The organism is Bacillus sp. FJAT-29814, assembly GCF_001510715.1.
Classification (GTDB): Bacteria; Bacillota; Bacilli; order Bacillales; family Cytobacillaceae; genus Neobacillus.
Genome location: NZ_LMTJ01000012.1, coordinates 1 through 46,470, shown reverse-complemented (window position 1 = coordinate 46,470; position 46,470 = coordinate 1). Strand labels below are relative to the sequence as shown.

40 protein-coding genes are annotated in these 46,470 nt (G+C 43.0%); all 40 read right to left on the bottom strand.

The features are described from left to right. Window positions 1-605 precede the first annotated feature (605 nt). Entirely contained in the window at window positions 606-2,954 is a 2,349-nt protein-coding gene (locus AR334_RS25450) for a DNA translocase FtsK (protein WP_066320694.1), read from the bottom strand. 127 nt (window positions 2,955-3,081) lie between these two features. Next, window positions 3,082-3,318: a YlzJ-like family protein gene (locus tag AR334_RS25445; protein ID WP_066320693.1), complete on the bottom strand. Its 237-nt coding sequence runs from the start codon at window positions 3,316-3,318 to the stop codon at window positions 3,082-3,084. Continuing rightward, entirely contained in the window at window positions 3,315-4,070 is a 756-nt protein-coding gene (locus AR334_RS25440) for a ClpP family protease (RefSeq protein ID WP_066320691.1), read from the bottom strand. The genes AR334_RS25445 and AR334_RS25440 overlap by 4 nt, the downstream gene beginning before the upstream one ends. Window positions 4,071-4,163: 93 nt before the next feature. Continuing rightward, window positions 4,164-5,831, bottom strand: a complete 1,668-nt coding sequence (locus AR334_RS25435) for a ribonuclease J (RefSeq protein ID WP_066320690.1) — start codon at window positions 5,829-5,831, stop codon at window positions 4,164-4,166. 120 nt (window positions 5,832-5,951) lie between these two features. Then, the gene (dapA, locus tag AR334_RS25430) at window positions 5,952-6,824 is read right to left on the bottom strand and encodes a 4-hydroxy-tetrahydrodipicolinate synthase (RefSeq protein WP_066320688.1); all 873 of its coding nucleotides are present in this window, start codon (window positions 6,822-6,824) and stop codon (window positions 5,952-5,954) included. A 61-nt stretch (window positions 6,825-6,885) separates the two neighbouring features. Beyond that, window positions 6,886-8,130, bottom strand: a complete 1,245-nt coding sequence (gene dapG / locus AR334_RS25425) for an aspartate kinase (protein WP_066320687.1) — start codon at window positions 8,128-8,130, stop codon at window positions 6,886-6,888. A 29-nt stretch (window positions 8,131-8,159) separates the two neighbouring features. After that, a complete protein-coding gene (asd, locus tag AR334_RS25420) occupies window positions 8,160-9,209 on the bottom strand; it encodes an aspartate-semialdehyde dehydrogenase (protein WP_066320681.1) in 1,050 nt (349 codons plus the stop codon). 178 nt (window positions 9,210-9,387) lie between these two features. Then, a complete protein-coding gene (gene dpaB, locus AR334_RS25415) occupies window positions 9,388-9,990 on the bottom strand; it encodes a dipicolinate synthase subunit B (protein WP_172799305.1) in 603 nt (200 codons plus the stop codon). Then, on the bottom strand, window positions 9,987-10,886 hold the full coding sequence (gene dpaA, locus AR334_RS25410) for a dipicolinic acid synthetase subunit A (protein WP_066320678.1): 900 nt from the start codon (window positions 10,884-10,886) through the stop codon (window positions 9,987-9,989). The genes dpaB and dpaA overlap by 4 nt, the downstream gene beginning before the upstream one ends. A 160-nt stretch (window positions 10,887-11,046) precedes the next feature. Beyond that, window positions 11,047-11,289 carry a YlmC/YmxH family sporulation protein gene (locus AR334_RS25405; protein WP_066320676.1) on the bottom strand — a complete coding sequence of 81 codons (243 nt, stop codon included), beginning with the start codon at window positions 11,287-11,289 and terminating at the stop codon, window positions 11,047-11,049. Window positions 11,290-11,379: 90 nt separating this feature from the next. Further along, window positions 11,380-12,618: a pitrilysin family protein gene (locus AR334_RS25400; protein WP_066320675.1), complete on the bottom strand. Its 1,239-nt coding sequence runs from the start codon at window positions 12,616-12,618 to the stop codon at window positions 11,380-11,382. Between the two features lie 97 nt (window positions 12,619-12,715). Next, window positions 12,716-13,663: a polysaccharide deacetylase family protein gene (locus tag AR334_RS25395; protein WP_066320672.1), complete on the bottom strand. Its 948-nt coding sequence runs from the start codon at window positions 13,661-13,663 to the stop codon at window positions 12,716-12,718. Window positions 13,664-13,782: 119 nt separating this feature from the next. Next, a complete protein-coding gene (gene pnp / locus AR334_RS25390) occupies window positions 13,783-15,900 on the bottom strand; it encodes a polyribonucleotide nucleotidyltransferase (RefSeq protein WP_066320670.1) in 2,118 nt (705 codons plus the stop codon). A 230-nt stretch (window positions 15,901-16,130) separates the two neighbouring features. Next, window positions 16,131-16,400 carry a 30S ribosomal protein S15 gene (gene rpsO, locus AR334_RS25385; protein ID WP_066320668.1) on the bottom strand — a complete coding sequence of 90 codons (270 nt, stop codon included), beginning with the start codon at window positions 16,398-16,400 and terminating at the stop codon, window positions 16,131-16,133. 169 nt (window positions 16,401-16,569) lie between these two features. Further along, a complete protein-coding gene (gene ribF / locus AR334_RS25380) occupies window positions 16,570-17,523 on the bottom strand; it encodes a bifunctional riboflavin kinase/FAD synthetase (protein WP_066320667.1) in 954 nt (317 codons plus the stop codon). 30 nt (window positions 17,524-17,553) lie between these two features. Beyond that, a complete protein-coding gene (gene truB / locus AR334_RS25375) occupies window positions 17,554-18,474 on the bottom strand; it encodes a tRNA pseudouridine(55) synthase TruB (protein WP_066321022.1) in 921 nt (306 codons plus the stop codon). Between the two features lie 84 nt (window positions 18,475-18,558). Then, window positions 18,559-18,930: a 30S ribosome-binding factor RbfA gene (gene rbfA, locus AR334_RS25370; protein ID WP_066320665.1), complete on the bottom strand. Its 372-nt coding sequence runs from the start codon at window positions 18,928-18,930 to the stop codon at window positions 18,559-18,561. Window positions 18,931-18,945: 15 nt separating this feature from the next. Continuing rightward, on the bottom strand, window positions 18,946-19,227 hold the full coding sequence (locus tag AR334_RS25365; protein ID WP_066320664.1) for a DUF503 domain-containing protein: 282 nt from the start codon (window positions 19,225-19,227) through the stop codon (window positions 18,946-18,948). Continuing rightward, the gene (infB, locus tag AR334_RS25360; protein WP_066320661.1) at window positions 19,224-21,506 is read right to left on the bottom strand and encodes a translation initiation factor IF-2; all 2,283 of its coding nucleotides are present in this window, start codon (window positions 21,504-21,506) and stop codon (window positions 19,224-19,226) included. Before infB ends, AR334_RS25365 begins: the two co-directional genes overlap by 4 nt. 20 nt (window positions 21,507-21,526) lie before the next feature. Further along, on the bottom strand, window positions 21,527-21,829 hold the full coding sequence (locus AR334_RS25355; RefSeq protein WP_066320659.1) for a YlxQ family RNA-binding protein: 303 nt from the start codon (window positions 21,827-21,829) through the stop codon (window positions 21,527-21,529). Next, on the bottom strand, window positions 21,826-22,110 hold the full coding sequence (locus AR334_RS25350; protein WP_066321019.1) for a YlxR family protein: 285 nt from the start codon (window positions 22,108-22,110) through the stop codon (window positions 21,826-21,828). The genes AR334_RS25355 and AR334_RS25350 overlap by 4 nt, the downstream gene beginning before the upstream one ends. A gap of 17 nt (window positions 22,111-22,127) precedes the next feature. After that, on the bottom strand, window positions 22,128-23,249 hold the full coding sequence (gene nusA / locus AR334_RS25345) for a transcription termination factor NusA (RefSeq protein ID WP_066320657.1): 1,122 nt from the start codon (window positions 23,247-23,249) through the stop codon (window positions 22,128-22,130). A 31-nt stretch (window positions 23,250-23,280) separates the two neighbouring features. Continuing rightward, window positions 23,281-23,751 (bottom strand): ribosome maturation factor RimP, encoded by a 471-nt coding sequence (rimP, locus tag AR334_RS25340; RefSeq protein WP_066320652.1) that lies wholly within the window; start codon window positions 23,749-23,751, stop codon window positions 23,281-23,283. Window positions 23,752-23,980: 229 nt separating this feature from the next. Then, entirely contained in the window at window positions 23,981-28,306 is a 4,326-nt protein-coding gene (locus AR334_RS25335) for a PolC-type DNA polymerase III (RefSeq protein ID WP_066320650.1), read from the bottom strand. 148 nt (window positions 28,307-28,454) lie between these two features. After that, the gene (gene rseP, locus AR334_RS25330; protein ID WP_066320648.1) at window positions 28,455-29,717 is read right to left on the bottom strand and encodes an RIP metalloprotease RseP; all 1,263 of its coding nucleotides are present in this window, start codon (window positions 29,715-29,717) and stop codon (window positions 28,455-28,457) included. Between the two features lie 18 nt (window positions 29,718-29,735). Further along, window positions 29,736-30,878, bottom strand: a complete 1,143-nt coding sequence (dxr, locus tag AR334_RS25325) for a 1-deoxy-D-xylulose-5-phosphate reductoisomerase (protein ID WP_066320646.1) — start codon at window positions 30,876-30,878, stop codon at window positions 29,736-29,738. A 29-nt stretch (window positions 30,879-30,907) separates the two neighbouring features. Continuing rightward, window positions 30,908-31,696: a phosphatidate cytidylyltransferase gene (locus AR334_RS25320; protein WP_066320643.1), complete on the bottom strand. Its 789-nt coding sequence runs from the start codon at window positions 31,694-31,696 to the stop codon at window positions 30,908-30,910. 36 nt (window positions 31,697-31,732) lie between these two features. Next, entirely contained in the window at window positions 31,733-32,509 is a 777-nt protein-coding gene (locus tag AR334_RS25315; RefSeq protein ID WP_066320641.1) for an isoprenyl transferase, read from the bottom strand. 260 nt (window positions 32,510-32,769) lie between these two features. Continuing rightward, the gene (gene frr / locus AR334_RS25310; RefSeq protein ID WP_066320639.1) at window positions 32,770-33,327 is read right to left on the bottom strand and encodes a ribosome recycling factor; all 558 of its coding nucleotides are present in this window, start codon (window positions 33,325-33,327) and stop codon (window positions 32,770-32,772) included. Window positions 33,328-33,329: 2 nt separating this feature from the next. Further along, window positions 33,330-34,052 carry a UMP kinase gene (gene pyrH / locus AR334_RS25305; RefSeq protein WP_066320637.1) on the bottom strand — a complete coding sequence of 241 codons (723 nt, stop codon included), beginning with the start codon at window positions 34,050-34,052 and terminating at the stop codon, window positions 33,330-33,332. A 116-nt stretch (window positions 34,053-34,168) separates the two neighbouring features. After that, window positions 34,169-35,053, bottom strand: coding sequence for a translation elongation factor Ts (gene tsf / locus AR334_RS25300; protein WP_066320635.1), 885 nt, complete (start codon window positions 35,051-35,053; stop codon window positions 34,169-34,171). A gap of 130 nt (window positions 35,054-35,183) precedes the next feature. Further along, window positions 35,184-35,888, bottom strand: a complete 705-nt coding sequence (rpsB, locus tag AR334_RS25295; protein WP_066320633.1) for a 30S ribosomal protein S2 — start codon at window positions 35,886-35,888, stop codon at window positions 35,184-35,186. Between the two features lie 200 nt (window positions 35,889-36,088). Beyond that, the gene (codY, locus tag AR334_RS25290; protein ID WP_066320630.1) at window positions 36,089-36,868 is read right to left on the bottom strand and encodes a GTP-sensing pleiotropic transcriptional regulator CodY; all 780 of its coding nucleotides are present in this window, start codon (window positions 36,866-36,868) and stop codon (window positions 36,089-36,091) included. A 106-nt stretch (window positions 36,869-36,974) separates the two neighbouring features. Then, window positions 36,975-38,378 carry an HslU--HslV peptidase ATPase subunit gene (gene hslU / locus AR334_RS25285; protein ID WP_066320629.1) on the bottom strand — a complete coding sequence of 468 codons (1,404 nt, stop codon included), beginning with the start codon at window positions 38,376-38,378 and terminating at the stop codon, window positions 36,975-36,977. A gap of 19 nt (window positions 38,379-38,397) precedes the next feature. Beyond that, complete coding sequence (hslV, locus tag AR334_RS25280) at window positions 38,398-38,940, bottom strand: ATP-dependent protease subunit HslV (protein ID WP_066320628.1); 543 nt, start codon at window positions 38,938-38,940, stop codon at window positions 38,398-38,400. 319 nt (window positions 38,941-39,259) lie between these two features. Further along, complete coding sequence (gene trmFO / locus AR334_RS25275) at window positions 39,260-40,567, bottom strand: FADH(2)-oxidizing methylenetetrahydrofolate--tRNA-(uracil(54)-C(5))-methyltransferase TrmFO (RefSeq protein ID WP_066320627.1); 1,308 nt, start codon at window positions 40,565-40,567, stop codon at window positions 39,260-39,262. A 143-nt stretch (window positions 40,568-40,710) separates the two neighbouring features. Further along, window positions 40,711-42,789, bottom strand: coding sequence for a type I DNA topoisomerase (gene topA, locus AR334_RS25270; RefSeq protein WP_066320622.1), 2,079 nt, complete (start codon window positions 42,787-42,789; stop codon window positions 40,711-40,713). A 331-nt stretch (window positions 42,790-43,120) separates the two neighbouring features. Continuing rightward, a complete protein-coding gene (gene dprA, locus AR334_RS25265) occupies window positions 43,121-43,999 on the bottom strand; it encodes a DNA-processing protein DprA (RefSeq protein WP_066320618.1) in 879 nt (292 codons plus the stop codon). 95 nt (window positions 44,000-44,094) lie between these two features. After that, window positions 44,095-44,997: a succinate--CoA ligase subunit alpha gene (gene sucD / locus AR334_RS25260; protein WP_066320614.1), complete on the bottom strand. Its 903-nt coding sequence runs from the start codon at window positions 44,995-44,997 to the stop codon at window positions 44,095-44,097. A gap of 23 nt (window positions 44,998-45,020) precedes the next feature. Beyond that, window positions 45,021-46,181, bottom strand: a complete 1,161-nt coding sequence (gene sucC / locus AR334_RS25255) for an ADP-forming succinate--CoA ligase subunit beta (protein ID WP_066320610.1) — start codon at window positions 46,179-46,181, stop codon at window positions 45,021-45,023. Window positions 46,182-46,470 lie beyond the last annotated feature (289 nt).

The window sequence follows — 46,470 nt, the reverse complement described above, 5'->3', positions numbered from 1 at the left end:
TACTAACACCATTTATTAATAAATTTATTAATTGGTTGAAAAACATTATTGACACTTTTACACAAAAGAATGGACTTGACTCATAGAAAGGTTGTATGCGACCGAAACGTTGGTTGTTTCTAGCATTGGGTCGCATAGAAAGGCTGTATGCGACCGAAACGTTGGTTGTTTCTAGCATTGGGTCGCATAGAAATGTTATATGAGACCAAGGAAGATGTCTTTCAAAATGATTGGTTGAATAGGAGAATAAATATAAGGGGGTTTTTATTTAGAAAGCACAGTCCTATTAAAAAAAGAGCTTAATTATAATTGATTATGTGGAGAAATCCTTATCGATAAACACTTTGTTGATTTGCGCGGAAGGAGCGAAGACTCCTGCGGGAGTACGGGGCAGGGGAGACCCCGCAGGCGCTTCAGCGCTGAGGAGGCTCCCCGGCACGCCCGCGGAAAGCGAAGCTCCTGGAGCGCAAATCAACAAAACAAGTTGCATAGACTTTACAACAATAATACACAAATTAACGCGGTTAATAAAAAAGATGATGAATAAAAGCTGCCGATGGTTTTTCGACAGCTGGCAGGGTCAATCGGCCCTGTTTTTTTATCATTTATGAGCTTTTTTCTTCATCTTGTTTGGCCATCAATACAGCCCGTGGTTTACTGCCTTCATAGGGGCCTACAACACCGCGGACCTCCATTTCATCAATTAAGCGGGCGGCCCTGGTATAGCCGATTCGAAACCGGCGCTGCAGCATGGAAACGGATGCAGTTTGCATGTCAATCACAAGCTGGACTGCATCATCATACAAGTCATCATCCACCTCTCCAGCTGCTTCAGGAACATCATCTGGAATCATTTCCTCTTGATACTGCGCCTTTTGCTGGGAAATAACGAATTCGACGGTATTCTCGACTTCCTGGTCGGAAAGGAATGCACCTTGGACGCGGACGGGTTTCGTTGCTCCAACCGGCATGAACAGCATATCTCCTCGTCCCAGCAGCTTTTCGGCTCCTCCCATGTCCAGAATCGTCCTGGAATCGGTCGCACTCGAGACGGCGAAGGCGATACGTGAAGGAATATTCGCTTTAATAACCCCGGTAATGACATCAACGGAAGGACGCTGCGTGGCAATGATTAAGTGAATGCCAGCAGCACGGGCCATTTGCGCAAGCCGGGTAATCGAATCCTCCACGTCTGATGATGCAACCATCATTAAGTCCGCCAGCTCGTCGACAATCACAACGATATAGGGCAGGAGCGGCTGTTTATCATTCTCTTCAAGATTATGGGTCCTTACATGATCGTTATAGCCTTCAATGTTTCGCGTCCCGGTATGGGAAAATAATTCATATCGCCGCTCCATCTCACTGACAACCTTTTTTAATGCCTGCGACGCCTTTTTGGGATCGGTCACGACCGGAGCCAGCAAATGGGGGATTCCATTATAAACATTCAGTTCCACCATTTTAGGGTCAATCATCATCAGTTTAACCTCATGCGGTTTTGCCCTCATGAGCAAACTGGTAATAATTCCGTTGATGCAGACACTTTTTCCACTTCCAGTTGCCCCCGCAACAAGAAGATGGGGCATTTTGTTTAACTCGGCTACAACCGCTTCACCGGTTATGTCCCTGCCAAGGCCAATTAAAAGCTTGGCGTCGGGCTTATTGTTTTGTGTTGCTTCCAATACCTCACGTAAGGAGACCATTGAAACTTCTGAATTCGGGACTTCAATTCCGATGGCTGATTTTCCTGGAATCGGCGCTTCAATCCGTATGCCTTTTGCGGCAAGTGCCAAGGCAATATCATCACTCAAGCTGACAATCTTGCTTACTTTTACGCCAACATCTGGATGTACTTCATATTTCGTTACCGCCGGCCCAAGATGGACTTGAGTAACCCTTGCCTTAACGCCAAAGCTTTGAAACGTCCGTTCAAGCTTGGCTGCATTTTTATTAATAAGTTCAAATTCACCGCTTTGGTCGGTTTTCTTAGGCATCTTAAGGAGCCTGAGCGGCGGCAGCTGGTAGTCGACATTTTCAACCTCAGTAAAAGTGATTGGCGGAGTATGGTCTTCTTCCGCCTCCTCGTGTTTACTGCGTCTTGTTCTGGTTTGTTCCTTCTGCGGTTTTTCCTTTGGCGTTTCATCACTAAAAGCCCGGTCGGCAAAGTTGGAGATAATCGGTTCCGGAACGATTGGCTCGTCCAACGGAACAGCCTGTCCCGCATTAATGATTGGCTGATTACCTGCAGGTTGATTTTCTTGCTCCTCCAGCCTCCGGGTCCTGCGTTCATTTTTTCGATCCTGCTGCTTTTGTTTCCACTCGGTCACATCTGTTTTAAAGGCAGTCCATTGTGTTTGGGCAAAGCCGGAAATGGCCACCAAAATTTTAGCGAGGAAATCCCCAAAGGACTTTCCGGTCAGTAGGATAAATCCGACAAGAATAAAAATGAATGCAATAATTTTCGTCCCGGTTTCAGCAAACAAATAATGAAACAAGGCATACAATATCGCACCTAGTATTCCCCCGCCAAGGTCCGTCGTACTTGTTTCACCACGCAATTCCATCATAAACAGTTCCCACGTATTCCCGATCACGCTTGGGTTTTTAAATTTCCCTTCGTTTGTCAACAAGTGAAAAAGGGTTACGTGACTTAATAGCAGAATAGCTGAAACAATAAAATAGCTGCCCACTAATTTAATATGAAAGAAAAAAGGTATTTCTCTTTTCCACATTAAATAAATGCTTAGTAGAACAAGGCCGAGCAAACTGAGCATATACCATTCACCCATCCAAAAACGGAAGAATATAACAGTAGCCCGTCCGACAGCCCCCAGTTTTGCAATCGAGATAATCGTTATTGCGAGAATAAGCAAGGCGGATAACTCATATTTAACCGTCCGTTTAAGCTGGGTGTCCCTTCGTTTCGGTTGTCGTTTCTTTTTTTTAGCCATTTAATCACCTTGGTTATTAATCAATTTGGTCGCAATCCTACTGTAAAGCGCCCATCTAAAAAGGAAGAAGCAGCCCTGTTAATTGGCTGCTCTTGTCTCATTTCCCTCATTATACCATAGTTTTTTCTCAGATTTCCTGATATCCATTAAGATTTGCAAAAGAAATTTTCGTTCCAGGACAAATCTGCTCATTTAAAAAATGCTGCGGGTCACTACTTAAAACCCGAATTACTTGGGCATGCTGGCCATCGACCGCTTCCACCAATAGAGGTACGCCCTGATAGGAAACCGTCTGCTGGTTAGCTAAAGAATCAGTTTCATAGGGGAAGATTAATTCCTGTGGCATCATTGTGTAAAGAATCATTGAATCAACCCCTCTTTATTTTCCCTTTTCAACTCAATAAGTTCATTTAATTTTTTCATGGCCTGCCCAAGCCCGCCGATTTCATCAATTAATCCAACTTTTACCGCATCTGCCCCGATCACATTTGTACCAATATCTCTAGTTAAATTTCCTTTTGCAAACATTAAATCCTTAAAGGTCTCTTCTGGTATCTTTGAATGTTTTGTTACGAAATTGACGACCCGCTCTTGCATTTTATCCATGTATTCAAAGGTTTGTGGCACTCCAATTACCAAGCCTGTAAGCCTGATCGGGTGAATGGTCATGGTCGCTGTCTCGGCGATGAAAGAATAATCGCAAGAAACAGCGATTGGCACCCCAATAGAATGCCCGCCTCCTAGGACAATCGATACCGTCGGTTTTGACAGAGTGGCGAGCATCTCGGAGATGGCCAGGCCTGCCTCGACATCACCGCCAACTGTATTTAGGATGATCAGTAATCCTTCGATGTTCGGATTTTGCTCAATTGCCACCAGCTGGGGAATAAGATGTTCATATTTCGTTGTTTTGTTTTGCGGCGGCAAGGCCAGGTGTCCCTCGATTTGACCAATAATCGTTAAACAATGGATCTTCGAATCCGGCGAAAGCTGCGGTACATTTGTTTGTCCGAGCTGCTGGATTTTTTCAATTAAGCCGGAAGCAGGTTTTTCCTCTTTTTGAGGCTCGCCGCCTTCTTGATTATTGGATTGGAATCTATATAAATCGCGGTCCATTCAAATACTCCCTTTCAAACATGATATAGGTTAGTATTTACTGGCATGATAAATTCATGCAAAAAAGCACCGGGGAAATCCCCAGTGCCTTTGTTAAATTTCCATAATAATCGGCAGAATCATAGGTCTGCGTTTTGTTTTTTCATATAAATAGCGGTTTAAATCATCTCTGATTTCCTGTTTAAGGCTAGCCCAGTCGAATGTGGCTTTTGCAATATTACGGTCAATTATTTCCCGGACCAATTTTGTCGAATCGTCCATTAATTTTTCCGATTCACGCACATAGACAAAACCCCTGGAGATGATTTCCGGACCTGCAGCAATTTTCTTTTCCTGTCTAGTCAGCGTTACCACGACAATCAAAATGCCGTCCTGTGACAGGAGTTTCCGGTCGCGCAAGACAATATTGCCAACATCACCAACGCCAATGCCATCAATCAGAATATTGCCCGAAGGTACTTTTCCTGTGATGGCAATGCGTCCATCTTTCCACTCAACAACGTCCCCACGGTCCGGAATGCAGATATTTCCATCAGGGATGCCACATTCCAATGCGATTTTTCGATGTGCCTTTAGCATCCGGTACTCCCCGTGGACAGGAATAAAGAATTTGGGCTGCATTAGGTTAATCATAAACTTTAATTCTTCCTGACTGCCATGGCTTGTCACATGGATGGTCCGCTTGCCCGAAACGACATTGGCACCTGCACGGAACAGCATATCGATCGTTTTATACAAAAATACTTCGCTGCCTTTTAATGGTGATGCCGCAATAAGGACAGTATCGCCCTGTTGAATATTCACATATTTATGTGTCTGCTTCGCCATTTTTTGCAGCGCTTCAATCGGTTCCCCTTGCGAACCTGTCATTAAGACAACAATTTCACGATCCGAGAAATTCTTTAGCTCCTCTACCGAAATAATTAAATCGTCGGCCACTTCCAAATAGCCGAGGTCCAAAGCAATATGATAAATACGCTCCAGGCTTTTGCCAACGACGGCCACTTTTCGATTATGCTCAGCAGCGGCATCAAAGATATGCTGAATTCGGTTTATGTCTGAAGCAAAACAGGCAGCGATAATTCTCCCTTGTGCATTATAGAAAGCATTGGACAGTTCGCGTTCCACAATGGCTTCAGAAGTTGTATAACCTGGTTTTTCAGCCTCAGTACTGTCAGATAGCAGGCATAATACCCCCTGCTCGCCAATCGCAGCCATTTTTCCGATTTCAGGCTTGTAAAGTTTTGTGGCGGCCTGATCAAATTTAAAATCACCGGTATAAACGATAACCCCTTCGGATGTATGCACACAAACTCCCACAGAATCGGGGATGCTATGGTTGGTTCGGAAAAAGCTCACATTAACCGAATCCAATTCAACAACCGTATCTGAATCTACTTCAATAAAGTTTGCATTTTTGTTATAGTCTTGTTCTTTTAGCTTTGCCCCCGCCAGCGCCAGCGTCAATTTTGTGCCATAAACAGGGACGTCAGTCAGTCCCAATACATAGGAAAGAGCGCCAATATGATCTTCATGTCCATGTGTCAGAAAAATAGCCTTGACCCGATCCTTATTTTCTTTTAAATAGGTAATATCCGGAATGACCATATCAATGCCGAGCATCTCTTCCTCGGGGAACATTAAGCCGGCATCTATTATCAATATGTCCTTGTCCACTTCCACAAGATACATATTTTTTCCAGTTTCCCCTATCCCACCAAGCGATATAAACTTAATGGAATGATTTTTTTTCTTTATCACTACCCGTTTCCTCCTAAGTTGGTTTATGCCGATCGAAATCAGTTATGTTTATTATACTTGAAACAAGAAAATCTTTACAATCAAAAAAAAGAAAACCAACCGAAGTTGGTTTCCTTATGATCAAAGTGTATTTAAAATTGATGCTAAAGTTGCACGTTCCTGCTCTGTCAATCCTACAAGCGGCAGTCTGACAGAACCTACATCCAACCCTTTTAATTGCAGGGCTGTTTTAACCGGTGCCGGACTTGGTGCCTTAAATAGGCCTTCCATAATCGGCAGCAGCTTTTGGTGCAAGGCTGCCGCTTTTTTCGTTTCTCCATCAAAGAATGCCTTCACCATTTCCTGCATTTCATTTCCGATTACATGTGAAGCTACAGATACCACTCCCGTACCGCCAATTGAAAGGACTGGAAGCGTGGCCGCATCATCACCGCTGTAGAGGACAAAATCATCAGCCGTGTTGGCAATAATGTGGGTCATCCCATTTAGATCGCCACTCGCTTCTTTTACCGCCACAATATTTGGTATTTTCGAGAGCCGAATAATCGTTTCAGGCACAATATTAACTACCGATCTGCTTGGGATATTATAGACCATGATAGGAAGAGATGTGGACTCGGCAATGGCCTTAAAATGCTGGTAAAGACCTTCCTGATTAGGTTTATTGTAGTATGGCGCCACCACCATAATGCCGTCCACACCAACCTGCTCCGCTTTTTTTGTCAATTCGATTGAAGCGTAGGTGTTGTTGCTGCCCGTCCCGGCAATAACGGGGATTCTTTTGTTCACAACCTTCACAACATGATCAAATAATGCCAACTTCTCTTCCTTTGATAGAGTCGGTGATTCCCCAGTGGTTCCTGCTACGACAAGCGACTCAGTTCCATTTTCTATTAAATAATTGACCAACTTCGTGGTTTTGGCAAAGTCAATATGCCCTTTTTTATCGAAAGGGGTGACCATCGCCGTGGCTACTCTCCCGAAATGAACCATTTTGTTTACTCCTTTCAAAAACGGATGCATGTATTAATGGAACCCGTGTTCCTTAGCCTGTTTAAAAATCAGTTGCGTTTAGCTCAAGCGACTCTTCTTCTAAATGAAAAGCATCGTGCAATGCATTAACCGATTTTGCCAAATCATCCTGTTTCACGAGTACCCAGATTGTTGTATGGCTGTCTGCAGATTGCAAAATCCGGATTCCCTTATCGGAAAGAGCTGTTACAATTTTTGAAGTGACGCCCGGAACACCGGCTATTCCTGCACCAACAACCGAAACTTTTGCACAGTGACGCTCCACTACGGGGTCATGTCCCAATTCATTTAACACGGTGATCGCTTTGTCAGTCATGTCATCAGAAACTGTGTAAACGACCCCATTTGGTGAAATATTGATAAAATCAACGCTGATTTTTTCATTGGCCATCGCTTTAAACACTTCAGCTTGCAAGTAATACTGTTCTTTTTTCGCAAACACTTTAATTTGCGTGACATTGGAAACATGAGCAATCCCAGTTACTAGACGTTCCTTAATGTCGCTTCCCCGATTGTGTTTGCTGATGGAAGTGACCAGTGTTCCAAGAGAATCGGAATAGGTTGAGCGAATACGAATTGGAACCTTTGCCTGCATCGCAATTTCAACAGCCCTTGGATGAATAACCTTCGCTCCCTGATAGGCCATATTGCAAACTTCGGTATAAGTGACAACCGATAACGGACGGGCATTTTCAGCAATCCGTGGATCTGCTGTCATAATACCTTCCACATCTGTAAAAATATCAATCCACTCGGCATTAAGTGCTGCACCAAGGGCTGCCGCCGAAGTGTCACTGCCGCCGCGGCCAATGGTGGTCACATCGCCGTTTTTCGCTGAACCTTGAAAGCCCGCCACAACTACGACATCATTGCTTTCGAGCTCCCTTAACAGCCGGTCGCATTTCATTTCAATAATTTTTGCATTCGTATGGTCATTATTGGTCCGGAAACCTGCTTGCGAACCGGTTAACGCTGTTGCATTTATCCCGCTTTCCACAAGCATATTTGTAAACACTACACTAGAAATCACTTCGCCGCAGGACAATAATAAGTCATGTTCCCGTTTTGAGAGTCGGCTTGCATTCCCGCCAATCAAAGACAATAGTGTATCTGTTGCATACGGGTCGCCGCTTCTTCCCATAGCTGATACAACTACGACTACTTTATAACCGTCAGCTAATGCCTTTTCGATATGTCCTTGCGCTTGTATTCTGCCTTTTTCATCTTTAACAGATGTACCGCCAAATTTTTGTACGATGATTTTCATGGTGACACCAAAACCTGCCTTTTTGGCTTTTATTTTACTAACCCTAATTTCACTAATCTTTCCGCTATTTGTACTGAATTCCAGGCTGCTCCTTTGAGGAGGTTGTCGGAAACTACCCACATATGAAAACCTCGTGGTTCATCGATATCATTTCTAATTCTGCCTACGAAGACCTCATTTTTCCCAACACAATCTGCTGGCATTGGATATAGCTGATTCTCAGGGTCGTCCTGTAAAATCACACCTGGAGCATCCTTTAACAGCTCTTTGATTTCGGCTGCATCCACATTGTCTGATTCAATTTCAAAGTACACCGATTCAGAATGGCCAACTGCAACCGGGAGACGAACACAGGTTGCAGAAACATGCAAATCTGGCGAATGCATAATTTTCTTTGTTTCATTGATCATTTTCATTTCTTCAAATGTATAACCATTTTCTTCGAATTTATCAATTTGCGGAATCGCATTGAAAGCAATTTGATAATGTTTTTTATCTGATTTTACCGGAAGGATATTTGTTTCAAAGGACTCGTTATTTAAAATTGCTTTGGTTTGCTCCATCAATTCTTCGACCGCGGCGGCACCCGCACCTGAAACAGCCTGATAGGTAGAAACAATGATTTTTTTCAGGCCATACCTTTGACGAATCGGTTCTAACGCTACAACCATTTGGATTGTAGAGCAATTTGGATTGGCAATAATCCCATTATGCTGAAGCAAGTCGGCTTCATTTACCTCAGGGACTACTAAAGGAATATCGGTACCCATTCGGAACGCACTTGTGTTGTCCACAACGATGGCGCCTCGTTTTACGGCTTCTGGGGCAAGTTCTTTTGATACACTGCCTCCTGCTGAAAATAATGCGATTTGCACTCCTTCAAAACTCTCAGGCTTGGCTTCTTGAACGATATGGTCCTCACCGTTGATATTGATTGTTTTCCCTGCAGAACGGGCAGATGAAAGCAAAGTAAGCTTTCCGATTGGGAAATTCTCTTTGATTAATGTTTGGATCATCTGTTGTCCAACCGCTCCTGTTGCTCCAACAACGGCAACGTGAAAACCGTTTTGCTGACTCATTTTAGTTCCCCTTTCAAATCCACTGGCTGGGTTATTTCCTGCTTTTCTTCCAGTTTTAATATTAGTTTATTGGTCAACCTCATCAGTGGGTTAAGGAAATAACCCACTGATGAATGATTATTTTATTTTATCATATTCCTAGAAAGAAATAACCTTTTTTAAACATTGGGGAATGAATTTAATCTCCATCTTTAAATCTTTCGACTAGAACAGGCTGCAACTGCCTTCCTTCCAATGCCGCTTCCACGGTTTGAATCAACAATGTCATTCTTGCTACCATCGAGTTTGGTTTCTTGAGTGGGTCATCCTGGCCATATGGGATAAAGTAAATGTTTTTGGTGGCCATTAATCTCATCAAATTCACGCCATTTAACCCTAAAGCATCATTGGTGGATATGCCAAGTACAACCGGCTGTTGGTTTCTTAACGTCGCTTTGGCCGCCATTAACACAGGGCTGTCATTAATGGCATTGGCAAATTTGCTCATTGATACACCCGTCATCGGAGCAATGACCATGCAGTCCAATGGCGTTTTTGGCCCTAATGGTTCCGCCTTGACAATCGAATCGATTACCTTATTACCTGTTAGATCCTCAATCCGCTGAACCCAGTCCTCGCCTTTTCCAAATCGGGTTTCGGTATTTTTCACGGTAAATGTGACAATCGGAACGACCTCTGCACCGGCTTGCACCAGTTTCTCAATTTCCGGAAACACAGCGTCATACGTACAATGGGACCCGGTTAGGCCAAATCCAATTCTTTTTCCATTTAAGCTCATTATGCATTCCCCTTTCTATTTTGACCGGACTCCCTAAGCAATTGTGTAAGAACATCGGCTAAAATCTGCCCGGCCGTTTTAGGAGCGACAATCCCTGGCAAGCTTGGTGCAAGCAATGCTTTAATCCCCCGCTTCTCTGCATACCGAAAATCAGTACCGCCAGGTTTAGAGGCAATGTCAATCACAAGGGTATGGGGCGGCAGTTTTGCTATGACTGCCGGAGTGACAATTAAAAGGGGGATTGTATTTATTAAAATGTCAGTGTCTGTTACCTCTTTTTCCGTATTATCCAAATGAAATGGTTTTAAGCCCATTTCGGTAATTCTGGCAAGATGCTCGCTTTTTCTTGCCCCGACCTTTACTTTTGCCCCGAGCGCATGAAATGCCCTGGCTATGCTCATCCCGCACCGGCCTAATCCAAGCACAGTCACATTGGAGCCATGAATGGTAAAGTCGGTATGCTGAATGGCCATCATAATTGTTCCTTCCACGGTCGGGATGGAATTATAAATGGCCACATCGTCCCTCGCAAACAACTGGACAAGTTTTTTCTTGGACTGCTTTACGATTCCATCCAGATATGAATTGGTAATTCCGGAATAAATCGTACAATGTTCAGGCGTCTTTGAAAGAATATCTTCTGTTAGGACTACTTTCTCGTTAGAGAAAATGGTCTCAACCTGCCCTTCTAAATTAGTGCCTGCTACTGGCAAAATCATTGCATCTATATTCGAAAAGTCAACCTCATCCAGCTTTTCCTTGACTGCACCGGTGAAGGCGTGGTCTAGCTGCTCAAAACCGATTAATGACAATCTTGCATCCAATTCGGTTAACTTTCGGATAATTTCCAGCTGTCTGGCATCTCCACCAATAACGGCTATCTGCATCCCTGTCAGCATGAAAATATTCACCTTCTTTTTTAAAGAATCCTTTTGCAATCTCTCTTTGAGCTTTTCACTTCAACATCTTATGTAACAAAGATTCATTCGGTGAGTATTCCACACTTACGAAATAAAAAAAGCCCAAGCAAATGTTGATTTGCTTGGGCTTTTGACACTTTTATTCATCCTCCTGAACATCAATAATGATCATATCGGAACCGATTTTTTTGATGTGTTGCCAGGGAACCCGGATTTCTCCTCCTTGCTTGCGAAACCCGAACCATTTTACCGAAGGAATTAACAGCGCCTGAACTTGTCCGGTAGTTTCATTGATTTCCAGATCCGTCTGCCCCAATACCCCAAGGCGCTCTGCCTTCTTCACGTCCACTATTTCTTTACCACTTAACTCACTCAGCCTCATATAAAGAACTCCCCTCAACCCTTTTTATATTAGTTTATAGAAGGAAGTCCATATTTAGACTATAGAAAAAACAGTTCGGAAACCGAACTGTTAGATTAATTTATTTGGAAACTCTCCGTCAGGACTGATTAATGAAACAGAGAATGTATCTTTAAATACATTCCTTGCCATGTCATCCACGCTCGCTTTTGTAACTTGATCGATTTGATCAATAATTTCATCAAGGGAACGATGGCGTTTTAATAGGAGTTCATTCTTGCCATTACGGCTCATCCGGCTATTTGTGCTCTCCAAGCTTAACATTAAGCTGCCTTTTAGCTGCTCCTTGCTGTTGGTCAGCTCCTTGTCGGTGATTCCGGTTTGTTTTAATTTTTCAAGCGTTTCCTGAATGGTTTCGTATAAAACATTCAGTTGCTTTGCCCCGGTTCCGCCATAGATGGTTACGATCCCGCTATCTTGATAAGCTGAGTGATATGAGAAGACGGAATAAGCTAAGCCGCGCTGTTCGCGCACCTCTTGGAATAATCTAGAGCTCATGCTGCCGCCAAGAATATTATTTAAAGTAATCAGGCTGTAAATATCTTCATGGCCAACCTTCAAGCCTTCAAAACCAATGCATAGGTGTGCCTGCTCGGTTTCCTTTTTACGGGAAATCCGATTAGAATGGAATACCGGGATATTCTCCATATCCTCTTTGCTGCTGCCGCTATAGGAACCAAAATAGGCTTCAACCTCATGAATAAAGGTTTCTGGTATATTCCCTGCAATGGAAATGACAACATTCTCAGGTGTATAGCGCTCATGAATATAATCCTGAAGCGATTGCCCAGAGAAGGTATTTAATGTTTCCTCTGTTCCCAAAATTGGATAACCTAGCGGATGATCCTCGTAGACTGCTCTGCTGAGCAGGTCATGAACGATATCATCTGGTGTATCCTCATACATTTTAATTTCTTCAAAAACAACATTTTTTTCTTTCTTTAATTCCTCTTCGACGAAGGTGGAATTAAAGAACATATCTGCAAGTACGTCCAAGGCAAATTTTGAGTGGGTATCAAGAACCTTGGCATAATAGCATGTATATTCCTTGGAAGTAAACGCGTTTACCTGACCGCCAATGCTATCGAAAGATTCGGCTATTTCTTTGGCAGTTCTGGTCTTTGTTCCTTTGAAAAACATGTGTTCCAGGAAATGAGAAATTCCATTATTTTGCGGATTTTCGTTCCTTGAACCTGTACCGATCCAAATCCCTATTGCGACAGAGCGAACGGTAGGAATTTGCTCTAATACGATTCTTACTCCATTTTGGCATGTGTATTTGTTTATCAATCGACTTCCTCCTGTCTATAAACAGCAGATGCTTCTACCCATTAGATAATTATACCTATAATAACTATTTTATCCAACTTTTAGGTTCTTGCCCCTATTATTTAATGATTCTTTCCTCTGACATAAGTTCGGATACGGTGCCAATTTTTAAGTTTTTTTCCTTAATCAAGGTAATTAATCGGTCCAGCGATTTTGCTGTCGAGTCGGTCGGATGCATCAACACCATTGAACCGTTATCAATTTTTGAAATCACCCGATTAATTAGAACATCTGGGGCGGGTTTTTTCCAATCTACTGTATCCACTGTCCACAACACTGTCTTCATATTTAATTCCTGGGCGATTTTTACCGTTTCTTCACGGTAGCTTCCGCTTGGCGGCCCAAACCAGGTTACTTTTTTCTCTGTTACTGCTTCAATGATTTCATTGGTTTTTATTAGCTGCTCTCTGGCCTGCCCCGCAGTCAGCTTTGCCATGTCCGGATGTGAATAGGAATGGTTGCCGACTTCGTGGCCAGCACTTACAATCATCTTTGCCAGCTCCGGGTTTTTTTTAACCCAATTACCTTCAAGAAAAAAACTGGCCTGGACATTATGTTTTTTCAATGTTGCCAGCATGTCCGGCAGATATTCATTCCCCCAGGCCACATTAATGATAAAGCTTACCATCGGTTTTTCTGGATGACCTCTGTAAATCGGCGAAGCAGGTAGATCAGTAAGCCCTACCTTTGGTTTGATTTGGGTATAGACGAGTCTCTTTTCGTCAAAAACCCCTTTTGCTTTCATATTTTTATAAGAAGCCGCAATGTCGACTTTCAACCCATTGTAACCGGGCATCGCTTTCCAAACGCGATCTATTTTAGCATCGGAAGCCGGTTTTTCATATGTAGGAGCATTTTTTAAAATGGTTTGATAAAGCTCATCGGTTTGTTTAATTGCCGGTTGTTCGGCGGGTCTTAAAGAACCAAAATAGTTGTTCACAAATGGATTGTCAATCGCAACCCAGGCAACCAAGCAAAACAATATCATTAAACTTACCCTTTTCATTTACCTTTCCCCCTCTTCTATACAGATTATGTATAAAACGGACAAGGTAGAACGAACGAAAAGTCAGGGACAGCTAATGCCCCTGACTTTTGTAAACAAGTTAATATGCTAAGGGTTGGTTATTGATTTTGCTCTGCCTTTTCCCGCTGTTCTTTCAGAACTGCCTTGCGGGACAAGTTTACCCGGCCCTGCTTGTCAATTTCCGTGACTTTCACGAGAATTTCATCACCAATCTTGACGACATCCTCTACTTTACCGACACGTTCCTCGGCTAACTCGGAAATATGAACCAAACCATCCTTCCCAGCAAATATCTCAACAAATGCGCCAAATTTCTCAATTCGTTTTACTTTACCAAGATACATTTGACCGACAATGACTTCACGGACAATATCTTCGATAATCTTTTTCGCTTTTTCGTTCATTTCTGGGTCACTGGAAGCAATAAAAATCGTGCCATCTTGTTCGATATCAATTTTTACGCCAGTTTCTTCAATAATCTTATTGATTTGTTTTCCGCTTGGTCCAATGACATCACGGATTTTGTCCGGATTAATTGTCATTGTCATGATTTTTGGAGCAAACTTGGAAAGCTCTGCTCTTGGTTCGGCAAGGGTTGCCAGCATTGAATCCAAAATTTGCATTCTGCCGACTTTGGCCTGCTGCAATGCTTCTTCCAAGATTTCACGGGAAAGACCCTCAATTTTGATATCCATTTGGAGGGCAGTAACCCCTTTGGCGGTACCGGCAACCTTGAAATCCATATCGCCAAGATGGTCTTCCATGCCTTGGATATCCGTTAAAACAGTGTAATAATCTCCCGATTTCACAAGACCCATGGCAATACCGGCAACCGGTGCCTTAATCGGCACCCCTGCATCCATCATCGCCAACGTACTTGCACAAATGCTGGCCTGAGAGGTGGATCCGTTTGATTCAAGAACCTCGGATACAAGACGGATTGTATATGGGAAATCTTTTTCTGATGGCACAATAGGTTCTAAAGCCCGTTCGCCCAATGCACCATGTCCGATTTCACGGCGGCCTGGTCCACGTATTGGGCCGGTTTCACCGACACTGAAGGAAGGAAAGTTGTAATGATGCATAAAGCGTTTTTCTTCTTCAATGCCAAGGCCATCAAGGATTTGGACATCCCCCATCGCTCCCAATGTACAAATGCTCAACGCCTGGGTTTGCCCGCGGGTAAACAGTCCTGAACCGTGCGTACGCGGCAAAATGCCAACCTGTGACGACAACGGACGGATTTCATCAATTTTCCGGCCGTCCGGACGAATCTTTTCAACGGTAATCAGGCGGCGAACCTCCGCTTTAACCATCTTGTCCAAAATCTGTTTTACCTGCTTAAGGTCATCATCATTTGCTTCTTGCTCTTGATATTTTAATAACACGCGATCTTTCACTTCTTTAATTGCATCTTCACGGGCATGTTTTTCTTGAACCTGAATCGCAGCAATTAAATCGGCTTCACACATTTCTCTTACTTCAGCTTCGAGTTCTTTATCTAATTCAAATAGATTAATTTCTCTTTTTGGCTTGCCGATTTCAGTCACTATTTTTTCCTGAAATTGGATCAAGCGTTTAATTTCATCATGACCAAACATAATGGCCTCAAGCATGATTTCTTCCGGTACTTCCAGTGCTCCTGCTTCAACCATGTTGATTGCATCTTTTGTCCCGGCAACAGTCAGATGGATATCGCTCTGTTCCGCCTGCTCAACAGTTGGGTTGATGACAAATTCATTGCCAATCCGCCCTACAACAACACCAGCAATTGGACCTTCAAATGGAATATCTGAAGTGCTGAGAGCTAAAGAGGAACCAAACATTGCCGCCATCTCTGTCGAACAATCTTGGTCTACACTCATCACGATGCTGATCACTTGGACATCATTTCGGAAGCCATCAGCAAAAAGCGGCCGAATTGGCCGGTCAATTAGACGGCTGGCTAAAATCGCCTTTTCACTCGGGCGCCCTTCACGTTTAATAAAACCCCCAGGAATTTTACCGACAGCGTACAGCCGTTCTTCATAGTTAACCGTTAAAGGAAAAAAGTCTAAGTTTTTCGGTTCCTTTGATGCGGTTGCAGTACTTAATACTGCGGTATCGCCATAGCGGACCAGAACGGCACCGTTAGCCTGTTTCGCTAATTGTCCGATTTCAACCGTTAATTTGCGGCCGGCCCAATCCATGGAATATACATGTTTCTCTTGATCCATATTTATTGCCCCTCTCTATCTAAATCACTTAGGAGGATGATGCGAAAAAAATCGCGATAATCATCTTTCTAAAGATAAAATATATAAAAAATGACTTAAAAAGCCTATATTGTCATTCAAATTAGTATTAGTATGCACAAAAAAGCCTGAGCTTAAAATTATGTATGATGCAAAAACCCCAAATTGTTTTATAACTAACAAAAAAGCGGGAAAAATCCCGCTTCTGAAGACTAACGACGTAGACCAAGTCTATTGATTAACTCACGGTAACGTTGAACATCTTTGTTACGAAGGTAAGTCAAAAGATTACGACGTTTACCAACCATTTTTAAAAGACCGCGACGTGAGTGGTGATCTTTTTTGTGAGTGCGTAAATGGTCGTTGAGTTTGTTGATTTGCTCAGTAAGGACAGCGATTTGAACCTCTGCAGATCCAGTATCGTTCTCATGAGTTTTAAACTCGTTGATAATTTCATTTTTGCGTTCTTGAGTGATTGCCATCCATATTCACCTCCTAATATCCTAATCCCCTGTTACCGAGCAAGCGTCGGTGACTCGACTTGCCAAGCAAAGGTTATTTTTAATACGTATTTAAGAATACAATGTTTTATGGCAAAATGCAAGTTTTATCGTGAGATTTTGCAGGAAAAACCACTTATGACAGCGATGATTAGGACGTTTGTCGGTTTTCCTCAAAATAAGCGATTGAATTTTGCTTATCTTTGTTAATCTGCGCCACAAGTTCATCAATTCCCGCAAATTTTTGCTCCGAACGAAGATAGGTATGCCATTCGATGACAACCTCTTCCCCATAAATATCCTGATTAAAATCAAACAGATGAACCTCTACCGTTTGCTTTAACAATTCCTTATGGAACGTAGGCTTATAGCCAACGTTGCAAACCCCATTATACCAACGATTATTCACATTCATCCTGACAGCATAAACACCGACCGGCGGCAGGATATAGCCGCTATTTGTATCAACATTGGCGGTGGGAAACCCAATGGTTCTCCCGCGCTGATCGCCGCCGACGACATGCCCTGAGGTAGTGTAGTATCGTCCTAACAATGGTGGCAGCTCGTCCATCTTTCCCGCTTTAATTAAAGTGCGGATTCTTGTTGAACTGACTTTTTCATTTTCTTCTGTGAATTTCGGAACGACAGTAAAGGTAAATTGTTCACGGGAATGGAATGGCAAGGTTTCCATTGTTCCTTTTCCCATCCGGCCATAGGTAAAATCAAAGCCTGCGACTACATGTTTGACATTAAACCGGATGAGATACTGATCAACAAACTCCTGTGGAAGGAGCGAAGCAAATTCCGTTGTAAAATCGACAATAAAAAGGTAATCAATCCCGAGTTTTTCAATAATTCTTATTTTCTGAGCTAAAGGGGTGATAAATTGTACATTGGTATTGCTTTTCCCCAAAACGACAGATGGATGAGGGTCAAATGTCATAACGGCACTTTGTAAGCCGTAAGCAAGTGCTTGTCTTTTTGCCTCCAAAATAACTTGCTGGTGTCCTCGGTGAACCCCATCAAAATATCCAAGTGCCATTGCCAATGGGGGAAAATCAATTTGCTCTATATCTAGTGGAAACTTTACCTTTTGAACTTTCAAATGAAACTCACCTTTTTCTATACTGGAAGCTTACAACTGGTTATTTCTTAATACCTTATCAGGTTTTAGCAAACCCGGTTTTCCAGGATGCTGTGAATAAACCGCAAGTGCCATTCCGTCCTTTGTTTCAGCAACAATCGGCCCGTTATAGCTATTAAACTGTTCAGGTATGGGTAGAAGTGCTCCATTTTTCACTTTCTCTGCTACTTTATCATTAATATGCAATTTCGGCAAATGAGAAAGCGCGGATTCCAACGGCCTTAATTGGCTCGAAATGTCTCCTTCTGCCATCAGTCGTTCAATTTCAGCAAAAGTCAAGCAGTCATCCAATGTAAAGGCAGCAGATTGTATTCTTGTCAATCTTGACATATGGGCAGGGAACCCAAGTGCTTCGCCAATCATGACGGCCAATGTTCGAATATAGGTGCCTTTACTGCAGCTGACGCGGAACCTGAAGCGAATTTCATTTCCGGAAAACTCACTTCTGTCATCCAACAATTCAATCTTATATATCGTTACGATTCTTGTTGGACGTTCAACCTCGATGCCTTTTCTGGCATATTCGTACAGGCGCACACCACCGACCTTAACAGCTGAATACATCGGAGGTGTCTGCTTGATTTGCCCTGTTAAAGACGCTAAAACACGGAGTATTTCCTCACGTGAAATCGGCCGGTCTACACTTCTTTTCTCCACCACTTCCCCGGAAGCATCTTCGGTAGTCGTGGAAAAACCGATTGTGACCTCTGCTTCGTATGCCTTCCCGGCATCTGTGATATACTCTGCCACCTTAGTCGCTCTCCCAATACAAATCGGAAGAACCCCTGTGACATCGGGATCAAGTGTACCAGTATGGCCTACTTTTTTTGTTTTTAAAATCTTTCTTAATTTAAAAACACAGTCATGACTGGTTAATCCGGCAGGTTTATATAAGGGTAAAATTCCTTCCATTTTATCCAACTTCCCTTCATTACCGAAAAAAATGGATAGACGATTGTCTATCCATTCCCCCTCCATTTGGGGTATACCACAATATTACTCCTCTTCGTTCCGCTCCATCGGCTTATCGTCTGTATGGAGTTCGTGCAAAAGAGTTTCGATTCGATTTCCATAATCGATAGATTCATCAAATTCAAAGATAATTTCGGGTGTTTTACGGAGGCGAATCCGGTGGCCAATTTCCGAGCGGATAAACCCTTTTGCTTTGGCCAGGCCTTTTAACGTATTCTCCTTTTGCTCATCATCACCCAAAACGGAAATATACACTTTGGCTTGCTGCAGATCTCCCGTTACTTGAACATCAGTAACAGTTACAAAGCCGATCCGGGGATCTTTAATTTTACGGCCAATGATATCCGTTAGCTCTTTCTTCATTTGTTCACCAACACGATTTGGTCTGTGGCTCATCTCATATTCACCTCTTTATAGCCATTCAATCTCGGTGATGGTTCTTTCTATTTCTGGAAAGGAATCCAAAAATTTCAAGGCATTGTTTAGCTCCTGCTCGGTTGCCACTTTCGCACCAGTAACAGCCACAATGGCAATTTTGGTCCTTTGCCAGACATCCTGATAGTCAACCTCGGCAACTGACACATTAAATTTTTGCTTTAATCGTGTCATCACACGCTGAAGAACAGCTCGTTTCTCTTTCAAAGAATGGGCATCGTATATCAGGCATTCACACTCGGCAGCGCCGATGATCATTTACGTTCCACTTCTTCCATTACAAATGCTTCAATGACATCGCCTTCTTTGATATCATTAAAGTTTTTAACGGTAATACCACATTCATAGCCTTGGGCTACTTCTTTGGCATCATCTTTAAAACGTTTTAGGGCATCGATCGTCCCTTCAAAGATTACCACTCCATCACGGATTACACGGACACCGCTATCGCGGGTAATCTTTCCGTCGGTGACATAGGAACCGGCAATTGTGCCAACCTTTGACACTTTGAATGTCTGACGAACTTCCGCTTGACCAATAATTTTTTCTTCAAATTCCGGATCAAGCATCCCTTTCATAGCAGCTTCGATTTCTTCAATCACCTTGTAAATAATCCGGTGTAAGCGGACATCTACATCCTCCGCTTCAGCCGCGCGTTTGGCATTAACATCAGGACGGACATTAAAGCCGATGACAATGGCGTTGGACGCCGATGCTAGGCTGATATCGGATTCATTAATCGCTCCTGCTCCGCTATGAATGATTTTAATATTGACACCTTCAACATCTATTTTAAGCAGGGAAGCCGCAAGCGCCTCGGCTGAACCTTGAACATCCGCTTTAATGATGATATTTAGATCCTTCATTTCACCCTGTTTTAATTGTTCAAACAGATTATCAAGGCTGACGCGGGATTTTTCACCGCGCTGGGCAGCTAATGCCTGCTGAGCACGAACTTCCCCAATATGGCGAGCCGTCTTTTCATCATCAAAAACGACGAAACGGTCACCGGCTTGTGGTACATCGTTTAAACCGGTAATTTCGACTGGGGTAGATGGTGCAGCTTCTTTTACGCGGCGTCCGATATCATTGACCATGGCACGGACACGGCCAAATGTATTTCCGACAACAATCGGGTCACCGATCTTTAATGTCCCGTTTTGCACAAGAAGCGTTGCCACTGAACCGCGGCCTTTATCCAGCCTTGCCTCAATGACGGTGCCGACTGCATTTCGCTTTGGATTTGCTTTATATTCTTCCACTTCGCTTACAAGCAAAATCATTTCGAGTAAGCTGTCAATTCCTTCGCCATTTTTTGCAGAAATCGGTACAAAGATAGTATCTCCGCCCCAAGCCTCTGCTACTAATCCGTGTTCTGTCAATTCCTGCATGACACGGTCAGGATTAGCTGCTTCTTTATCCATTTTATTTACCGCTACGATAATTGGAACTTCAGCAGCTTTGGCATGGTTAATCGCCTCGACTGTTTGCGGCATGACACCATCATCGGCGGCAACGACGAGAATCGTAATGTCTGTAATCTGTGCGCCACGAGCACGCATGGTCGTAAACGCGGCGTGTCCTGGGGTATCGAGGAACGTGATCCTCTTGCCATTTTCCACTACTTGGTAGGCCCCGATATGCTGGGTAATCCCTCCAGCCTCTCCTTCGGTCACCTTTGTGTTACGAATGGAGTCAAGCAAGGTCGTTTTACCGTGGTCAACGTGCCCCATAATCGTGACGACAGCAGGACGCTCTACTAAAACTTCAGGAGCATCTTCTGTGAAATAGATTTCCAGGTCAGTGGAATCCACTTTAATTTCTTCTTCTACTTCAACACCGTATTCACCGGCAATTAATTCAATTGCGTCTTTATCAAGTTCCTGGTTAATCGTAGCCATTACACCTAATAAAAATAGCTTTTTGATAATTTCAGAAGGTTCCCGGTGCAGCTTCTTCGCAAGTTCTGAAACAGTTAAGGATTCACTGAATGTAATTTTTGCAGGAAGTTCCTTTTCTTTTCTCTTTTGCGGAGCCTGTTGTTGCTGCGCATGCTGATGATTTCTCTTTTTATTTTGATTATGATTACGATTTTGTTGATGGCTGTGGTTTTTTTGTTTACCTTTGCCTGGTTGGAAAGCCTTATTTTCCTTTGATTGATACTCTTGTTCTTGCTTTTTGCCTTCTTTGGCTTTCGGTGCAACTGCCACTTTCACCTTGTTCGGGACAGCGACTTCGTCTTCTTCCCCCACCGCTTTTGGAGCAACCTTAGGCTGTGACTGAGGCTTCTTTGCCGCATTTTGCTGGGCTGGCCTATTATTGGATCGTTTTTGCCCTGGTGCAGCATTATTTGACTTGTGCTGTGCCCCATTATTTTCCTTCTTATTATATAGAGCGTCCAGCTTTTTTAAATCTGACGCTTCTAATGTTGCCATATGGTTTGAAACTTCTATGTTCATTTCTTTTAATTTCGTAATAATTTCCTTACTCGAAATGTTATGTTTTTTTGCATATTCATAAACGCGCATTTTACTCATTCTTTTCACCCCCGCAAGATTTAATCGAGCATTAGTTTCAATTTCTTGGCGAATCCATTATCCAAAACAGCTACAACAACGCGGGCTTCCTTGCCAATTGCCTGGCCAAGAAGATAACGATTTTCCACCATTTTAATCGGAACCTCATACGTATTACACTTATCGGTAATTTTTTTGGTCGTATTTTGAGATGCATCTGCGGATAATAAAACAAGCTTTGCATTTCCCTTTTGGATTTGCTTTACGGTTAGCTCCTCACCTGAAATAGTTCTACCTGCTCGATTGGCCAATCCAAGAAATGACATCCATTGATTTTCCTTCATTTGGCCGACCCGTTCTCCTTCTCTACCAACCCTAGCAGCTCATCATATAATGTTTCATCGATTGAAACTTCTAAATGGTTGGCTAAGATATTCTTTTTCTTTGCCAAGAGGATGGCTTCTTTATCCTTTGAAAGGTAGGCACCCCTGCCGGATTTTTTTCCGGTCAAGTCAACGGATACTTCACCCTCTTTAGAGCGAACGATGCGAACGAGTTCTTTTTTCGGTTTCATTTCACCGGTAGCCACACATTTGCGCATAGGAACTTTTCTCTTCGTGTTCACCATCATTCACCCCTTATTTATTCAAAATCTTCCTCATAATCGAAATCAGTATCATCTTGATCATCAAAAAGTCTGATTGTTTCTTCACGCGGATAGATACCCTTTTCACGGGCTTCCGATTCTGATTTGATATCAATCTTCCAGCCGGTTAATTTTGCAGCCAAGCGGGCATTTTGTCCCCGCTTTCCAATCGCCAATGACAACTGGTAATCAGGAACGACTACCGTTGTCGCTTTATCATCCTCACTGACCATAACATCGAGAACTTTGGACGGGCTTAAGGCATTGGCCACAAATACGACCGGGTCATCCGACCACTTGACAATATCTATTTTTTCGCCCTTCAACTCATTAACAACCGCTTGGACCCGTGCCCCTTTTGGACCCACACATGACCCAACAGGATCTACTTCCGGATTATCAGAATGGACGGATATTTTGGAACGGTCGCCTGCTTCACGGGCAACGGACTTGATTTCCACGGTTCCATCATAAATCTCAGGAACTTCGATTTCAAACAACCGCTTTAACAAACCGGGATGTGTTCTAGAAACAAAAATCTGCGGACCTTTTGTGGTTTTTTCCACCTTGGTAATAAACACCTTAATGCGGTCATGCGGCTTGTATCTTTCATTTGGCATTTGCTCATTAATCGGGAGCAATGCTTCAATTTTTCCAAGGCTGACGTAGATGAATTTAGCATCAAGCCGCTGGACAATACCGGTCATAATGTCTTCTTCCCTGTCGATAAACTCGGAATAGATAATGCCTCGTTCCGCTTCTCTGACGCGCTGGGTCACAACCTGTTTCGCTGTTTGTGCAGCAATCCGGCCAAAATCCTTTGGCGTGACCTCCATCTCAACGATATCTTCCACTTGATAGTTCGGGTTAATTCTTCTGGCGTCCTCCAAAGAAATTTCAAGGCGCGGATCGAAAACCTCATCAACTACTTCTTTACGTGCAAACACCCGCATGGAACCTGTCTCGAGATTCAGGTCAATTCTTACGTTCTGGGCTTGGTTGAAATTACGCCGATAAGCCGAGATTAGCGCTGCTTCCATCGCCTCAATTAAAACATCTCTGGAAATGCCTTTTTCTCTTTCCAGTACAATAAGAGCATCTAATAATTCGCTGCTCATTTCTTTTTATCCCCCTTTTCTCCTAAATTTTTTACGAAAAAGCAACCGCCAAACGGGCATTAGCCACTTTCTCATAAGGAATTTCAACGGTTTTCTTTCTTGTTTTAATCTTTACTTCCACTTTTACTGTCTGGCCGTCAAAAGCCGTCAGTGTACCCTCGAAGCTCTTTTCGCCATCGATTGGCTCATAGGTTTTGATATAAACATTCTTGCCGATTGCCTTTTCGAAATCTTTGTCTTTTTTTAACGGGCGTTCTGCCCCTGGCGAAGATACTTCAAGAAAATAGTTGTGCGGAATTGGATCGACTTCATCCAGTTTTTCACTAAGACGTTCGCTTACCAGACCGCAGTCCTCGATGTCAACTCCGGTGTCCTTATCGATATATACGCGAAGAAACCAGCTTTTTCCTTCTTTCACATACTCGATTTCTACGAGTTCCAAACCAAGTTCCTGAAAAATGGGTGCAGCCAGCTCTTCAACAACTTCCGTTATTTTGCTCATGCTATACCTCCTTTTTCCACTTCATTCTATGTAGCAGACATTTGTTGAAAAATACGCAAAAACCTGTAACAACACGAAAGAGTGGGAGAATCCCCACTCTTTTACACGAGAGTATGTCTTAGTATTTCCAATAAAACTATAACATAATCAAAGGCCTTATGCAAATTAAACCAAAAGCGCCAAGGGCTGGAGCTAGATGACACCATAAGCCGAACGCCCTGGCATCGCCTTAAAACAGGGAAAGCTGGTTTTGCTCTGGAAGGGCTGACAGGCAGCCTTGCTTATCCAGGTATTCCAGAATGGTCTTTGATACTTTTCCTCGTTGCTGCAGGTCTTCTTTTGACAAGAATTCTCCCTCTCCCCTGGCCTTGATAATATTGACTGCGGCATTTGTTCCGAGACCAGGTATCGAATTGAACGGAGGGATTAACGAGTTCCCTTCAATAATGAATTCGGATGCAGCCGATTTGTATAAATCATAGTTTTGGAAGGAGTAGCCTCTCTCGGACATCTCAAGAGCCAATTCCATTACAGTCAGGAGGTTTTTCTCTTTGTTCGACGCCTCAAGGCCTTTTGCGTTAATTTCTTCAATCTTGGCCCGAATCGCCTCGGAACCTCGTGACATTGTTTCGATGTCAAAATCCTCTGCCCTGACTGTAAAGTAAGCGGCGTAATAAAGCAATGGCAAATGTACTTTAAAATAGGCAATCCTTACTGCCATTAATACATAGGCAGCGGCGTGTGCCTTCGGGAACATGTATTTAATTTTCTTACATGAATCAATATACCATTCCGGTACTTCATTTCTGCGCATTTCTGCTTCCATTTCCTCAGTGAGACCTTTCCCCTTACGAACCGACTCCATGATTTTAAAAGCGAATGAAGGCTCCAGCCCCTGATAAATCAAATAGACCATGATATCGTCACGGCAGCCGATTACTTCGCTTAAGGTACAAATCTTTTGGTGAATCAGTTCTTGGGCATTTCCGAGCCAAACGTCGGTCCCGTGCGACAGTCCGGAAATTTGCACAAGCTCAGAGAAAGTGGTTGGCTTCGTATCCTCGAGCATCTGTCTGACGAAACGGGTTCCGAATTCCGGAATCCCGAGCGTACCAGTCTTACACATAATTTGCTCTTCCGTTACCCCGAGCGATTCGGTCCCGCTAAAAATCTTCATAACCTCCGGGTCGTCCGTCGGAATTGTTTTCGGATCAATTCCGCTCAAGTCCTGAAGCATCCTGATCACCGTCGGATCATCGTGACCAAGGATATCGAGCTTTAAGACGTTATCATGAATCGAGTGGAAATCAAAATGGGTCGTTTTCCATTCTGAATTTCTATCGTCAGCCGGGAATTGAATCGGCGTAAAATCATAAACATCCATATAATCAGGAATAACGATAATCCCGCCTGGGTGCTGGCCGGTCGTCCGTTTTACACCGGTACAGCCGGCGACAAGCCGATCTACTTCTGCATTGCGCAAATGAAGATTTTTTTCCTGCTGATAAGCTCTCACATACCCATATGCCGTCTTATCGGCAACCGTTCCAATCGTTCCTGCCCGGTAAACATAGTCCTCACCAAACAGAACCTTCGTATAATTATGTGCACGAGGCTGATACTCTCCGGAAAAATTCAAATCGATATCTGGTACCTTGTCGCCTTTGAAGCCAAGGAAGGTTTCGAACGGGATGTCGTGGCCGTCCTTGCGGTATTTGCCTCCGCAGTTTGGGCAGTCTTTATCAGGCAGGTCATACCCTGAACCGACGGAACCATCATTAAAAAACTCTGAATGTTTGCAAGTAGGGCAGATGTAATGCGGCGGCAACGGATTTACCTCGGTAATTTCGGTCATTGTCGCAACAAACGAGGAACCGACCGATCCCCGCGAGCCGACGAGATACCCATCATCCAATGACTTTTTAACGAGCTTATGGGAAATCAGGTAAATAACGGCAAACCCGTGGCCGATGATACTTTTCAATTCCTTTTCCAAACGGGCTTCGACAATTTCCGGAAGCGGGTCGCCGTAAATCCTACGGGCCATCGCATAGCTCATTTCCCGCATCTCATCCTCGGCACCTTCAATTCTCGGTGTATATAAATCGTCTTTAATCGGTTTGATGACATCAATCATATCCGCAATTTTATTCGTATTAGTCACAACAATTTCCTTGGCCTTTTCTTTCCCTAGAAAGGCAAAGGCATCAAGCATCTCATTTGTACTCCGAAAATGGACATCCGGCAGTTCATGGCGGTTTAACGGATTGGCACCGCCCTGAGAACTGATAAGGATTTTTCGATAAATCTTGTCGTTCTCATTGAGATAGTGCACGTTTCCGGTTGCCACCACCGGTATTCCCAGTTTGTCGCCGAGGGCAACAATGTTGCCGATAATTTGTTCAAGCGCTTTTTCATTACGGACCAATTCCATTTCAATCAATGGCGCATAGACCGCTTTCGGCATGACTTCGATATAATCATAAAACGTCGCAACTGCTTCTACCTCGTCAGGTGACTTTTGCATCATCCCTTCAAATACTTCGCCTTTGTCGCAGCCGGAACCGACAAGAATGCCTTCGCGATATTTTTGCAAGACAGAGCGCGGAATTCGCGGCACACGGTAAAAATATTCAAGATGGGCAATAGAAACTAGCTTAAATAGATTTTTTAAGCCCTGCTCTGTTTGGGCTAACAGTGTACAGTGATACGGGCGCGCCCGTTGATAGGCATTTCCTTTTCCCATATTATCGTTAAATTCATCGTGATAGGCGATGCCTTTTTCTGCGGAATCCTTCAACATCTTCATTAACAAGTATCCTGTCGCTTCCGCATCATAAATGGCCCGGTGGTGCTGGGTCAGTTCGATATCGAACTTTTTCGCCAACGTATTCAACCTGTGGTTCTTCAACTCTGGATACAGGAAACGGCCCAATTCGAGCGTATCAATAACCGGATTCTTGGCTTTTTCCAGTCCGATCTTTTTATAGCCGACATTTAGGAAACCCATATCGAACGAAGCGTTGTGGGCAACCAGGACCGAGTCGCCTGCCCAGTCATAAAATTTCTGCAGGACCTCGGATACTTCCGGCGCAGTTTGCACCATATCATCGGTGATTCCGGTCAGGTTAATGGTTGTTGCTGACAAGCGGTGATGCGGATTGGCAAAGGATTCAAACCGGTCCACAATTTCTCCGTCCCTTACCTTAACAGCAGCCAATTCAATAATGGTGTCGTATACGGCTGACAGACCAGTTGTTTCGACGTCAAAAACAACATAGGTATCCTCTGCCAGCAAACGGTGGGCATCATTATACGTGATCGGAACACCGTCATCGACCAAATTGGCTTCTACCCCGTAAAGAATTTTAATGTCATTTTTCTTTCCGGCGCTGAATGCTTCCGGGAACGACTGCGCCACAGCATGGTCCGTGATGGCGATTGCCTTGTGGCCCCATTTTTTTGCTTGGGCGACCAGGGCGCTTACTGGGGTAACGGCATCCATTTGACTCATCGGAGAGTGCAAATGCAATTCAACCCTCTTTTCATCATCCGGTGCTGTATCCTTGCGCTGGGCCGGCTTTATTTCGTTAACATCATTACAAATCATCACCAGATCGCGGACGAAGGTATCATTTTGGATGCTGCCGCGAACCCTAACCCACATGCCTTTTTTCACTTGTTGGAAAAGTGCGGCATCTTCTTTGTCGCGTGAAAACATTTTTACCATGATCGAGCTTGTGTAGTCGGTCATTTTAAAGGTCAATAATGAGCGTCCGCTCCTTAACTCACGGATCTCTGCGTCAAAAATATAACCTTGGACGACAATCCGTCTTTCCTCATCGACGATCTCAACAATACTGCGAAGCTCGCTGTCGTCCTTAATCGTGAGGCCGATTGTAAGAGGTCCTTCCGATGCTGCACCGTTGGCCTGGTCCTTCTCGGCTTCCTTCTTCTGCATTTCGACCATAGCGAGCAGTGCCCGTTCCTGGTCTTCCTTCTGTTTGGCCTCTAAAAATTGTTGGTATTCTTCACTTTTTTCTTCGGAATTAACCTTTGTTTCGAATGATAGCGGAGGAAAGCCGACTGACTGATAGATTTCCGAGATAATCGGGCTGTATTTTTGTTTAATTGTCAGTCCCTCAGCCTCGTTTCTGACAGAAAGGGTTATTTTATTCCCGCTCACTTCGGGTACCTGTTCATTTAACAGCTTTACCAATGGTGGTGAGATCCCGTCAATTTGCCGGATACAGTAACTCCAATAATCGCAGAAAACCTCCGGCTCATAGGTATGGTTGGCTGTCTTTAAGCTGAATGAAACAGTCGCGATATTTGAAAAGGTTCGTTCAAGCTGGGTGGTAAACATGGTGAAAACTTTAAAGGGAAGGATGTTTTCAAGTAAAAATTGAAAATGCCATTTCCTAGCTTTTTTTTCAACCAGTAGCTTGTCAATTTGTGCATTGGTGAAATACACTACAACAGCATCTTCTGTTAATTGGAGCTGCTGGAGTAAGAGTTGGAATCGCTCTTTTTTGCCAAGGGCATGTTCGCTCAACCGACATCTCTCCTATCTATAAAATCTCTTTCTCAATTTATTTCAAAACATAATTATACCATATGATACGATAAGATTCGGGAATGTTCGACAGAAAACTTTATCCAAAAAAAATAAGGGACCGCAAATACGGCCCCTGGAATAAACTTTATTTTAAGAAAAACCTTTGAATGTCGTTCCACGTAACGACTAGCATCAGCAGCATCAACAGGGCAAACCCGATGAAATGAACCATGCCTTCCTTTTGACGGTCGATTGGCTTTCCCCTGACAGCTTCAACAGCAAAGAACATCAGCCTGCCGCCATCAAGTGCAGGAATTGGCAGCAGGTTCATGATTCCCAGGTTGATACTGAGGATTCCTGCCCATTTCATTAGGTAATAAATGCCCGACTTGGCGACCTCGTCAGTTGAAACATAAATGCCGACAGGACCCGATAAGGCGTCAATTGAAAATTGACCTGTCACCAATTTCCCCAGCATGACAAAGATCTGCGTAGTCCAAAAATAGGTTTCCTTCGCCCCGGCTGTTACAGCCTGTACAGGCGATTTTTCGACAGGGCTGTACACCCCGATGATCCCTATTGTTTTGCCTTCTACTGTCTTTTCATTCGGTGTGACTTGGATTTCTTGTTCGGACCCATTTCGGACAATCATAAAATCCAATTTTTCATTCGGATTTTCGCGAATAATTTCAACGACATCCGTCCAGCTAGAAATTTCTGAACCATTGATACTTTGAACAATATCGTCCTGTTTCAGCCCTGCGGCCTTTGCCGCACCATCAGGGGTAATTTCGCCCAATTTTGGCTCGTTTGTCGGGACACCCTGAAGCAGGGCAATTATTATAAACACAACAAATGCAAGCACAAAGTTCATCATCGGCCCAGCAAAAATGGCCATAAATCTTTGCCCTAAAGTTTTAGAACCAAATTGACGGTCAAACGGAGCGATTTGGGATTCGACCCCATTTTCAATAATGACTGCCTGTGGATGAATTAAAAAGGTTTGCATATTTTCTGAATCATCTTCAGGATAGCCCTTTATGATAAGGTCCTTTTCTATATCCGCATGCTCCACTTCCACAATACGGCAATCAGGAAACTTTTCTTTATTATTGATGATGATTTTTGTAACTTTTTCCTGCTTGTCGAATAATAGTCCAATTCGATATCCCGGCTTAATTTCAACCATTTCCGCATCTTCGCCGGCCATCCTGACATATCCGCCGATAGGCAGCAGCCGAATGGTGTAAGTTGTTTCATTTTTATGATAAGAGAATACCTTTGGCCCCATGCCTATCGCAAACTCGCGGCAAAGAATGCCCGCTCTTTTTGCAAAAATAAGGTGACCTAATTCATGAAAGAAGACGAGTGCGCCAAAAATCACAATAAAGGCAATAACTGTACTCAAAACGCAAAACCACCTTTTTTATAAGAGTGAACGTACATACTGTCTCGTTTCTTTGTCGACCTCCTGGATCACAGCAAGACTAGGATGTTCCATCGTTTGATGCGTGCTCAATGCCTTCTCAATCAGATCTTCAATCTGCAAGAAACGAATTTTGCCTTCCAAAAATGCCGCGACTGCCGCTTCGTTCGCCGCATTTAATACTGTTGGCATTGTTCCGCCTTGTTTCCCGGCACTATAAGCAAACTGGAGACAGCGGAATCTTTCCAAATCCATTTCCTGAAAATGCAATTTGCCAACCTGAGCCAGATTCAACCGATTGCCAGATGGAAGCGGCAAACGGTCAGGGTAGGTTAAGGCAAATTGGATTGGCACCCTCATATCAGGTGTTCCCAATTGGGCTATGATACTTGAATCGTGAAATTCAACCATCGAATGGATAATACTTTCCTTATGAAGCAGCACATCGATTTTTTCGTAAGGCATTTGGAATAACCAATGGGCCTCAATCACTTCTAGGCCTTTATTCATCATAGTTGCCGAGTCAATCGTGATTTTTGCCCCCATTGACCAGTTCGGATGATTTAGCGCTTCCTCGACAGTTACGTCTTCCAGCTCTTCCCTGGACCGATCACGGAAACTGCCGCCCGAAGCTGTAAGGATCAAGCGCTCGATATTTTTCTCCCGTTCCCCTTGCAATGCTTGAAAAATCGCGGAATGCTCACTATCAACAGGGAGAAGCGATACATGGTTCCTCGCTGCAGCCTCCATCACCAAATGTCCGGCCGTTACGAGGGTTTCTTTATTAGCAATGGCAATCGTTTTCCCAGATTCAATAGCCTGTAGCGTAGGATTTAAGCCGACACTGCCAAGAACGGCATTGACAAGGATGTCAGCTTTTTTATAAACTGCTGCTTCAATGAGCCCATCATCCCCATATGTAAATTTTACAGAAGGGAATTCTGCTTTTAATGTATTATAATCATTGCTAGTTTGTACAGAAACAAGCTCCGGTTGAAATTCATGAATAATTTTTCTGGTTAACTCGATATTTTTACCTGACGACAAAGCCACGAGGCCAAATTCGCCGGGGTGTTCACGAATGATATCTAAAGTTTGGGTGCCAATCGAACCAGTTGCTCCCAATAAACTAATTTTTTTCAAGTACGTCAACTCCTAATAAGAAAAGCGGTTTACCAAAGGTGGAATAAGTGCAGCAATGGCAGGACAAATAACAAGCTGTCAAATCGGTCGAGTATTCCTCCATGTCCTGGCAGAATATTCCCTGAATCCTTAACCCCAAAATGCCGTTTATAGGCAGACTGCACTAGGTCGCCAATTTGTCCAAAAATAGACAGGACCACCGTAATCCCCATTATTGTGATGAGGGATGCATTAAATTCGGAAAACAATCCGAAGAAAACGGCAACAATGACGGCGCAGACAACCCCTCCTAGCGACCCTTCAACCGTTTTATTTGGGCTAATTTCCGGCCACAATTTTTTCTTACCCATCGCCTTTCCAATAAAATAGGCACCAGAGTCCGTTGCCCAAATAATAAACAAGGAATAAAAAATATAAACAATCCCTGCTGTACGTGCTTCCATCAGGAAATAGAAGCCAATCCCAACATAAATGGCCGACAAGGTAGAAAATGCCGCATCCTCAAACGTAAAGCGATTTTTTGTAATAACACTGTAGGTTAATAACAATAGAATAAAAGCGATACCCAGTTCTGTTTTGGAATAATAGAAATCGGCAATTATTTCATCATATTGTTTTGGAAATAGGATCACCCATAGCAATACAAGGGAGAGAAATCCGTTTGGCGAAAAAATGTTAAGCCCCTTCATTCTTAATAATTCATAAAGCCCGACAGTGGCCATCACATACGTTAACAATACAAACGGAAGGCCCCCATAAAAAACGATTGGCAAGAAGAGTGCCGCAGCTATGACTCCTGTAATGATTCTTTGCTTCATAAAATTGAATTCAACACCTTTTTTTAAAAAAGCTACTTAAATTCCCCCAAATCGACGCTGGCGCTTTTGATAATCCTCAATCGCAGTAATCAGGTGATTCTCACTAAAATCTGGCCATAGAACATCTGTAAACCAGAATTCTGAATAAGCCAGCTGCCAAAGCATAAAATTGCTCAGGCGAATTTCGCCACTTGTCCGAATCAACAGGTCAGGATCGGCAAAATTATCTGTCATTAGATAGGAGGAAAATCGCTGTTCGTCAATTTCCGTTTCTTTAAGTATTCCACTTTTGTATTCATTTAAGACTTGCTTAACCGCATCAAGAATTTCGGCCCGGCTTCCATAATTTAAGGCAAAGTTTAACACGAGACCGGTATTATGTTTCGTTTGCTCCATCGCATTATTGATTGCCCTTAACGTATGATCCGGAAGCTGATCCTTATATCCCATCATTTTCACTTGAACATTGTTTGCCACCAATTCCGGGAGGTAAGAACCTAAAAATTCCTCCGGAAGCTTCATCAAATAATCCACTTCATTTTTTGGCCGTTTCCAATTCTCGGTTGAAAACGCATATAAGGTTAACACCTTTATTCCCAAATCATTGGCAAGCATGGTTGTTTTTCGGACAACCTTCATCCCTTCATAATGACCGGCAACACGGGGAAGGGCCCGTTTCTTTGCCCACCTGCCATTACCGTCCATAATGATTGCAACATGCTCGGGAACAGGCAGTTTTTTTATTTCCTCTATTTTATCTCGGAGAGTGGAAGAGTTGTTTTGGTTCTTCCAGAGTTTTATTTTATTTAACATACTATTGCTCCTCCAATTAATTGATCATTTCCTCCGATAATAGATGATTCCGTTGACGAGTTAGTCATCGTATGTATTATAAAAAAATGTAGCATGCCTATATCATACCAAAAATGAAAAAAGATATCTCTTTAAAATACTTATGTAAATAATGAGGAAATAAGAATAATGTTCAGACAACTTTTAATAGACGCGGTCGAAATTAAACAACGCTTTTAGATAGTGAAAAAACCCCCTAAAAAGAGGGTCTTTTCGCCTGTTTATACTTCCATAATTTCTTTTTCTTTGTCTTTGGTGATTTGGTCAATTTTTGAGATATGTTCATCAGTAAGCTTTTGGATATCGTCGGAATAACCGCGAAGGGCGTCCTCAGTAATCTCACCATTTTTTTCAAGCTTTTTCAATTCGTCATTGGCATCCCGACGAATATTGCGGATCGCTACCTTTGCTTCTTCTGATTCTTTTTTCACAACCTTAACCAGTTCTTTGCGGCGTTCCTCGGTTAACTGAGGAATGGCAATTCGGATGACTGAGCCATCGTTGGTAGGGTTTATTCCCAAATCAGACTTTAAAATTGCCTTTTCGATATCGCCCAAAATCGTCTTGTCATATGGCTGAATGACAAGCAGTCGCGCCTCCGGCGTAGAAATCGATGCCATTTGGTTGACTGGAGTAGGCGCGCCGTAATAATCAACTGTAATTCGGTCCAAAAGCGATGCACTTGCCCTGCCCGCACGAATGCTGGCAAGCTCACGAGTATAGGCTTGAATTCCTTTTGTCATTCTTTCTTTTGCAGAATTGATGACTTGCTTTGCCATTATTATTTCCCCCTAACGATTGTTCCAATTTTTTCGCCCATGACTGCCCGCTTAATATTCCCCTGTTCCATAATCGAGAAGACAATCAGTGGGATATCATTATCCATACATAAGGAAGATGCGGTCGAATCCATAACGGCCAAACCTTCCTTGATTACATCCAAGAATGATAAATCATCATATTTGGTGGCATTCGCGTCAACCTTAGGATCCGCGGAATATACGCCATCAACATTATTTTTCGCCATTAGTATCACTTCGGCATCAATTTCCGCTGCCCTTAATGCCGCTGTGGTATCAGTTGAAAAGTACGGGTTTCCAGTACCGGCAGCAAAAATGACAACACGTTTCTTTTCCAAGTGTCTAATTGCCCGGCGTCTTATGTATGGTTCTGCAACCTGGCGCATTTCAATAGAAGTTTGAACGCGAGATTCGATGCCTAATTGCTCCAAACTATCCTGCAATGCCAAAGAATTCATCACCGTTGCCAACATTCCCATATAATCGGCAGTGGCCCTGTCCATTCCCATTTCGCTTCCGATTTTGCCTCGCCATATGTTTCCGCCGCCAACAACTACGGCAACCTCTACTCCTAGCTCGGCAATTTCTTTTACTTGAATGGCAATCGATTTGATTACAGAAGGTTTAATTCCAAAGCCCGAATCACCTGCCAGGGCTTCTCCGCTTAATTTTAAAACAACACGCTTATACATAGGATTGCTCATATAAACCTCCGTAAAAAAGAATGATCATTTTTCATAACCTTTAAAAATAGGGAACACTGCGTGTTCCCTATTCAAAATCAATTAATTAACAAGTTTTGCAGGCCAAGAATAATTGACTATTTCTTATTTACTTGGTTCATAACTTCTTCAGCAAAGTTATCTTCGCGCTTTTCAATACCTTCGCCTACTTCGTAGCGAATAAATTCGCGAACAGTGCCGCCTTTGGATTCAACAAACTGACGCACTTTTTGATCAGGGTTTTTAACAAATGACTGGTCAAGCAAACATACATCCTCAAAGTATTTGCCAAGACGGCCTTCAACCATTTTTGCGACAATATTTTCAGGCTTGCCTTCGTTAAGGGCTTGCTGAGTCAATACTTGACGCTCGTGTTCTACTTCTTCCTGGGACACTTGGTCACGGGAAACATATTTAGGGTTCAAGGCAGCAATGTGCATGGAAACGTCTTTAGCCGCATCAGAATCGGTTGTTCCTTCTAGAACTGTTAGTACAGAGATGCGTCCGCCCATGTGAAGGTATGCACCGAAGGCATCATTATCGGTTTTTGATACAACCGCAAAGCGGCGTAGCGATAACTTTTCACCAATTTTTGCAATTGCTGCATTAATATGCGTATCAACTGTAGCACCATTTTCCATTGTTTGTGCCAATGCTTCTTCAACTGTTGCTGGCTTGTTGTTTAATAGATGCGCTGCAATTTCTTTAACAAGAGTTTGGAAGCCTTCGTTTTTCGCAACGAAGTCAGTTTCAGAGTTAACCTCCAAAATAACTGCATTATTGCCTTCTGTAAGAATAGAAGTTAAACCTTCAGCAGCAATTCGGTCACCTTTTTTAGCTGCTTTTGCGATACCCTTTTCACGTAGGTAATCAATTGCTTTATCCATATCACCGTCAGTTTCTGTCAACGCCTTTTTACAATCCATCATACCTGCGCCAGTTTTTTCACGTAGTTCTTTAACCATTTGAGCAGTAATTGCCATATCTACTTTTCCTCCTTAATTTTACTATGTATTCCTATTTTTACCAATGAGTGTGAAGAAAAAACTTTCATTCTTTAAAAAAAGGTGATAAAGGGTCTCCCTCTTATCACCTTTTTATCAGTACACGCTATTAGGCTTCTACAGCTACCTCTTCGCCTTGCTTTGCTTCAAGGATCGCATCTGCCATTTTGCCAGTTAATAGTTTAACCGCACGGATTGCATCATCGTTAGCAGGAATTACTACATCGATTTCATCCGGATCGCAGTTTGTATCAACAATGCCAACGATTGGAATGTTTAATTTCTTCGCTTCAGCAACTGCAATGCGCTCTTTACGAGGGTCGATGATGAATAATGCATCTGGAAGTTGCTTCATATCTTTAATTCCGCCAAGGAATTTTTCAAGACGTTCTTGTTCTTTCTTTAATTGAACAACTTCTTTCTTCGGCAATACATCAAAAGTGCCGTCTTCAGCCATTCTCTCAATATCTTTTAAGCGGCCGATACGCTTTTGGATGGTTTCGAAGTTTGTTAAAGTTCCGCCTAACCAGCGTTGGTTTACATAGTACATGCCGGAACGTACTGCTTCTTCTTTAACAGAGTCCTGAGCTTGTTTCTTTGTACCAACGAAAAGCATTGTACCGCCGTTAGCAGCAAGATCCTTTACCCAGTTGTAAGCTTCTTCAACCTTCTTAACTGTCTTTTGAAGGTCGATAATGTAGATGCCGTTACGCTCAGTGAAGATGTATTTCTTCATCTTAGGATTCCAACGGCGAGTTTGGTGTCCGAAGTGTACACCAGCTTCAAGCAATTGCTTCATTGAAATGACTGACATGATTTTTCCTCCTAGTGGTTTTATTTTCCTCCGCTCGTCTCATTTTTAAACAGAAACTAAAAATTTAGCACCATCTGCCTAAATCAACAAGCGTGTGTATTAACACCATCAAATAATATAGCACATGGTTTTTAAACAATCAAGGTTTAGGTGCGAAAAAAATTCCCAACCGCTGCTGGGAATTTTTTTCACAGAATAAATTAATGAGATTTCAGTTTATCCAGTTCAACAAGAAACTTGTCGTTTAGAACTTTGATATAGGTCCCTTTCATGCCAAGGGAACGTGATTCAATAACTCCGGCGCTTTCAAGCTTTCTTAACGCGTTAACAATAACGGAACGGGTAATTCCAACGCGATCAGCAATCTTTGAAGCAACCAAAAGTCCTTCATGACCGTTAAGCTCTTCAAAAATATGTTCAATGGCTTCCAATTCGCTATATGATAATGAACTAATCGCCATTTGAACAACCGCTTTGCTTCTTGCTTCCTCTTCAATTTCTTCCGATTTTTCACGTAAAATCTCCATGCCGACTACGGTTGCTCCATATTCGCCAAGAATAAGGTCATCGTCATTGAACTTGTCATGCAGACGGGCTAGAATTAGCGTGCCGAGGCGTTCCCCGCCGCCAATAATCGGAACAATCGTTGTCAGTCCTTCACGGAATAAATCTCTGTTTTCCACTGGGAAAGCAGTATATTGGCTTTCGATATCGAGGTTTGAAGACGTCTCGGTAATATTAAATAAACTGTTGGTATATTCTTCAGGGAATTGGCGGTCTTCAAACATCTTCTTCATGCGTTCATTTTCAATTTGCTGGTAAATTGAAAATCCCAAAAGTTTCCCACGGCGGCTTACGATATAAATGTTTGCTTCGATTGTCTCGCTTAAGGTATCAGCCATTTCTTTAAAGTTTACCGGCTTACCTGCAGCTTTTTGCAATAACACATTAATTCTTCTTGTTTTTGATAGTAAATCCATCTGTTTCTTCCTCCTAAATAACTACAGCCATTATTAATTTTTTTATTTGATAATACGATATTTACAACGTATTAGGGCAACAAGAATGAAAGGGCGTCGATTATGACTATAAAATGAATTGACTTAAGTCTTTGTTTTTAGAAATCGCCCCTAGCTTTTCATCAACATATTGCGGCGTGATTGTGATTTTCTCCATCGTGATATCCGGTGCTTCAAAGGATAGGTCTTCTAGCAATTTTTCCAATATCGTATGAAGGCGTCTTGCCCCAATATTATCGGTATTTTGATTGACTTCAAACGCTACTTCCGCAATCCTACGAATAGCATCGTCAGAAAATTCAATTTGTATACCTTCTGTTTCCAATAATGCTTGATATTGTTTTATTAAAGCGTTATCTGGCTCGATTAAAATCCTGAAGAAATCCTCGACTGTCAGCTTTGTAAGCTCAACTCTGATTGGGAATCGTCCCTGCAGCTCCGGGATTAAATCCGACGGTTTAGCCATATGAAATGCGCCGGCAGCAATAAACAAGACGTGGTCGGTTTTGACAGGGCCGTATTTTGTCACGACAGTAGAGCCTTCGACAACCGGTAAAATGTCGCGTTGGACACCTTCCCTGGAAACGTCTGCAGATGACCCGCCTGTATTGCGGCTGGCAATTTTATCGATTTCATCGATAAAAATGATTCCATTTTGCTCAGCACGGTAAACAGCTTCGGCAGTTACCTCATCCATATCAATCAGCTTGGCAGCCTCTTCATTCGTCAATACTTTCCTTGCCTCACGAACCGTCAGCTTTCGCTTTTTGCGTTTCTTCGGCATAAAGCTGCCGAGGGCGTCCTGCATGTTCATGCCCATCTGCTCCATACCGGAACCTTGCAGCATGTCGAACATGGATGGCGCTTGCTCTTCCACTTCAACCGTAACCATTTGCTCTTCCAATTGGCCAAGTGCAAGCTGTTCCCGGACGATTTTGCGTTTTTCATGAACGGAGTAATCCTCTTGCTGTGTGTCCTGGTCCTGAGTTTGGTTTCCGCCGCCGAATAACATCTCAAGCGGATTTTTATAGGCCGTTGATTTTTTTGCAGACGGCACTAACAAGTCAACGAGTCTGCTGTTGGCATTCTCCTCAGCCCGTTCCTTTACGCTTTGCATCCTCTCTTCCTTTACGAGACGAACTGATGTTTCAGCGAGGTCACGTACCATGGATTCAACATCACGGCCGACATAGCCGACCTCAGTAAATTTGGTTGCTTCCACTTTTATAAACGGCGCGCCAACAATCTTGGCAATTCTTCTTGCGATTTCGGTTTTCCCGACACCAGTAGGACCAATCATTAAAATATTTTTCGGGATAATTTCATCACGGAGCTTTTCGTTTAGCAATCCCCGTCTGTACCGATTTCGAAGTGCGACAGCAACCGCTTTCTTTGCATCCTTTTGGCCGATAATATATTGATCAAGTTTCTCAACAATTTGCCGGGGGGTTAAATTGGTGGTTCTTGTCATTAACTTTCAGCCTCCTCCCTCATATTTCTTCAACGATAATATTATGGTTTGTATAGACACAAATCTCGGCAGCAATTTCCAAGGCTGCCTTGGCAATTTCCTTGGCATTTAAATGGTCGCCCGCATATTTCTTAAGCGAACGGCCTGCAGCCAATGCATAATTGCCACCCGAGCCAATTGCCAGTATTCCATCGTCCGGTTCGATTACCTCGCCGGTGCCTGACACCAATAATAAACTGTCACGATTCATCACAATCAGCATAGCTTCAAGCTTTCTAAGGACTTTATCGCTTCTCCACTCTTTGGCCAGCTCAACTGCCGCCCTTTGAAGGTTGCCGTTAAATTCCTCCAGTTTTCCTTCAAACAGTTCAAACAAGGTGAAAGCATCGGCAACCGAACCCGCGAAACCGGCTAATACCTTTCCATTAAATATCTTCCTGACCTTTCTTGCTGTGTGTTTCATCACAACTGCATTGCCCATTGTAACCTGACCATCACCCGACATCGCGCATTGCCCATTATGATGGATCGCAAATATCGTGGTGGCATGGAATTGTTCCATAAGAAATTCCTCCTTTTGGAGTTTCGGTTTCGAGTACACAAACTATGTAAAAAATCTGTCTACAGAGAAAGTTATGAAAACTTCAACCAATTATTCCCTTTGTCAATAAGGATTAAACGTTTTTTCATCTTGTTCAATTATGAACAAAATGAAAGCACTGATTCCATTATGATAATATTCATTTGTATTTTGAGGGAATACGTTCCACTTTGTAAATAGCTGCCAACCAAGTTTAATAAAACATTCACAATTATAAAATCTAGTCAATTCACAAGGGCTACTAAATAGTATCATACTTCCATAGCCCTTGCAATAAATTTTACAAAACCTTCACAAAGTTCTGAATTGTTTCCAGGGCTCGATTTGCATGCTGCAAATTACGTTCCTGTTTCCCTTTGACCTTTGCCGGCAATTCTGGAAATAACCCGAAATTGGCGTTCATTGGCTGAAAATTATTTGGGTTAGCACTTGTAATATAGCGAGCCATGCTGCCAATCGCAGTTTCTGCCGGGAATTCCACGGTCTCGAGCCCCTTTACTAACCGTGCCGCATTCAAGCCGGCAATCAACCCGCTTGCGGCAGATTCCACATAACCTTCCACACCGGTCATTTGCCCAGCAAAAAATAAATCTTCACGATTTCTAAATTGATAAGTAGCCTTTAACACTTTGGGAGAATTGATAAATGTATTGCGGTGCATGACACCATAACGAACAATTTCGGCATTTTCAAGACCCGGGATCAATTGAATGACCTCTTTTTGCGGCCCCCACTTTAGATGTGTCTGAAAACCGACAATATTATACAACGTTCCTGCCGCATCATCCTGACGAAGCTGGACAACGGCAAACGGACGTTTTCCTGTCTTTGGGTCCTCCAGGCCGACCGGCTTTAACGGGCCAAACAGCATTGTTTTTGCACCCCTTGCCGCCATCACTTCAATCGGCATACAGCCTTCAAAGAAGACTTCTTTCTCAAATTCCTTTAACGGGACTGTTTCCGCTGCTACAAGCGCCTCATAAAACCGGTTAAACTCTTCCTCCGTCATCGGACAATTCAAGTAAGCCGCTTCGCCCTTATCATAACGGGATTTTAAATACACCTTGTCCATGTCAATGCTTTCTTTTTCAATAATTGGAGCTGCCGCATCATAGAAATAAAGATAGTCCTCGCCGGTCAAGCTCTTAAGCTTAGCCGACAAATCCGGGCTTGTTAACGGACCGGTGGCAATAACCGTCGGTCCTTCAGGAATATCGGTTACCTCTTCATTAATTATTGTAACATTTTCATGATTCTTGACCATCTCCGTTACTTTCGCGGCGAATTCATGGCGGTCTACCGCGAGTGCGCCGCCTGCGGGAACCGCACAGGCATCGGCAGCGGCAATAATGACCGAATCAAGTCGTCTCATTTCTTCTTTTAAAACACCAACCGCGTTTGTCAATGTGTTGGCTCTCAGTGAGTTGCTGCATACCAGTTCGGCAAATTTATCAGTATGATGGGCCGGCGTTTGTTTTACCGGACGCATTTCATATAGACGGACCTTGACACCCCGTTTGGCAATCTGCCAAGCCGCTTCACTTCCGGCAAGCCCGGCGCCAATTACGTTTACAGTTATATCTTTCATGTTGACCTCCTGAAAAACTTCAAAAAAAGTATCTATAAATTTACCTTTCCCTCTTTTAAGTCCATCTTGCATTTTACTATACGATTCAAATAGAAAAAAGTTTTATGTTTTAAAAATTAAAAAGAGTGAGCAGCGCCCACTCATTAGCTTTGCGGTTCCTCTTTATAATCACACGAAACGCATTGCACCTGGACTCCCTTTTTCAATTTCTTTTCAACAAGGAGACCTTCGCATTTCGGACAGCTTCTAGGTAGCGGCTTATCCCATGAAAGGAAATCGCATTCCGGGAACCGGCTGCAGCCATAAAACAGCCGTTTTTTCTTGCTCTTTCTTTCAACGATTGTGCCTTCTTTACAATTAGGGCAGGTGACGCCGATTTCTTTTACGATTGGTTTTGTATTTCGACAATCAGGAAAATTACTGCAGGCCATAAATTTGCCATAACGGCCCATTTTGAACACCATTGGATGGCCGCAATTCTCGCAATCCTCCCCTGCAGGCTCATCCTTGATTTCCACTTCCTGCATTTCTTTCTCCGCTTTTTCCAAATGGATTTTGAAATCCTTGTAAAATTCATCAAGAACCCGGACCCAAGGAATTTTTCCTTCCTCGATATAATCCAAACCCTGTTCCATTTTCGCAGTAAATTCCACATCAAGGATCTCTGGGAAGAACTCCATTAATATCTCATTAATTATGATCCCAAGTTCCGTCGGTACAAAGCGCTTATTATCCAAGGACACATAGCTGCGCTTTTGAATTGTATCTAAGGTCGGTGCGTAGGTAGACGGCCTTCCAATTCCAAGTTCCTCAAGCGTCTTGACCAATCTTGCCTCTGTATACCGTGGCGGTGGCTGGGTAAAATGCTGCTTTGGCTCGATGTCCTTTTGGAATACTTCGTCACCTTCATTCAGGTCTGGAAGCATTTTATTGATTTCTTCGACTTGGTCATCGGACCCCTCGACGTACAGCTTCATAAAACCTGGAAACTTAATTTTCGAACCGTTTGCTCGAAAAATGGCGTTTCCGTTTTGTAAATCCACGCTCATAGTATCCATTACAGCTTGGGCCATTTGGCTGGCTAGAAATCGTTCCCATATTAATTTATACAGCCTGAGCTGATCCCTTGATAAGAAATCCTTTAAACTATTAGGGTCTCTATAGGTGCTCGTCGGCCGTACCGCCTCGTGGGCATCCTGGGCATTTGTCTGCTTTTTTTCTTTTCTCTGTTCAACCTTTAGGTAGTTTTCGCCATAGGTGGTTTTAATATAATCGGCGGCTTCGGTTTGTGCCACTTCAGATATTCTCGTTGAATCGGTTCTCATATAAGTTATGAGACCCACCGTTCCTTCTTTTCCTAGCTCAATCCCTTCATATAGCTGTTGGGCAAGCATCATTGTTTTCTTGGCACGGAAGTTTAGTTTCCTGGCAGCTTCCTGCTGTAAGGAGGAAGTCGTAAACGGTGGTGCCGGATTCCTTTTCCTTTCCTTTTTCGTTACCGAGATGACCTTGTATTTATTGCCGTCCATTTGCCGCAAAATATTTTGCATCTCTTGCTCTGAACGCAGTTCTGTCTTTTCCTGACCGGCCAATGTATTAAAACTCGCACGAAATTGTTCATTTCCTTTTAAAAGATCTGCTTCAATCGTCCAATATTCCTCTGGAACAAAGGCCTGTATTTCCTTTTCCCGATCAATAATTAATCTCACTGCAACAGATTGTACCCTTCCCGCACTAAGGCCCTTTTTCACCTTTTTCCATAACAATGGGCTGATATTATAACCGACAAGGCGGTCAAGGATTCTGCGGGCTTGTTGCGCATCAACCAAGTCCTTATTGATTGGACGCGGGTGCTTAAATGATTCTTTAATGGCATCTTTCGTGATTTCATTAAAGACCACGCGGCATTCCGATTCCGTATCAACACCGAGGCTATGGGCCAAATGCCAGGCAATAGCTTCCCCTTCGCGGTCAGGGTCAGCTGCCAGATAGACTTTTTTCGCCTTTTTGGCCGCTGTTTTTAATTCTTTAAGCACAGGGCCTTTTCCGCGAATCGTTATATATTTTGGCTGAAACCCATTTTCTACATCAATCCCTGTTTGACTGCGGGGCAGGTCGATCACATGCCCCATCGATGCTTTTACTTTATATTTTTTTCCTAAGTATCGTTCAATCGTTTTCGCTTTTGCTGGCGATTCTACGATTACCAGAAAATCTGACATATCAAAATCCTCCTTCAAAGAGGGAAGTGTGAAAGCGCCTTGAATTCGGCAAAAGCCTTTTCTTAAGATGCTTACCATTTAGAAGTTTTTTATATTTATTTACAACATTACTTGCAGAAATACTTGACAAAACTCCCATATCCCAAATTTATTTTCAGTAATAGTTTATTTACATTCATATTTTACCAATTTTCATATATTCTTTTTTTCGAACATCTGTTGGAAAATGTAATACAAATTAGAAATAATTTCAACCATTTTAAGCTACTTTTTCTTCATTTATTCAAAAAACCCTGCAAAAACGTTTAAATTTTTTTCTTTAAAGGCAGTTTCATCTTAATTCAATCAAAATATCCCCGGCATTCGTTACAAGTTTTGCCCCCTGCTGAATTAAATCATTCGCTCCGTCTGAACAAGGATTAAAGATGCTTCCTGGCAGCGAAAATACTTCCCGCCCTTCATTTACAGCGAAATTGGCAGTAATCAGCGAACCGCTTTTTCTTTTTGCTTCTATAATAAACGTTCCTTGGGACATTCCGCTAATAATTCGATTCCTAGATGGAAAATGCCAACGCTGCGGCATCGTGTCAGGTGGGTATTCTGAGACGATCAGCTGGGTGTTCATCATTTCTTTAGCAAGTTTCACATTTTCCTTTGGGTAGATATGATATAAACCACCCGCAATAACAGCAATGGTCCGGCCATTGTTTTTAATGGCATGCTCATGGGCAAGAGTATCAATTCCCTTCGCCAACCCGCTGACAATGACGATACCATTTTCAATTAGTTCTGGAAATAAGCTGCGAATGGCATTTTTGCCATACTGGGTCGCCTCCCTTGAACCCACAACAGCCAGTTTTGGCTCTTTTTCCAGAAGTGATAAATCCCCCTTGGCAAACAGGGCCCATGGCGGCTGATAAATTTCTTTCAAATATTTTGGGTATTGTTTATCAAAAATCGTAATGACCGTAATGTCATTTGTTTTATATTGACGAATTTGTTCATGAATGATTTCGGGATAAAAGGATTCATTTGAAGGCTCAGTGGCAAGATTACTGGTGGAGGGGATGGCCATTTTCAGCTGTTCAGATGATTGATAGGGGTGAAGGGTGTCGAGTGTGGGGTCTCTTTTCAAGATCTGGAAAACGGTGCTCCACGAGATCGTCGGATAATGCAGCAATGCAATCAGCTTTTCATTAAATTCATTCACAAAAGTTTTCCTCCTTTTTGTTTTTAATCTATAGAAATAGCCCCTCAGAATATGAGGGGACTATCTGCTAGTTTCGTTAGTTGAAAAATACTATTTTAGTGGGTTTTGCACTTTTCATATAACCCTTTTTCTTTTAACACTTCAATTAAAGTTTCACCCATAACGGAAGGAGTTTCAGCCACTTTGATTCCACACTCATTCATGACACGGATTTTTTCGTCAGCTGTCCCTTTACCGCCAGAAATAATCGCGCCGGCATGGCCCATGCGCTTGCCTGGAGGTGCAGTGCGGCCGCCGATAAAGCCGACAACAGGTTTAGTCATGTTTGCTTTTACCCATTGTGCCGCTTCTTCTTCCGCCGTTCCGCCGATTTCCCCAATCATGATCACAGCGTAGGTTTCAGGGTCTTCATTAAACGCCTTTAACACATCGATGAAGTTTGTGCCATTGACTGGGTCGCCGCCGATGCCGACTGCGGTAGTCTGGCCGACGCCAGCCTGAGTCAATTGATGAACCGCTTCATAGGTCAATGTACCAGAGCGTGAAACAACGCCTACATGGCCTTTTGTATGAATGTAGCCAGGCATGATGCCGATTTTACATTCATCAGCCGTAATCACACCAGGGCAGTTAGGGCCGACCAATCGGGTCTTTTTGCCTTCCATGTAACGCTTCACTTTAACCATATCAAGAACCGGAATATGCTCAGTGATACAGATAACCAAATCCAATTCAGCATCGACCGCTTCGATAATCGAGTCTGCTGCGAATGGAGCCGGAACATAGATAACAGAAGCATTTGCGCCAGTTGCATCTACAGCCTCTTTAACTGTATTGAAGACAGGAACGCCTTCTACTTCCTGGCCGCCCTTGCCCGGTGAAGTGCCACCGACAATTTTGGTGCCATATTCAAGCATTTGTTTTGTATGGAAACGGGCGGTTCCGCCTGTAATCCCTTGAACAATAACTTTCGTATCTTTATTAATAAAAACGCTCACGTTAATTCCCCTTTCTTGAGATCCTATTTAACTAATTCGACGATTTTTTGTGCGCCGTCAGCCATCGATTCAGCAGCAACGATGTTAAGACTAGATTCAGCAAGGATTTTCTTGCCCAAGTCCACATTCGTACCCTCCAAACGGACTACAAGCGGAATAGATAGTCCGACCTGTTTCGCCGCCTCGACAACACCCTCGGCAATAACATCACATTTCATGATTCCGCCGAAAATATTAACAAAAATACCTTTTACGTTTGGATCAGAAAGGATAATTTTAAATGCTTCTGTAACCTTCTCAGCTGTAGCACCGCCCCCAACATCAAGGAAGTTGGCAGGGTCACCGCCGTAGTGCTTGACAATGTCCATCGTCGCCATTGCAAGGCCGGCACCGTTTACCATACAGCCGATATTTCCATCTAATGCAATATAGCTTAAATCATACTTGGATGCTTCGATTTCCTTTGGATCTTCCTCTTCCAGGTCACGATATTCCAAAATATCCTTTTGACGGTACAAGGCATTGGAATCAAAATTCAATTTGGCATCCAGCGCCATAACTTTGCCGTCGCCAGTCACAACCAATGGGTTGATTTCAGCTATGGAACAATCTTTTTCAATGTAAGCAGTATATAAACCTGTCATGAATTTGACCGCTTGATTGACCAATTCTTTTGGTATATTAATATTGAACGCTAGACGGCGTGCCTGGTATGGCATCAAGCCAAGAACCGGGTCAATTTCTTCTTTAAAAATTTTCTCTGGAGTCTTTGCGGCAACTTCTTCAATCTCTGTTCCGCCTTCTTCAGAACCCATTAATACCACCCGGGAAGTGGCACGGTCCAAAACAAGACCAATATAGTATTCTTTCTTAATATCGCAGCCTTCTTCAATTAACAGGCGCTTTACTTCTTTCCCTTCAGGACCCGTTTGGTGGGTCACCAAGGTTTTTCCAAGAATTTCACTTGCATATGTACGAACCTCATCAAGGTTTTTCGCAACCTTTACGCCGCCGGCTTTACCCCGTCCGCCTGCGTGGATTTGCGCTTTGACGACACATACTTGAGTGCCAAGCTCTTTCGCCGCTTCAACTGCTTCTTCAACAGTAAAAGCCACTTTTCCGTTTGGAACCGTTACCCCATATTTTCTGAGGATTTCCTTCCCCTGATACTCATGGATATTCATTTCCCATCCTCCTAATCAAACTGTTCAAAAAATTGACTCCGTTTTCATTTTATATAATGACTGAAACCTTGTCTACCATAAAGCAATAATTATATTTATATTAAAATTTTTCTGTACGAATGGAGGCGTGTTGTAAGAAAAATAATCGTATGCTTGCAAATTATTTTATTAACATAATAAAAACAGGCTTTCGCCTGTATTATTTTTCAGGCCGTTGAGAAAGTCTCTTCTCAACGGTTATTTTTTGCCATTTCCTTAATTTGGATTTATGATGGAGATGGGAGGGATT

Excerpts from the sequence above, each read along its gene's own strand:
- AR334_RS25450 (WP_066320694.1), bottom strand. The coding sequence starts at position 2,954 with ATGGCTAAAAAAAAGAAACGACAACCGAAACGAAGGGACACCCAGCTT.
- AR334_RS25445 (WP_066320693.1), bottom strand. The coding sequence starts at position 3,318 with ATGATTCTTTACACAATGATGCCACAGGAATTAATCTTCCCCTATGAA.
- AR334_RS25440 (WP_066320691.1), bottom strand. The coding sequence starts at position 4,070 with ATGGACCGCGATTTATATAGATTCCAATCCAATAATCAAGAAGGCGGC.
- dapA (WP_066320688.1), bottom strand. The coding sequence starts at position 6,824 with ATGGTTCATTTCGGGAGAGTAGCCACGGCGATGGTCACCCCTTTCGAT.
- dapG (WP_066320687.1), bottom strand. The coding sequence starts at position 8,130 with ATGAAAATCATCGTACAAAAATTTGGCGGTACATCTGTTAAAGATGAA.
- asd (WP_066320681.1), bottom strand. The coding sequence starts at position 9,209 with ATGAGTCAGCAAAACGGTTTTCACGTTGCCGTTGTTGGAGCAACAGGA.
- dpaA (WP_066320678.1), bottom strand. The coding sequence starts at position 10,886 with ATGCTGACAGGGATGCAGATAGCCGTTATTGGTGGAGATGCCAGACAG.
- AR334_RS25405 (WP_066320676.1), bottom strand. The coding sequence starts at position 11,289 with ATGAGGCTGAGTGAGTTAAGTGGTAAAGAAATAGTGGACGTGAAGAAG.
- AR334_RS25395 (WP_066320672.1), bottom strand. The coding sequence starts at position 13,663 with ATGAAAAGGGTAAGTTTAATGATATTGTTTTGCTTGGTTGCCTGGGTT.
- pnp (WP_066320670.1), bottom strand. The coding sequence starts at position 15,900 with ATGGATCAAGAGAAACATGTATATTCCATGGATTGGGCCGGCCGCAAA.
- rpsO (WP_066320668.1), bottom strand. The coding sequence starts at position 16,400 with ATGGCAATCACTCAAGAACGCAAAAATGAAATTATCAACGAGTTTAAA.
- truB (WP_066321022.1), bottom strand. The coding sequence starts at position 18,474 with ATGGAAGGAATTTTACCCTTATATAAACCTGCCGGATTAACCAGTCAT.
- rbfA (WP_066320665.1), bottom strand. The coding sequence starts at position 18,930 with ATGAGCCACAGACCAAATCGTGTTGGTGAACAAATGAAGAAAGAGCTA.
- AR334_RS25365 (WP_066320664.1), bottom strand. The coding sequence starts at position 19,227 with ATGATCATCGGCGCTGCCGAGTGTGAATGCCTGATATACGATGCCCAT.
- infB (WP_066320661.1), bottom strand. The coding sequence starts at position 21,506 with ATGAGTAAAATGCGCGTTTATGAATATGCAAAAAAACATAACATTTCG.
- AR334_RS25355 (WP_066320659.1), bottom strand. The coding sequence starts at position 21,829 with ATGAAGGAAAATCAATGGATGTCATTTCTTGGATTGGCCAATCGAGCA.
- nusA (WP_066320657.1), bottom strand. The coding sequence starts at position 23,249 with ATGAGCAGCGAATTATTAGATGCTCTTATTGTACTGGAAAGAGAAAAA.
- rimP (WP_066320652.1), bottom strand. The coding sequence starts at position 23,751 with ATGAGCAAAATAACGGAAGTTGTTGAAGAGCTGGCTGCACCCATTTTT.
- AR334_RS25320 (WP_066320643.1), bottom strand. The coding sequence starts at position 31,696 with ATGAAGCAAAGAATCATTACAGGAGTCATAGCTGCGGCACTCTTCTTG.
- AR334_RS25315 (WP_066320641.1), bottom strand. The coding sequence starts at position 32,509 with ATGTTAAATAAAATAAAACTCTGGAAGAACCAAAACAACTCTTCCACT.
- frr (WP_066320639.1), bottom strand. The coding sequence starts at position 33,327 with ATGGCAAAGCAAGTCATCAATTCTGCAAAAGAAAGAATGACAAAAGGA.
- pyrH (WP_066320637.1), bottom strand. The coding sequence starts at position 34,052 with ATGAGCAATCCTATGTATAAGCGTGTTGTTTTAAAATTAAGCGGAGAA.
- tsf (WP_066320635.1), bottom strand. The coding sequence starts at position 35,053 with ATGGCAATTACTGCTCAAATGGTTAAAGAACTACGTGAAAAAACTGGC.
- rpsB (WP_066320633.1), bottom strand. The coding sequence starts at position 35,888 with ATGTCAGTCATTTCAATGAAGCAATTGCTTGAAGCTGGTGTACACTTC.
- codY (WP_066320630.1), bottom strand. The coding sequence starts at position 36,868 with ATGGATTTACTATCAAAAACAAGAAGAATTAATGTGTTATTGCAAAAA.
- hslU (WP_066320629.1), bottom strand. The coding sequence starts at position 38,378 with ATGACAAGAACCACCAATTTAACCCCCCGGCAAATTGTTGAGAAACTT.
- hslV (WP_066320628.1), bottom strand. The coding sequence starts at position 38,940 with ATGGAACAATTCCATGCCACCACGATATTTGCGATCCATCATAATGGG.
- trmFO (WP_066320627.1), bottom strand. The coding sequence starts at position 40,567 with ATGAAAGATATAACTGTAAACGTAATTGGCGCCGGGCTTGCCGGAAGT.
- topA (WP_066320622.1), bottom strand. The coding sequence starts at position 42,789 with ATGTCAGATTTTCTGGTAATCGTAGAATCGCCAGCAAAAGCGAAAACG.
- sucC (WP_066320610.1), bottom strand. The coding sequence starts at position 46,181 with ATGAATATCCATGAGTATCAGGGGAAGGAAATCCTCAGAAAATATGGG.